Here is a 57,533-nt window from a genome sequence, read left to right as displayed (position 1 = left end):
TTCTGCCGGGCTTTTTTCTTGGTCGTCGGTTGCGTGATGCCTTCGCGATTATTGTGGCGGTGTGCCATTCAGCGCCAGCGCATTACCGGCGAGATAGAGCGATCCGCCGATCAGGATTCGCGGCGCGGGCTTGTTAGGGTCGAGACGCTTAGCCAACTCTTCAAGAGCTTCTTCGATGGAAGCCGTAGGAGCCGCCGTCAGTCCGGCATCAAAGACGGCGTGAGCGAGGACGACCGGGTCGATCGCTGCATCGGACCCGTGGATCGGCACGGTGAAGACGTATTCGGCAATGCCGGCGAAAGCCTTGAAATAGCCGACCTGATCCTTGGTGTTGATCATTCCGGCAATCAGAATCAGCGGACGCGCGCTCTTTTCTTCAAACCCTGCCATGGCTTCGGCGATGACTTCGCCCGCGCCAGGGTTGTGACCGCCGTCAATCCAGATTTCGCTCCCCTTTGGCGCAAGGTCGAAGATGCGGCCACGGGTGATGCGTTGCAGGCGGCCCGGCCATTCGACCGAGGTCATGGCCTTTTCGATCATGCGGTCGGTCACGCTGAAGCCGGCAGCCTTGACGGCGCGAATGGCAGCCGCGGCATTGCCGAGCTGATGGCGACCGGGAAGGCGCGGCAGTGGCGCATCGACAAGGCTGAACTCGTCCTGGTAGACCATGCGTCCATGTTCTTCATGGGCGGAGAAATCCTGACCATAGACGGCTGTCGGACATTTCAGCCGCTCGGCGGTAGCGATCAGCACATCGAGTGCGGCGTCGTATTCCTGATAACCGATGACGACCGGCGAGCCGGTCTTCATGATGCCAGCCTTTTCCGCGGCGATGAGTTCGACGCGATCGCCGAGATAGGCCTGATGGTCGAGCGAGATCGGCATGATCACCGAGACCGCCGGATTGGAAATGACGTTGGTCGCATCGAAACGGCCGCCGAGACCGACTTCCAGAACGACCACATCCGCTGGCTGTTCGGCAAAGAGCACGAAGGTGACTGCGGTCAGGATTTCAAAAACGGTAATATGCTGGCCATCATTCGCGGCTTCCACTCTTGCCAGGGCATCGGCAAGCATGGCGTCTTCCACCAGTCGCCCGGGTGCGCCGGAGACACCGATGCGATATCGTTCGTTCCAGTTGACCAGATGCGGTGAGGTGTGAACGTGGACGGCAAGGCCTGCCGCTTCCAGCAGAGCACGGCTGAAGGCAGAGACCGAGCCTTTGCCATTGGTGCCCGCCACATGAATGACGGGCGGCAGGCGCTTGTGGGGATTGCCGAGCTTCTCAAGGAGACGGGTGATCCTGTCTAATGATAGATCGAAGCCCTTGGGATGAAGCTGCATCAATCTGTCGATGATGCGTTCTGCCTCGCTCATGTCAGGCTTCGTCATATCTGTCATCCACCCCTCCGGAGCGATTTGTTCGAGGTGTCAGGCCGTGGCGGCCAGAGGCACGACATCCTTCGAGGTGTTGGCAGGCGTCTTCGTCATGATCTTTAAAAGATTGGCGAGCGTATCGGGGATCGAGTGGCGATCGACGACCATGTCCACCATGCCGTGGTCGAGAAGATATTCCGAAGTCTGGAAACCCTCGGGAAGCTTTTCGCGGATGGTCTGCTCGATGACGCGCTTGCCGGCGAAGCAGATTTCAGCCCCAGGCTCGGCAATGTGGACATCACCCAGCATGGCGTAAGAGGCTGTCACACCGCCCGTCGTCGGGTTGGTCAGAACCACGATGTACGGCATGCCCGCTTCTTTGAGCATGTTGACTGCAACCGTCGTGCGCGGAAGCTGCATCAGCGAGAGTATGCCTTCCTGCATGCGCGCACCGCCGGAAGCCGGGAACATGACGAGTGGGCAGCGCTCCGAAATCGCACGCTCGAATGCCTTGACGATCGCCTCGCCTGCGGCAATGCCGAGCGAGCCACCCATGAACTGGAACTCGTGCACGACAGCGACGATCTTCAGGCCTTGAAGCTTGCCGACGCCCGCCAGGATCGTGTCTTCCTGCTCGGTCTTTACGCGGCTATCGCGCAAGCGGTCGGAGTATTTCTTCGAATCACGGAATTTCAGCGGGTCCTGTGCCACTTTCGGCTGAGGCAGCGCCTCATAGGCACCGTCATCGAAAAGATCGGCAAGGCGCGCCTTTGCTGGCATTTTCATGTGGAAGCCTGACGCGGGAATGACCCACTTGTTATCTTCCAGATCCTTGTGGAAGACCATCTCGCCGGTTTCCGGGCACTTGATCCAGAGATTTTCCGGGGTGTCCCGGCGGCCCAGCATGGAATTGATCCGCGGGCGTACGTAATTGGTAATCCAGTTCACGTTTTTTACTCCTGACTGTCCGCGCTGAACCGACGATCCTTCGGCAGCAGTTGAGCGGAATGGTGACGCATCGCTGCGATTTCAACCTTATTCCGCTCGTCTTCTCTTAATTCAAAATCAGCATGGCGATTTCAAGTCGGTGCCGACCTGATACCGCCTTGGTCTTATGCGCGCGAGGCGCGCACGCCCGTCGAAAGGCCCTTTACCAGTGTTGTTACCGCCGGCACAGTGTCATTCGTCGCCTTGCCATCCTTGGTGAGGCTCAGCGCAATCTGGTTGACGATGGCCGAACCGACCACGACACCATCGGCCACCGCACCGATCGCCTTTGCGTGATCGGCCGTCTTGACGCCGAAGCCGACGCAGACGGGCAGATCGGTATGCGACTTGATCCGCTCCACGGCACCGGAAATCGTCGACGGATCGGGCAAGGCCGAACCGGTGATCCCGTTCATCGAGACATAATAGACGAAGCCGGAGGTGTTCTTCAGGACAGTCGGAAGACGCTTCTCATCGGTTGTCGGCGTTGCCAGACGGATGAAATTGACGTCCTTCTCGACAGCAGGGATGCACAATTCGTCATCCATTTCTGGCGGCAGATCGACCACGATCAGTCCGTCAATGCCGGCTGAGAGCGCGTCGTCCAGAAACTTGTCGACGCCGTAGATGTAGATCGGATTGTAGTAACCCATCAGCACGATCGGCGTCTCGTCATCTTCCTTGCGGAATTCACGCGCCAGATCGAGCGTGGTTGCCAGCGTCTGGCCACCCTTCAGCGCCCGCTGTCCGGCCATCTGGATCGCCGGGCCATCGGCCATCGGGTCGGAAAACGGCATGCCGAGTTCGATCACATCGGCACCGGCTTCCGGCAAAGCCTTCATGATACCGAGCGAAGTTTGGAAATCAGGATCGCCGCCCATGAAGTAGGTCACGAGGGCCGGACGATTTTGCGCACGCAGATCGGCAAAGCGCTTGTCCATACGTGCAGTCATATCAGAGTCCCATTCCCAGAATTTTACCGACCGTGAAAATATCCTTGTCGCCGCGGCCACAGAGATTCATCACAATGATCTCATCCTTGCCCATCTTCGGCGCGCGCTTGATGACTTCGGCCAGCGCATGGCTCGGCTCAAGCGCTGGAATGATGCCTTCGGTGCGCGTCAGCATCTGGAAGGCCTCAAGCGCCTCATTGTCCATGATCGGCACATACTCCACGCGACCGGCATCCTTCAGCCAGGAATGCTCAGGCCCGATGCCCGGATAATCGAGACCGGCCGAGATGGAATGACCTTCCTTGATCTGGCCGTCACCGTCCTGGAGAAGATAGGTGCGGTTGCCATGCAGGACTCCCGGCGAACCGGCGGTCAGCGAGGCGCAATGCTCTTCACCGTCCAGACCCTTGCCGCCCGCTTCGACGCCGACAATCTTGACGCTCGTATCATCGAGGAATGGATGGAACAGGCCGATGGCGTTGGAACCACCGCCTACGGCTGCGACCAGCATATCCGGCAAACGACCCTCGAGTGCCAACAGCTGCTCACGCGCTTCCTTACCGATAACCGACTGGAACTCACGCACCATTTCCGGATAGGGATGCGGGCCAGCTGCTGTCCCGATCATGTAATAGGTGTCGTCGACATTGGTGACCCAGTCGCGCAGCGCCTCGTTCATGGCATCCTTCAGCGTGCCGTGGCCAGCCGTCACCGGCTTCACTTCGGCACCGAGGAGCTTCATGCGGAACACGTTGGGCGCCTGACGCTCCACATCCGTCGCGCCCATGTAGACCACGCACGGAATACCAAAGCGTGCGGCGACCGTCGCGGAGGCCACGCCGTGCTGACCGGCACCGGTTTCGGCGATGATGCGGGTCTTGCCCATGCGCTTGGCAAGAAGGATCTGGCCAAGGCAGTTGTTGATCTTGTGCGAACCGGTGTGGTTCAACTCATCGCGCTTGAAGTAGATCTTCGCGCCACCAAGCTCAGCCGTGAGGCGTTCGGCAAAATAGATCGGGCTCGGGCGACCGGTATAATGGGTATTAAGGTGTTCAAGCTCTGCCTTGAACTCCGGATCGTTCTTGGCCTTTTCCCACTCGGCTTGCAGGTCGAGGATCAAAGGCATCAGCGTTTCGGCAACGAAGCGGCCTCCGTAGATACCGAAGCGTCCGTCCTCATCGGGACCGGCGCGAAACGAGTTGGGTTTCAGCGTTTCGTTCACTTTCAAACTCCCTGCAGCCTAGCCGATCGAACCGCATCGAAAAATGCGTCGATCCTGGCCAAATCCTTTACACCCGGCGCGCTTTCCACGCCTGAGGACACATCCAGTCCACCTGCCCCGGTTTTCGCCAGAGCCTCAGCGACGTTATCGGCGTTCAGTCCCCCGGAAAGCATGTAATTCACGCCTTCGTCAAGAGAATGCAGAACGCTCCAATCAAAGGAGACGCCATTGCCTCCCGGCAGTTCAGATCCCGCCGGCGCCTTGGCATCGAAAAGAAAACTGTCCGCGATCCCGATATAGGGATCGATCTTGGCGAGATCATCGGCGTCACGGATAGAAAAAGCCTTCATTACCGGCAGGCCGTAGAGCGCCTTGATGCTCAATACGCGCTCCGGGCTCTCGCTGCCATGCAATTGAAGGATATCAGGTTTCAGAAGATCGATGATCTCATCCAGCTCGTCGTTGTCAGCATTGACGGTGACGGCAACGATCTTGACGCTGCCACGGACGGCATCCGCCAATTTACCGGCAATATCCGGCTCGATGTTGCGCGGGCTCTTTTCGAAGAAGATGAAACCGATATGCGTCGCCCCACGCCGGACCGCGCGTTCGACGGCTTCCGGCGTTTTCAGCCCGCAAATCTTGATGTCCGGTGTTCTGGCACTTTTCATGACTGGGACGTGACATGAAAAGGCGTGCGAGTCGAGCCAAAATGCGGGGGAAGACGATCAGCCCAGACATGTTTCACGTGAATCCAAACCTTTGATTGAGCTCAATCGAAGTCTATGGCGTGAAGTTGAGACCCGTTCTGCTTTAGCCAGGCTTTTGCCTTCTCCATCTCCGGGCAGAGCTTCTTGCACAGTGCCCAGAATTTCGGTCCGTGGTTCATCTCTTTCAGATGGGCGACTTCGTGAGCGGCAAGATAATCGATAACGCTTTCCGGCGCCATGACGATGCGCCAAGAGAAGCTCAGGTTGCCCTCATGCGAACAGGAACCCCAGCGGCTGCGGGTATCCTTCATCGAAATGGAGCGCACCGGCCTTCCAACAGCCTTGGCGTGGATTGCGACAAGCCGCTCAAGATCGGCGCGTGCTTCCTTCTTGAGGAAGGTCGCCACGCGGCGTCCGGTATGTTCGGGCAAACCGCTGACCTTGAGCAGAGGCTGACCGTTTTCATCCTGGGCGATATGGGTGATACCGCGCATCGATCCCGTGTGCCGGATGGCGTGCGGCGTGCCGCGGATGGAAATGGTCGCACCATCGCTCATCCCCGTTGGCGCGGAAAACTTGGAAAACTTGGCTTCCAGCCAGCCCTGATGACGATCGAGAAACATGTCGACCTGCGCGTGATGCAGACCGTAGGGGATGGTCAGCGTCAGTGCTTTGCCGCCCGGCTCGATGCGAAGCGTGATGCGTGTTGCCCGCTGATTCTCCTTGATGGTGATCGGCACATTCCGCCCGCCAACGTCCACCGTGCGTTGGGTGAACACCGGTTTGCGGGAAGACGTCGATTTTGAGGACTTTCGAAGCAGCGAAAACATGACGCCGTCATAGCGCCTTCCGCCTCTAAAAGCCATCCGCCCGGTTCACCTCTAGGGTTGATGGTCGTTGAAAAAGGCCACCATCTGCGGAACAATCTCGTTGCGGAAGCGCGAACCGTTGAAGACGCCATAATGGCCGACATCCGGCTGCATATAATGGCGCCGTTTCTCTGCTGGCAGATTCAGGCAAAGATCATGCGCCGCCTTCGTCTGGCCGACACCGGAGATATCGTCATTCTCGCCCTCGACGGTGAAGAGCGCGACGTTGCGTATCGCAGCCGGATCAACCACCCTGCCCCTGTGCATCATCGTGCCTTTTGAAAGAGCATGCTCGATAAAGACGGTCTCGACGGTCTGGAGGTAGAACTCGGCAGTCAGATCCATGACGGCGAGATATTCGTCGTAGAACTCCCGATGCTTTTCAGCCGAATCGCCGTCGTTCTTGACGAGATTCAGATAGAAATCCTTATGCGCCGTCATGTGCCGGTCGAGGTTCATCGACATGAAGCCGGAGAGCTGGAGGAAACCCGGATAGACGGAACGCCCGAAACCCGGTTGCGGCCACGGAACAGCCATGACGACACTGTCGCGAAACCAGTCGATCGGCTTTGCTTTTGCCAGCTCGTTGACGCCTGTGGGATTGATGCGCGTATCGATCGGTCCACCCATCAGCGTCATCGACGCCGGTGCGAGAGGATCTTGATCCGCCTCCATCAACGCCACGGCAGCAAGAACCGGCACCGAGGGCTGGCAGACGGCAACCACATGGGCGCCACCACCCAAATGATGCAGCATCTCGATCACGTAGGAGATGTAATCATCCAGATCGAAGCGGCCTTCCGTCAGTGGAACCGTGCGCGCATCGATCCAGTCGGTGATGTAGATATCCGCATGGGGAAGCAGCGCTTCCACCGTGCCGCGCAAAAGCGTGGCGTAGTGACCGGACATCGGTGCCACCAACAGGATTTTAGGATCGGCTGGCCGATTTTCGGGAGGCGCACGATTGAAGTGGATCAGTCGGCAGAAGGCTTTCGACCAAACCACCTCTTCAGAGACCGCGGTGATTTTGCCATCGATCACGGTCTTGGAAATCCCGAATTCGGGCTTGCCGTAGCGACGCGTCAACCGCTCAAAGACTTCGAAGCCAGCGTCAAGGCTGCGGCCAAAGGCGGTATTGGACAGGGGATTAAGAGGATTGTTGCAGGCTTGGCGCATCAGGTCGGCACCGGCCCGCAAGGGTGCCATGGCCGCATGGTTCATTTCGTAAAGATGGTAGAACACGAATAAACGCCTCCCGTCGTCATCGTCGTCTTTTGTGACAGTCTAGCATCTTTTCGCAGTTGCACAAAACTGCTTGGTTCAGCCCTGCCCCTCCTCCGCCGGATACGGAGCGCGAGGAGGAGGCTGGACCGGTTCATTCTTTAGATATCGGCGACGAACGTCTGCTTCTGAGAGCCAAGACCTTCAATACCGAGTTCAACGACATCGCCGGCTTTGAGGAAGCGCTGTGGCTTCATGCCGAGACCGACACCAGGAGGTGTGCCGGTGGAGATGACGTCGCCTGGATGCAGCGACATGAACTGGCTGAGATAGGACACGACATTGGCAACACCATAGACCATGGTCTTGCTGGAGCCGTCCTGCATGGTCTCACCATTGACCTTCAGCCACATGCCGAGGTTCTGCGGATCGGCAATCTCGTCCTTGGTAACGAGCCATGGGCCGATCGGGCCGAAGGTGTCGCAGGACTTGCCCTTGGTCCACTGGCCCTGGCGCTCCGTCTGGAAGGCACGTTCGGAGACATCGTGCGAGACGCAGTAGCCAGCGACGTAATCGAGCGCGTCGGCTTCCGACACATATTTCGCTGTCTTGCCGATGACGACGCCGAGTTCGACTTCCCAGTCGGTCTTTTCAGAGCCACGTGGAATGACGACATTGTCGTTCGGGCCGACAATGGCCGAGGTGGCCTTCATGAAGATGACTGGCTCGGGTGGAACGGCGGCACCGGTTTCCGCAGCATGGTCCGAGAAGTTGAGACCGATGCAAATGAACTTGCCGGTTCCGGCAACGCAAGCGCCAATGCGATCTTCGGTGAGAACCGGAAGCGTGGACAGATCGAGTGCCGCAATCTTCTTCAAGCCTTCCGGCGAAATCGCTTCGCCGCCAATGTCCTTCACGTGGGCAGAGAGATCGCGGACTTTTCCTTCCGCATCGAGAATGGCGGGCTTTTCGTGGCCGGGCTGGCCGACACGCATCAGTTTCATGGATCTCTCCCAGTTGTCAGACAAGATGATGCATATATGAACGAACTATTTATCCTTGTCACCCCTTGACCATGAAGAGGCCTAAAAAATACGATCGCCCTTCCTTTCCTCCTCTGTTGATAAGGACAGATCATGACGACCAGCAATTCTCGTGAGACAGATTATCCTATTCACCCTCTTTTTCTCGATCGCTGGTCGCCGCGCGCCTATGACGGCGAGCCGATACCAAAGGACGATGTGCTGACGATCCTCGATGCAGCGCGATGGACGCCCTCTGCTTCCAACCTGCAACCTTGGCGCTTCGTCTATGCGCTTAAGGGCTCGCCAGAATGGGACGGGTTCGTGAGCTTTCTGATGGAAGGAAACCAGCGCTGGGCCAAGAACGCTGCGGCCCTGATCGTCATCCTGTCGCGCACCTACAATCTCCGCGATGGCGAGAAGAAGCCTGCGACCACCCACTCCTTCGACGCCGGTGCTGCCTGGTTTGCTCTTGCCATGCAGGCGCATAAGCTCGGTTATCATGCCCATGGGATGGCCGGCATTTTCAAGGATAAGATCGCCGAGCAGTTGGACGTGCCGGAAGGCTACGCCGTGGAAGCCGTGGTCGCGATTGGCAAGATCGCGCATAAGAGCACGCTTCCTGATGATCTTGCAGAACGGGAGGTACCGAGCAAAAGGCTTCCGCTGTCGGCGATCGCGTTCGAAGGTAAGTTCACCGGAAAGGCGGACTGACGTTCGGGAGATCCGAATATTAGCCGGATTCTAAAGAATCAGGCGATGCCCGAGAAGACGCTCGGAATCTGACTCGCCATGCGATTGTAGTCGGGCTCCTTCACTCTCACGCCATCCTCTGACTTGATCCGAGGAGTACCAGCGCCGCTCTGAATGCAATGTAGCAAATATCATGTCAGCTCCAGCTTGATGGAGGCGCAGCCACCCCTTCTCATCAGCAAAAAACCCGGCATCGCTGCCGGGTTTCTTAACAAACTGTTTCACGTGAATCGTGATGCAACACGATCCACAGCCAAATCAGATATCGAGGTTCGCGACGCTGAGCGCGTTTTCCTGAATAAAGTCGCGACGTGGTTCGACTTCGTCGCCCATCAAGCGGGCAAACAGCCCGTCGGCGTCGGTCGCGTCATTGACCTTGACCTGGAGGAGCGAACGCACATTGGCGTCAAGTGTCGTTTCCCACAGCTGCTCGGCGTTCATTTCACCGAGACCCTTATAGCGCTGCATGGAGAGACCCTTGCGCCCTGCGGCAAAGATCGCTTCCAGAAGCGCGCGGGGACCGGAGATCTGCAGGCTTCCATCCTTGCGTTGCAAGACCGGGACGGTTGCATAGACCTCGCGGCTGCGCGCCGCCAGCTGATCGATATGGCGGGCATCGGCGGAACCGAGCAGGCCCATGTCGATGGTGGAAAGTTCCTTGACGCCGCGCACCATGCGCTGGAAGCGCAAGCCGCCATCGGCCAAAACCTCACCAGACCAGCCACGCTCGGTCTCTTCAGCGATCATGTCCAAACGGCGAGAGACTTCAGCCACCGTCGCGTCTGCCTGGCTGGCGTCAGCCGAGATTTCAGGATTGAGCGCACCGGCGATCGCCGCCTGCTCCACGACGGAACGGTTGTAGCGGGAGTGCAGGCCATCGATCAGCGAACGCATGCGAACGGCATCCGCAATCACTTCGCGCAAATCTTCTCCAACTCGAACTTCGCCCGAGCCAAGCGTCAGCGATGCTTCCTCTATCCCCATGGAGATCAGGTAATCTTCAAGCGCCTTTTCATCCTTCAGATACTGAACGGACTTGCCGCGCGTCACCTTATAGAGAGGTGGCTGGGCGATATAGAGATGGCCGCGCTCGATCAATTCCGGCATCTGGCGGAAGAAGAAGGTCAGAAGCAGCGTGCGAATATGGGCGCCGTCCACATCAGCATCAGTCATGATAATGATCTTGTGGTAGCGCAGCTTATCGGCATTGAACTCGTCCTTGCCAATCGACGTGCCAAGCGCCGTAATCAGCGTGCCGATTTCCTGGCTGGACAGCATCTTGTCGAAGCGGGCACGTTCGACATTGAGGATCTTGCCGCGCAGTGGCAGGATCGCCTGGGTTTCACGTGAGCGTCCCTGTTTGGCCGAACCGCCAGCGGAATCACCCTCGACGAGGAAGAGTTCGGACTTCGCCGGATCGCGCTCGGAACAATCCGCAAGCTTGCCCGGCAGTGAGGCGATATCGAGAGCGCCCTTACGACGGGTCAGCTCGCGTGCCTTGCGCGCCGCTTCACGTGCGATGGCAGCTTCGACAACTTTCCCGACAAGGATTTTTGCTTCCGTCGGATGTTCTTCGAACCAGGTGCTGAGCGCTTCGTTGACGAGATTTTCGACAACCGGCCGCACTTCGGAGGAAACGAGCTTGTCCTTGGTCTGCGACGAGAATTTAGGGTCAGGAACCTTCACCGACAGAACGGCAGTTAGACCTTCACGGCAGTCTTCGCCCTGAAGCGAGACTTTTTCCTTCTTGGTGATGCCGGAGCTATCCGCATAGGAGGTGACCTGACGCGTCAGCGCACCGCGGAAGCCTGCCATATGCGTGCCGCCGTCGCGCTGGGGAATGTTGTTGGTAAAGCAGAGCACATTCTCGTGGTAGCTGTCGTTCCACCACATCGCCACTTCCACCGTGATGCCGTCCTTTTCGCCGCGAATGGAAACGGGCTTATCCACCAGCGGCTTCTTCGCGCGGTCGAGATAGCGCACGAAGGCTTCGAGACCGCCATCGTAAACCATCTCCTCCTGCTTGATATCGGAGTGGCGCTTGTCGGTCAGAAGAATGCGAACGCCGGAATTGAGGAAGGCGAGTTCGCGCAGGCGATGTTCGAGAGTGGCGTAATTATATTCCGTCATGGTGAAGGTCTCGGTGCTCGCCAGGAAGGTGACTTCCGTGCCGGAGCGGCCTTCATATTCGCCGATGACTTCCAGCGGCTTGTCCGCGACGCCGTGGGTGAAGGAGATTTCATGGACCTTGCCATTGCGGCGGATACGAAGCTTCAGCCAGACGGACAGGGCGTTGACGACCGAAACGCCCACGCCATGGAGACCACCAGATACCTTATAGGAATTCTGGTCGAACTTGCCGCCGGCGTGGAGCTGCGTCATGATGACTTCAGCAGCGGACACGCCTTCGCCGGTGTGTATGTCTGTCGGGATGCCGCGGCCGTTATCCGTGACGGTGACGGAGCCATCGGCATTCAACGTCACGGTGACGAGATCGGCATGACCGGCCAGCGCCTCGTCGATGGCGTTGTCCACCACCTCATAGACCATGTGGTGAAGGCCGGACCCATCGTCAGTATCCCCGATATACATGCCGGGACGTTTGCGCACAGCATCGAGGCCCTTGAGAACCTTGATCGAATCGGCTCCATATTCCGTATTCACGCTGTTTTCGCTCGACGGTGTTTCAGTCATAAGCATTCTTTCCAATGGGCGCTGCCAGAGCGCACCGCTTTTTCGGGCGCGCAATCGCAGCGAATCACTTTCAATCCAGTTGGCCGACTATAGGAATTCCGCCCCGATATCCAAAGTCTGCGCCCCTCAAACCCTCGATAAAACAGGGGATAGCGCGACTTTCAGTCACAAGAACGGCCTTTTTGCAGCACGGCTGATAACTCGTCTATCACAGTCGGAGGCAGCTTGCGAATATCACGCGCAAGAGCGTTGGCAAAAGCGGTATATTCCGGCGCAAGACCCGCCGTATCGATGGTGACACGGGGATGCGATGTACCCGCCAAGCGGAACAATTCCTCAGCGTCATCCCAGATGATGTTGAAGTATCCAGCAATGCGCTGCAACAGATCAAAGCTTGGGGTACCACGTTTCCCGTGTTCCAGAGCAGAGAGATAGGCAGGCGAAACGCCGATTGCGAGTGCCATCTCTTTTTGCGTCACGCCCTTTTGCTCTCGCAACCGCCGGACCGCTTCGGCAAAAGGTGTCACGTCTTGTCTCCGCGCCTGCGGGCCAGCCGCACGTAAAGTGCGCCGTCCCCTCCATGGTTCATGGAGGCGTCCTCGTAAGACGAAATCAGGTGGCGGTATTCGGGTTTGGAAAACCACATGGGCACCGCGCGCTTCAACGCGCCGTCGCTGCCCATGGACCGGCCCTTGCCGGTGATCACCAATACATGGCGCAAGCCCCGCTCATGCGCACGCACGAGGAAATCGAGCAACACCGCATGCGCCTCGCTCTGGAACATGCCGTGAAGATCGATGCGCGCCTCAAGCGCCAGGCGACCGCGGGTCAGCTTACGCTTGACCGGCTTTTCCAACGGATGATGGACCCGGTCCTTCTTCACATTCGGCGTGGAAGGCTCGGGAACCGGCTCTATGATCATGCGCGGAAACGGTGGATTGGACTTGGCGGGCGCGACGGGCGGCGCGGTCGCAGGCTCCGCCTCGACATCCTCGAAGGTCAGCAACTCTTCCATGCGCCCGGACATGGGTCGTGCCGTCCGGGCGACCTTCCCCCAGAGAACACGCTCCTCCTTGCCGAGTTTGCGCCCACCCTTCATCAGGAATACCTTTTCGCAGCCTCTTTCGGGATGAGTATAGTGAAATCCGCTTGATTGCGCACGGTGCCTGCAAGCTCCCCTGCTCCGTCCCCCGAGCCGGTGAAGATATCGCCCCGCGCCGGTCCGACGATGGCAGATCCGGTATCGAGCGCCAGCATCAAGCGGGCAAAAGGCTTCCCACCATCGAGATGGGTCAGGCTCTGCGACTGGATGAAAAAGGGGAAACCAAAGGTGTGGATCAAGCGGTCGACGGCGAGAGATCGCTCCGCAACCAGCGGCACCTTGGCCGCGGCAATTGGTCCGAGATCGAGCCCGTCTACTGCTGCCTCACGGAAGAAGATGTAGGATCGATTGTGCCAGAGCACTTCATCCACCTGGTCGGGATGATCGGCAAGCCACCGACGAATGGTCTGCATCGAGATGGTCGCTGAATCCAATTCTCCACGATCCAGCAGGAGGCGACCGATCGGCGAAAAGCGGTGCCCAGCCTTTGCAGAATAGGTAATGCGTTTCAGTGACCCATCCGTCAATCTGAGCCTTGCAGCGCCCTGAACATGGACGAAGAAGAGATCGACCTTGGATTTCGCAAAGGCGATTTCGAGACCCCTGCCCTCAAGATAGCCCTGATCGATCTGCCGACGATCCGGATATTCGGAAATTTGACCGTCCTTCTCCAAGGCAAAAGCGTAGTAGGGATCGATATGGGAGGGGCGGTTTCCATCATCGAGATCGATCAGATCGGCGGGCCGATTGTAGATCGGATATTTCCAAACGTTGTCTCGTATGGCCGAGACCTCAAGTTCCGGCTCATAGAAAGCGGTAACGAAGCCGCGCTTGTCATTCGGCAAAGTGATCCGGAAGGGAACGCAGTGTTCCTCGAAGAAGGCGCGTGCCTGATCGGGACCGACAATATTTGCAGCCTTTGCCTTTTCCAGCAGCGCGGTTAGGTCCTCGGCTGTGAGGCCTAAGCTTGCAGTGCGATAGGGTTTGCCCTTGGTAAGATAGTTCAGAATATCGCCCATGGCGGCAAAAAGGGCTGAGGGATCATCCTGCCCCCAGCCCTCCAGCTCATCAAATGACACCCGTGTCAGGTGAAAATCAGCGTCCGTGCTCATGCTTCGGATTCGGTTGCGATTAGCTTCCAGTTCGGATCACGCGAACGGATATCACGGGAGAAGGTCCAGATATCGTCTACCTCGGATACGTTTTCAGGGTCTCCATCCACCAGCTTGCCGTCCTTGTCGTAGGTGGCGGATATCAACTGGCTGATGATGCGCAATGTGATCTGCTCTTCTGAACCACGCACCGCAGCCTGGGTGATATCGATCTTCTCGATGCCGACGAAGGTGGACTTCACCACTTCGCCGCGCTTTTCGCGGTCGGAGATTGCCGCATCGAAACCCTCATAAACTTCCTTGGACAGGAGATTCTTCAAGCTGTTGCGGTCGCCATCGGCAAACGCCATGACGATCATCTCATAGGCCATGCGGGCACCGTTGAGAAATTCCTTGGGCTGGAAGGACGGATCGCTCTCGACCAGCTGGCGCAAGGAGTCGTTCAGAGCAGAACCGGGAGCCGCCACCGCGTCCACAGCGGCAAAACGATTTTCCTCGGTCTCGCCACGCTTCGGCAAGGTAACGACCTTGTTATCGTCGACCGGCGCTTTTGCAGCTTCACGAGCGCTGAAAGGATCAAATGGCGGCTTCTCGTTGCCGGTGCGGCGGCCAAGCACACTGCGCAGCTGGAAAAAGATCAGCACCGCCGCCACAAGGAAAAACAATGTTATGAAGTCGCTTGAGCCCATCTTTTACCGAAACCACCATTTAAATCCAATGTTGAACCATCATATAGTCTGCATCCGTGCAATCTTCAAATATGCAGATTCAATCGGCGGTTCATGCAGATCGGTTTTCTGCTCACATTACAACACGCAAGGCTAGAAATATGCGTTTCTCACTGCTGCCGGTCATCGTCCTGCTGATGCCCATTCTGGAAATCGCCGGCTTCATCGTCGTCGGAAAGGCAATCGGTCTGTGGCCAACCCTCGCGTTGATCGTGCTCACCTCGATGCTGGGCCTGATCATCCTGCGCAATGGCGGGCTTGGCATGGTGCGTAATCTGCAAAATGCAGGCCGCACCGGCGACCAGCCGGCAGAGGCGCTTGTCAGCGGCGGTATGCGCGTGATCGCGGGTATTCTGCTCTTCGTTCCCGGCTTCATCACCGATGTCATAGGGCTTCTTCTGCTTGTCCCGGCAGTGCGGAGGTTTTTCTGGAAGGCGTTTCGGCCGAACATCATTGTCACGGATTTTGCCCGCGGAGGCTTTCGCAGCAATTCACGAGGTCCGGCATCATCGAAAGTGGTCGATCTGGATGATGAGGATTTTCATAGAGAAGGTCCGAACAATTCACCCTGGTCACCGGATCGCAACGACCGCGATCTGCCGAGACACTAACTCTCCGGCGGGGGCGGAAGGGTTGTAAGCCCCCGGCCCAGATGATAGACGGCTTTCACGGCATTCACTTTGCGAGGCATATCATGACCACTGAAAATGGTGCACAGAACGGCGCGGCGCCGTCTCTCAATATTCTGACCCAGTACACGAAGGATCTTTCATTCGAAAATCCGGGTGCACCGCGTTCGCTTCAGGCTCGTGATGGCGCGCCTTCGATCAACATTAATGTCAACGTCAATGCAAACCCGATTTCCGGTTCGGATTTCGATGTTGTCTTGACGCTGAACGCCGAAGCCAAGGATGGCGACAAGGTTCTGTTCGTGGCCGAACTGACCTATGGCGGTGTCTTCCGCATCACCGGCTTCCCGCAGGAGCACATGCTGCCGGTTCTCTTTATCGAGTGCCCGCGCCTGCTCTTCCCCTTCGCCCGTCAGATCATTGCAGACGTGACACGCAATGGCGGCTTCCCGCCACTGATGATCGACCCTATCGATTTCGCGCAGATGTTTGCTCAGCGCGTCGCTGAAGAACAGGCCCGCTCTCAGGTCCAAGCCGTTCCGAACTGATCGGATCGAAACACACCCCTTCAGAACCCGGGTTCAAACGCCCGGGTTTTTTGTTGGCCGGATGGCAGGTCGGAAACCTCAGGATGACTGGCGGTACTTGTTCCAGATCGCCTTGTCGCCCATGGACTGAACAAGCTTCTCATGGGCCGCCAGTGCCTGCATATCAAGTCGCGGTGGGAGTGGCCGCTCACGCTGTAGCGGTGCCACAGGCTGTTCGTCCTCATGCATAGCGACTTGCGTTTTCGCCGCCGAACCAAAACCAAGCGCCGTCTGACGGCCACCGATCATCTCGATGTAAACTTCCGCCAAAAGTTCGGAGTCGAGCAATGCGCCGTGCTTGTCACGACGTGAATTGTCGACGCCATATCGACGGCAAAGCGCATCGAGGGAATTCGGACCCATAGGATGCTTCCGTCGCGCCAGCGCCAGCGTATCCGTCACCCATTCCAGCGACACGGGCTCAATACCCAAGCGGGCAAATTCCGCGTTGATGAAACCCATATCGAAGGTGGCATTGTGCGCCACCCAACGGGCACCATCGAAAAATTCGCGAATCTGGCCGACAACATCGGCAAATTTCGGCTTGTCCTGGAGAAACTCATCGGTGATCCCATGCACCGCGAGCGCATCCGGATGCACCTTACGATCTTCCGGATTGATGTAGATGTGGATCGATCTGCCAGTTGGAAAATGATTGACGAGCTCAATCCCGCCAATTTCAATGATGCGGTCGAACTTGGACTCCAAGCCTGTGGTTTCCGTATCGAAAATAATTTCGCGCATCGAATTCGTATCCTTGTACATGCTGGCACTCATCCTCAAGCTCTCTGCGGTTATAGAACTACCGCTGCGAAAGGGCCTGAAGCACGGAGCGGACCTGGGCTTTTGCGTCCTCAATACCACGTCCCGTATCGATGACGAAATCGGCTTTCCTGCGCTTGTCCGCATCCGGCATTTGCCGGGCCAGGATCATAGCAAACTTCGCTTCCGTCATGCCTGGGCGCGATAAGACACGCTCCCTCTGAATATCGGGCGCACAGCTGACAACCACGACAACATCCACGCGCGTCTCGGCCTTCGTCTCGAATAGCAGCGGGATGTCGAGAAGTGCGACTGCCATACCCTTGGCTCTTTGCTCCAAGATGAAAGCATCCTGTCTGGCGCGGACGAGCGGGTGAACTATGTTTTCCAGAACGGAAAACTGAGCCGGATTCTCACGCAGCATCTGGCTTAAGATCGCCCGGTCTACCTTCCCTTCCCTCACAGTCTTCGGGAAGACGACAGCAATCGGCGCGACGGCGTCCGTCTCGTAAAGCTCATGTACCAGTGCATCGGAGTCACAAACCGGCACACCTTCTTCGGCAAAAAGTCTGGCGGTTGTGGTCTTTCCCATACCAATGGAGCCGGTCAGGCCGATGACGATCATGCGTGCCGATCCATATCTGCAACGATCATCGCGCGAAGTGCCGGGGTGACATCCGGTTTTTGCCCAAACCACTTTTCAAAACCAGGTCGGGCCTGATGAAGCAGCATTCCAAGACCATCGACTGTCACAAAACCCTGCTGTTCCGCCATCGCCATGATCGGCGTTTGCAATGGCACATAGACGATATCCGTCACCACTGCGTTCTTCGACAGAGGTGAAAAGTCGATGAAGGGCGCCTCTGCACCATCCATGCCAAGCGAGGTGGTGTTGACGAAAAGCCCGCAGCCTTTCAAGACCTCGCCAAGGGCGTCCAATGAATGCGCGTAGACATTTGAACCGAACCGGTCGGCAAGTTCCTGCGCCCGTTCCACGGTACGATTGACGACGTGGATTTCCGAGATGCCACGATTGCGAAGGGCCTGGATGACGGCACGGCTGGCGCCCCCTGCCCCAAGCACCAGCGCTTTATCGGTCTTCTCCCAACCAGGCTGCTTATCATCGAGATTGGCGACAAAGCCAAAACCGTCCGTATTGGTCGCATGGAGCACGCCGTCTTCAATCCAGATCGTATTGGCCGCACCAAGCTCTTCAGCCAGTTCATCGGGCTTGTCCGCCAATCGGTAGGCGGATTCCTTGTGGGGAATAGTGACGTTTCCGCCGACATAGGGTGCATCCTTTTGCTTCAAAGAGCCAAGGAATGACGTAAAATCTTCGGGTGATTTTTCCACCGCCTCATAAAGACCATCGATCTGAAAATGGTTCAGCCAAAAATTATGGATCAAAGGGGAGCGGGAATGCTTGATCGGATAGCCGGTTACGAAAGCTTTCTTGGTTAATGTTTCACGTGAATCAGCCATCGATCACTCCAAGTTCCCGCAATTGCGTCAAAAGAGGAAGAAGCGGTAGCCCGAGAATGGTGAAGTAATCGCCTTCAATATCATTGAATAGCTGGATTCCCTCTCCTTCCAACTGATAGGCGCCGACGCTGGAAAGAACCTTTGAGCCGGATCGTTCGAGATAACGAGAGACGTATTCGGATGAGAGTTCCCGGACCGTCATTCTTGCAATACTGACGGCTCCCCATTGCACCTCCCCATTCCTTGCCAGTGCGACGCCGCAATTCAACAGGTGCGTCTTGCCGGATAGGGATAGGAGATTTGCATGGGCCTCCTTCAGATCCTTCGCCTTGTGATAAATCCTGCTGCCAAGCGACATGGTCTGGTCCGAACCGATGACGACGGCATCCGGGTGCAAAAGGCTCACGGCAACTGCCTTGGCCCGGGCGAGCTCCAGCGCAATAGTCTCGGGCGCTGCCCCATCCGCTTCAAGCCTGGCATCAATCGCGCGCTCATCGATATCCGCTGGAATGCTTGAAAACGTAAGACCAGCGTTGCGCATCAGCATCTGGCGCGAGGCGCTGGCAGATGCAAGGATCAGTTCGGACGTCATGGCTGTCTCCGATAAATATCGAGAATCGGATTAGCGTGTCCGTTGACGCAGGGCAAGGATAGCAGCAGCCGTCTCTTCGATCGAACGCCGGGTCACGTCGATCAGGGGCCAGTTGTTACGGGCGCAGAGCGCGCGCGCATATTTCAGCTCCTCCATGATTGTCGCCCGGTCGATATATTGTCCCCTGTCGAAACCACCCGTGGCGCCGAGTTCGCGGTTCTCGCGGATTTGAGATATCCGATCGGACGTCGCGACCAGCCCGACAATCAGAGGCTTGGTGGCCCTGTAGATACTTTCGGGCAAGGGCACATTCGGAACGACTGGAATATTCGCGGTTTTGATGCCGCGATTTGCCAGATAGATGCTCGTCGGCGTTTTCGAGGTGCGGCTGATCCCGATTATGACGACGTCCGCCTCATCGTAATGTTCCGGCATCTGCCCATCATCATGATCCATGGCGAAATTCAGCGCTTCAATCCGGGCGAAATAATCCGCGTTCAAGGCATGTTGTGCCCCCACCCGCCGTCGCGAGGTCGCGCCAAGATAGGTCTGAAAGATGCCGATGATCGGCTCCAGCACGTTCACGCAGGGCACGCCAAGCGCGTGGCACTGGATCTCGAGGAAAGAGGACAGCTGCTGATCGACGATGGTGTAAAGCACGATACCGGGCTGGCGATCGATCTCCTCCACCACTGTCTGCAACTGCTTTTGATTGCGGATCATCGGATAGACATGTTCGATCGGCATGGATGCGTGAAACTGCGCCGTGACTGCTCGGCCGGCAGACATCAGAGTCTCTCCGGTTGAGTCCGATATCAGGTGTAGATGGAAGAAGTTTTTTTTGTTCTCCACGCTGTTTTTGGACCCCTGTTGATAAGGATGGACAAATCCGGGACGGCACTCGCGACCCGTCCAGCCAGGCGGAAAACTGCCTATTTATCCACACTTCGCTATCCGGTGTAGCAAGCTAAGAGGCCGCTGTGAATTGCTGGGAGAAAGGAAAATCGATCTCGGCCTGTTATCTTCTTATCCACAGCTACGGAGTCATCTTTCACTCTCATAAGTCTATGAAAAATATGATCTAAACAGCGTTATCCAAAACGATCCAGAAAAAGCGGTTTTAGGAAATCCACATCGTGCGGCGCCATCGGTCAAGTGCGGCATATTAGCTTGAAAGTTTTTAATCCTTGCTACTCACCGACTCTAAGAAATAGAAAATCTTTTAAATCTCTTTGTTTTTTTATTTAGAAAAGTTGAGTGCGATGACCGAACGGACTGTTATGAGGGTCTTGGGTGGGGAAACGGTAAGCCCTCCTCCGATCTGGCTTATGAGACAAGCCGGTCGATACCTTCCGGAGTATAGGGAAACGCGGAAGATCGCGGGAAGTTTCCTGGATCTCTGTTACAATCCGGATTTGGCAACAGAGGTAACGCTTCAGCCCATCCGTCGTTTCGGTCTGGATGCCGCAATTCTGTTCTCCGATATCCTGGTGATCCCGGATGCGCTGAAACGGAATGTCAGTTTTTCCGAGGGTAAAGGTCCACAGATGGACCCGATCAGCGCGCCCGAAATCGATGCTCTCGACCCGTCCGGTGTCATTGCCCATCTCGATCCGGTGTTCCGCGCCGTTCAAAAACTGCGGGCCGAACTGCCCCAGCAAACGACGCTGCTCGGTTTCTGTGGCGCCCCCTGGACGGTTGCGACCTACATGATTGCCGGCCACGGCACGCCCGATCAGGCGCCTGCCCGCCTCTTTGGCTATCAGCATCCACAGGCGATGGAAAAGCTCTTGGCGCTCCTGGCGGAGATGTCGGCGGATTATCTGGTGGCGCAGCTCGATGCGGGTGCGGATGCCGTGCAGATTTTCGATTCCTGGGCGGGTGTGCTGGGTGAGAAGGAGTTTGACGAGTATGCGGTGAAACCGGTCGCCCGGATCATCCGATCGGTGCGGGCGCGCAGGCCGAATGCCAGGATCATCGCCTTTGCCAAGGGTGCCGGCATTCTGCTGAAGGACTATCGCCAGAAGACCGGTGCCGATGCGATCGGTCTCGATTGGAGCGTTCCGTTGTCCTTTGCGCGTGATCTCCAGAAAGACGGCCCGGTCCAGGGTAATCTCGATCCTATGCTGATGATTGCCGGTGGCAAGCCTCTGGGCGATGGCATCGACGCAATCCTGCAATCTCTTGGACAGGGACCTTTGATCTTCAACCTAGGCCACGGCATCACGCCCCAAGCCGATCCTGAGAACGTCACGCGACTGGTGGCGCATGTCCGTTCTCAAGGAGCCTCCAGATGAGTGAGGAAACGCAGACGTCTGCCAAGGCTGGGCGGAAGACGCATCTTCGTGCCGCCGCGGCGCTTGCCGTTTTCATCGGGTTTATTGCGCTGATCCTGCATATCGATCCGGCTGACGCCTATCTCTGGATCAAGGCACTGCACATCATCGCGGTGATATCCTGGATGGCGGGGCTGCTGTACTTGCCAAGGCTGTTCATCTACCACACGGATGCCCCTGTCGGCTCGGTGCAGTCGGAAACCTTCAAGGTGATGGAACAGCGTTTGATACGGCTCATTATGAACCCGGCGATGATGGTGAGCTGGATGCTTGGCCTCTATCTCGCATGGTCGGTTTATGGCTTTCAGGGTGGCTGGCTGCATGCCAAAATCGCACTGGTCATCGCGCTAACAGCCACCCATGTGTATTTTAGCCGCAGCGCAAAAGCTTTCGGTCGGGATGATAACAGACGCCCTGCCCGTCACTGGCGGTTGATGAATGAGGTGCCTACGGCCCTCATGATCGTGATAGTCATACTTGTGGTTGTGAAACCGTTCGGATAACTGACGATCACGATAATTTTCCCGGAATTGTTGCTTTGCTCTTGCGGCGACGGGTTCGAAACGCTATTTTCAGCCCACTCATCTCCTGGCATGTGAATTATTCAGACGGCTGCGGTTGCACCTCAGAAGCTGATTCGCGAACACGCCGCTCCCCCACATATTTTTTAAAGACGGTCTTTCTCTTCATGGCTGAAATGAAGCTACAGGAACTCAAAAGCAAATCTCCGACCGATTTGCTGACGTTTGCCGAATCCTTGGAAGTTGAAAATGCGAGCACCATGCGCAAGCAGGAGCTCATGTTCGCAATCCTCAAGATGCTGGCGAGCCAGGATGTCGAGATCATCGGGGAAGGCGTCGTCGAAGTTCTTCAGGACGGTTTCGGCTTCCTGCGCTCCGCCAACGCAAACTATCTGCCCGGTCCGGATGATATCTACATCTCGCCCTCCCAGATCCGCCGCTTCTCGCTGAAGACCGGCGATACGGTTGAGGGACCGATCAGAGGACCGAAGGAAGGCGAACGCTATTTCGCCCTCCTGAAGGTCAACACCATCAATTTCGACGATCCGGAGAAAATCCGTCACAAGGTTCACTTCGACAACCTGACGCCGCTCTACCCGAACGAGCGCTTCAAGATGGAACTGGACATTCCGACATCGAAGGATTTGTCAGCGCGCGTCATCGATCTCGTCGCGCCGCTCGGTAAGGGCCAGCGTGGCCTGATCGTCGCTCCTCCGAGAACCGGTAAGACGGTCCTGTTGCAGAACATCGCCCATTCGATCACTGCCAACCATCCGGAATGCTATCTCATCGTCCTGTTGATCGATGAACGTCCGGAAGAAGTGACCGACATGCAGCGTTCGGTAAAGGGTGAGGTAGTCTCCTCAACCTTCGATGAACCTGCCGTTCGTCACGTTCAGGTTGCTGAGATGGTCATTGAGAAGGCCAAGCGTCTTGTTGAGCATGGCCGCGATGTAGTCATTCTTCTCGACTCGATTACTCGTCTCGGCCGCGCTTACAACACCGTTGTACCGTCTTCCGGTAAGGTTCTGACCGGTGGTGTCGACGCCAATGCGCTACAGCGCCCCAAGCGCTTCTTCGGCGCGGCGCGTAACATTGAAGAAGGTGGTTCGCTCACCATTATAGCCACCGCGCTGATCGATACGGGCAGCCGTATGGATGAAGTCATTTTCGAAGAGTTCAAGGGTACGGGTAACTCTGAAATTGTGCTTGATCGCAAGGTTGCCGACAAGCGCATCTTCCCGGCCATGGACATTCTCAAATCCGGTACGCGTAAGGAAGACCTGCTTGTGCCCCGTCAGGATCTGCAAAAGATCTTTGTCCTTCGCCGCATCCTGGCCCCGATGGGAACGACCGATGCGATCGAGTTCCTCATCGACAAGCTCAAGCAGACGAAGAACAATGGCGACTTCTTCGATTCGATGAACACCTGATCTCATTAGCCGGATTCTCTGGCAGACTATCGGCTGCGCTTCTAAACTGGGGGCGCGGCCATTTTGTTGAGAAGAGCTTTGGCATGTCACAATCGACCGATACGATTTATGCGCTCTCTAGCGGATCGCTTCCCGCGGGCGTTGCCATCATCAGGATCAGCGGTTCTAAGGCTGTCGAGGCTCTGCGGTCTTTGGTGGGCGATAACCTCCCTTCCCCGCGTCAAGCGAGCCTCAAAACGATTCGTCACCGAAATGGCGATGTCGTCGATCAGGCCCTGGTTTTGCAATTTCTGTCACCCCATTCCTTTACTGGTGAGGACTGCGTCGAGTTGCATGTGCACGGAAGCCGCGCCGTTGTATCCGCAATCTTCCAACTGCTGGAAAGCATGCCTGGCCTACGCCATGCAGAGGCTGGAGAGTTCTCCCGCCGGGCGTTCGATAATGGCAAGATGGATCTTGTCGAGGTGGAAGGCCTAGCAGACCTGCTACAGGCGGAAACAGAGATGCAGCGCCGCCTGGCGGTCGAACAGAGCAGCGGCCATCTGTCCAGCCTCTATGATGGTTGGGCGAGCCAACTGACCCGCTGCCGAGCTCTGATCGAAGCAGAACTGGACTTCGCTGACGAAGACGATGTGCCCGACTCCGTTGCCACTCAAGTTTGGAAGACAGTTGGGGATCTGGAAAGCGAACTCGCTCGTCATCTGGCAGACGGACAAGGTTCGGAGATCATCCGGGACGGATTCAATGTGGCTCTGGTTGGTGCGCCGAATGTGGGCAAATCCAGCTTGATGAATGCGCTCAGTGGCCGTGACGTGGCGATCGTCACCGATATAGCGGGTACGACCAGGGACGTGTTGAGCGTCGATCTTGATATCGAGGGCTACCTTGTGACGCTCTTCGATACTGCGGGATTGCGCAACGCGACCGATGTTGTCGAGCAGGAAGGCATCAAGCGGGCTGAACGAACCGCGGAAGCAGCCGATCTCGTGCTCCTTCTTCAAGATACCGATTCGGAACCGGAACAAGTCAGAACTTATGCACACACGATATTAGTGAGGACCAAGGCCGATCTATTGCCGGATCGAGACTCACATCCGGATATTATTTTCATATCTGCGAAAACGGGTACGGGGCTTGCGACTCTTAAATCTGTTATCAAGTATGCTATCGACCAAAAGATTGGGTCTGGCACCAGCCTGATGCCAGCGAGGTCGCGTCATAAAAAACGGCTTGAAGAGACGCTAGACTATGTTAGAGAAGCGTTGAAATCCGAAGGTGCGGAACTTGCAATCCGTTCGGAGTACCTTCGTCTAGCAGCAACGTCACTTGGGCGGATCACTGGTAGGGTCGACGTCGAAGATTTACTTGGCGTCATATTTTCCGAATTTTGTATCGGTAAATGATTCACGTGAAACACAGGGTGTGAGTCACCCACTTCTTTGTTGGAAATTCCATGGTTTATGATGTTGTCGTCATTGGGGGCGGTCACGCAGGCAGTGAAGCAGCCGCGGCGTCAGCGCGTTATGGCGCTCGTACCGCGCTGCTTACGCATAAGCGTGATACCATAGGCGTCATGTCCTGCAACCCTGCGATTGGCGGTCTGGGCAAAGGTCATCTCGTGCGGGAAATCGATGCTCTCGATGGCCTGATGGGTCGCGTTGCGGACGCGGGCGGGATTCAATTTCGCATGCTCAACCGCAAGAAGGGCCCTGCCGTCCGTGGACCACGTACCCAGGCAGATCGACGGCTTTATCGAGAGGCGATGCAGCGTGAGATCGATAACATTGAGAACCTCGAGATCATTGAGGGGGATGCCTTTGACATCGAAACCGAGAATGATGAAATAAAATCGGTTATTCTCGCTGACGGGCGCCGCGTTGCCTGCCGCGCCGTTGTGCTCACAACCGGGACATTTTTGCGCGGTCTTATTCATATCGGATCCGAAAAGATCCCGGCGGGCCGTGTCGGTGAGAGTCCGTCGCTCGGTCTTTCGGGGACCTTATTGCGGGCCGGGCTGGCTCTTGGACGTCTCAAGACCGGTACCCCTGCGCGGCTGGACGGCCGCACAATCGATTGGGCCGGGTTGGATAAGCAGGGTCCCGATGAGGATCCAATCCCCTTTTCCTTCATGACGGACAGGATCACCAATCCCCAGATTGATTGCGGTGTTACGCGCACGACGCCCGAGGGCCACAATATCATTCAGGACAATATTCATTTGTCCGCGATGTATTCCGGTCAGATCGAGGGCGTCGGACCGCGCTATTGCCCTTCTATCGAGGATAAGATCGTCCGCTTCGGAGAGCGTGATGGCCATCAAATCTTCCTTGAGCCGGAAGGTCTCGATGATCACACCATCTATCCAAATGGCATCTCAACATCGCTTCCGGCACGCGTGCAGGAAGCGTTCATCCACTCTATTCCCGGGCTGGAACAGGTCACTATTCTTCAACCGGGCTATGCGATTGAGTATGACTATGTTGATCCCCGCGAGTTGAGGCCTTCTCTCGAGTGCCGAAAAATTCCAGGTCTTTTCCTAGCGGGACAGATCAATGGGACCACGGGCTATGAGGAAGCCGGAGCGCAGGGGCTTGTTGCCGGGCTGAACGCGGCGCGACTGACCAGTGGTGCAGACGCGCATATATTCAGCAGAACCGACTCCTATATCGGTGTGATGATCGACGATCTCACCTCCAAAGGCGTAACCGAGCCCTACCGCATGTTCACGTCACGGGCAGAATATCGTCTGTCCTTAAGAGTTGACAATGCCGACCTGCGATTGACACCCATCGGGTTGAACGTAGGTATTGTGGCTCCTGAGCGGGCATCCAAGTTCCAAGCGTACACTGAGGCCCTGGACAACGGTCGCCAATTGCTGAAAGAGCTTGCAATCACGCCGACACAAGCCGCGAAGCAGGGGCTGAAACTCAATCAGGATGGGCAGCGTCGCAGCGCTTATGAATTGCTTGCGTACCCGGAGATGACTCTGGACGCTCTGAAACCTATTTGGCCGGAATTGAATGCGCTCGCCCCACGCGTTGCGGAGGTCCTAGAGATCGAGGCCAGCTATGCTGTATATATGCAGCGTCAGAATGCGGACATTATCGACATCAAGCGTGACGAGGATCGTTCCATTCCTGAAGACTTCGATTTTAGTGGCCTGTCCGGTCTCTCTAATGAGCTAAAGCAAAAGTTGATCGCTGCGAAGCCAATCAACATCGCGCAGGCCGCTCGCGTCGATGGGATGACCCCAGCTGCGATCTCTCTCATCCTTGCGCTTGTGAAAAAAGGGACTTATACGCGATCGGAGAAAATCCGCATACAGCCCTAACGAGTCCCAATATGACGATTAACGGCCAAAGTGTTTCACGTGAAACACAGGATCGCCTAGAGCACTTTGTCGAGCTCTTTAAGAAATGGAACGCGACAACCAATCTCGTCGCTCCATCCACGCTTAAAGATCTTTGGTCTCGGCATGTGGCGGACAGCGCTCAGATTTTTCAGCTGACGCAGCGACCTATGGTGTGGGCTGATCTGGGTAGTGGGGGCGGGTTCCCAGGCATCATCACCGCTATCTTTCTTGCGGAACTGAAGGATGGTTGGGTTCATCTGGTAGAGAGCAACCACAAAAAGGCAGCGTTTCTAAGAGTGGCTTTGGCAGAGACTGGCGCGCGCGGGACAGTTCATCCCATTCGAATTGAGGCCGCCCCTGAAGTGATCGGCGCATGCGACTCGGTGTCTGCTCGGGCCCTTGCGGACCTCGATCTCTTACTCTCTTACATCTATCCATGGGCGCTGAAGAACGAAAATCTAAAGGCATATCTCAATAAAGGCCGGGATTATGAGGCAGAGGTTGCGAATGCCCGTGGTCGTTGGTCGTTCGATCTGTTAAAACATCGCAGTGCAGTCGATGAAGACTCGGTCGTTCTCGAGATTCACAACCTGTCGACGAAGCGCTGATTCATCAAGCCAGGTGCGACCAGATGTCTGATAAGAACCGGATTATTACGATAGCAAACCAGAAGGGTGGCGTCGGCAAAACGACGACCGCAATCAATCTGGCGACGGCTCTCGCCGCTATTGGAGAGCGTGTGCTGTTGGTGGATCTTGATCCGCAGGGCAATGCCAGCACCGGACTCGGCATTGATCGTCGAGAGCGAAAGCTCTCCTCCTACGATCTACTTGTTGGTGCGAATAGTGTGGCCGAGGTCGCTGTACCGACGGCAGTTCCTAATCTTGACATCATCCCGTCGACGATGGATTTGCTTGGCTTCGAAATGGAAGTCGCCAATGCCTCGAACCGCGTTTTCCTGCTGCGCAATGCCTTGCGTAGCCCCGAGGCCATGGCTTATTCTTATATTCTGCTGGATTGCCCCCCCTCCTTCAATCTGCTGACGATGAACGCAATGGCAACCGCCCATTCGGTGCTCGTGCCGCTGCAATGCGAGTTCTTCGCATTGGAAGGTTTGAGCCAGCTGCTTGATACGGTCAATCAGATCCGAGGAACGGTCAATCCTGGTCTAGACATTCAGGGTATTGTCCTGACCATGTTCGATGCGCGCAACAATTTGGCGCAGCAGGTCGTCAATGACGTTCGGACCCATCTTGGTGATAAGGTTTACCATACGCTCATTCCTCGCAACGTCCGCGTGTCAGAAGCGCCGTCCTACGGTAAGCCTGCCATCCTTTATGATCTGAAATGTGCTGGCAGTCAGGCCTATCTGCAATTGGCGTCCGAGGTCATTCAGAGAGAGCGATTGCGTAAGGCTGCCTGATCGCCGTTCGTCTGCAAGATTTGGTACGGAGTATATTATGAGTGACGATCTCTCCAAGCGCCGCTTGGGCCGCGGTCTTGCCGCACTGATCGGTGAAATGGATCAGCCCCTTCCTGTTGGTGAGCCGCAGCGGGCGATCAGCCCCGATCGCATGATTCCAATCGAGTTCATCGCACGCAGCCCTCGCAACCCCCGCCGCCATTTCGATGAAAGCGAACTGCAAGATCTGGCCGCCTCGATCCGCCAACATGGCATTGTCCAGCCTGTCGTCGTTCGAACCGTCGATCAGAACCGCTTTGAAATTATTGCGGGTGAGCGCCGATGGCGCGCAGCCCAACTGGCTGGCTTCACCGAAGTGCCGGTTATTGTTCGTGATGTCGATGATCGGACCGCACTTGAGCTTGCAATCGTTGAAAACGTTCAACGCTCGGATCTTAATCCGCTCGAAGAAGCGCTTGGCTACGAGCAGCTGATCGCTGAACATGGTTATACTCAGAATGATCTTGGCGAGATTATCGGCAAGAGCCGCAGCCATGTGGCTAACAGCCTGCGTTTGCTGAAGCTTCCCGATCCTGTCCGCGACATGTTGTCGGAGGGGTCACTTTCCGCCGGCCATGCAAGAGCCTTGGTTTCTACCTCCGATCCTACCACCCTGGCAAAGGCCATCGTGTCGAAGGGTCTCTCGGTACGCGACGCGGAGCGCATGGCACAGAACGATATCCGTTCTCAGCTTGATCCTATGCAGACTCGCAAGCCGGAAAAAGATTCTGACACGGTCGCGCTGGAGCGGACACTATCGGATGCGCTTGGCCTCGATGTGTCGATCAGCCATAAAGGAAATGGCGGTCAGGTTCGCATCAGTTACAAAACGTTAGAGCAACTCGAGGCGGTTTGCCGTCTACTAGAGCAGCGCTAGTTTATAGCGGTACGTTGCACTCACACGATTTTGTAAAAAACGTGTTCGGGGATTGAGGCGCTAGCCGAGCATTGCCTCTTAGCTCTAAATTCCTGTCTGTGAGGTAATAAAATACCATGACACATCTGGGAATTTGAACTTCTCCCGCAGGGGCACGCTCCGCTGCGGGTGATGGCGTGTGGAGGATTGATCGCGCCTCATAAGCGCTTAGAAAATGACTACCTGCCCCAAGGACGGGAGTGGCGATTAGGACGTTTCGCCCTCTATCACAGGATTATCGCAACCGATGTTCTCATACCCTCAGCGAGCGTCAAGAGCTTAGGAAATCATATGCGTTGTCTCTTACGCTGACGCGCTTCAGATAGAGATAAACATTTGATATATAAGAAAAATACCTGAAATTTGAGTTAGTGATCAAAAGTCGATGGCCCGACCATTGATTTCATAGTCGCCAAAGCGAACCGGTTCTGCGCCACCGCGGCCCCCGGTTTCGGGAGGGAGCTTCAATGCCTCGGCTTTGAGGCGTCGTTCTTCAGCTTCCTGCAATGCGCGTTGTGCTGCAGGCGACAGGACTTTCATATCTCTGTTCGCATTATCATTATCGGCGTTCTGCATGGGTTTCACCCTCGTCACGGCATATTGAAAAGCAATTCCACATAACCAGATTATAGAAAACTGCCTGCTTTGATAAGCCTTTGTGGGCCTTTTCATCGCTTTTGACGGAGATGCTGGATGAATCTGATGCGTACGGCCATGCTATTGGCCTTCATGACGGCCCTGTTCATGGGCGTCGGATTTCTGATCGGTGGCAAGGGCGGCATGATGATCGCGCTTGTGATTGCCGCAGGCATGAACCTGTTCTCCTACTGGAATTCCGACAAGATGGTGCTGGCCGCCTACCGCGCCCAGGAGGTGGATGAGCGCAATGCACCGGAGTTCTTTCACATGATCCGGGATTTATCGCAGAACGCCGGATTGCCGATGCCGAAAGTCTATGTCTATGACAGCCCGCAGCCGAATGCATTTGCGACCGGCCGCAACCCTGAGAATGCAGCCGTTGCTGCATCGACCGGGCTGATGGAAATGCTGACGCCGCAGGAGGTTGCGGGCGTGATGGCCCATGAGCTGGCACATATCCAGAACCGCGACACATTGACGATGACAGTCACGGCAACGCTTGCCGGTGCAATTTCAATGCTGGGTAACTTCGCCTTCTTCTTCGGCGGCAATCGCGAAAACAACAATCCACTCGGTTTTATCGGCGTTCTCGTCGCGATGATCGTCGCGCCCCTCGCTGCCATGCTGGTTCAGATGGCGATCAGCCGCACGCGAGAATATTCAGCCGATCGCCGGGGTGCGGAAATCTGTGGCAATCCCTTGTGGCTTGCTTCCGCCCTGCAGAAGATCGCCGGCGCTGCCCAGCACATCCACAATAATGATGCCGAGCGCAATCCGGCGACAGCCCACATGTTCATCATCAATCCCTTGTCTGGGGAGAGAATGGACAACCTCTTCTCGACGCATCCGAATACCGAAAACCGTGTTGCAGCTCTCAACGCCATGGCGCAGGAATTCAGCCGGGCATCGACGTATCAACCGACAAGTGGTAATGCCGTGCGCAAATCACGTTCCGTACCATCCACCGGTCCTGGTCGTGGCACTGACAATTCCCGCAAAGGTCCCTGGTCTTGACATCATCCAACGCCCCTGCCCGGCCGAAATTCAAAAACAGAAAGCCAGCGCCGTCGGATGCTGGCGGGTCAGCTGGGGAATGGAAACCTGGTCTGTCCGCGCGCATGGCGGCGGCTAAGATTATCTCTGCCGTCATCAACAAGAAGACGTCGCTCGATGGTATGATGGATGCCGAGCACGGCAATCCGGCCTACCGTTCTCTCAATCTCGCTGATCGGGCATTGGTGCGCGCCATCGTTAACAGTGCGCTCCGCCACCTGCCAAGGATTGAGGCCGCCATCTCGATGATGCTGGATGGACCGCTGCCACAGGGTGCGCGGTCCTTGCATCATGTGCTGGTCGTTGCGGTTGCACAGATGCTTTATCTCGATGTGCCCGATCACTCTGCCGTGGATCTGGCGGTGGAACAGGCCCACCGTGATCCGCGCAATAAGCGCTTCGTCAAGCTGGTGAACGCGGTGTTGCGTCGTCTCGGTCGCGAGAAGGATGCGGTTATGGGAGCGATTGATGCCGTGCCCGTTCTTCCCGACTGGTTCTATAACAGGCTCGTCAAATCCTATGGTGCGGATACCGCGTCGCGCATAGCCGCATCGCAGCTTCTCCCCTCGTCCATCGACATCACGGTGAAGTCCAATCCAGACCACTGGGCTAAGGTACTGAACGGAACGGTTTTGCCCAATGGCAGTGTCCGCCTGGGCTCATTCGATGGACAGGTCTCCTCGCTCCCGGGTTTTGCGGAGGGCGAATGGTGGGTTCAAGATTTCTCTGCCAGCATGCCCGTGCGGCTGATGGGGGATCTCAAAGGCAAACGGGTCGCGGATCTTTGTGCCGCACCGGGCGGAAAGACAGCCCAGCTTATTCTGGCCGGTGCCGAAGTGACGGCGCTCGATCAGTCGGGCAACCGTCTGAAGCGTCTTCGCTCAAATCTGGAGAGACTTGGATTCGAAGCCGAAACGGTCGAAGCCAACATGCTGAAGTTTCAGCCAGACGAGCTCTTTGACGCCGTCCTTCTCGACGCGCCGTGCTCATCGACGGGCACCATGCGCAAGCACCCTGATGTCAGCTGGACCAAGGACGAGAAGGATATTTCCAAGCTGGCAACTCTCCAGGAGCAAATGCTGCGTCAGGCAGTAACGCTGGTCAAAAACGGCGGCATGATTGTCTTCTCCAACTGCTCCCTCGACCCGTTGGAGGGTGAGGAGATGGTGGCGCGGGTGCTGGCATCCAACAGCAATCTTGAGCGGCTTCCCGTTGCAGCGAAAGATGTGCCGGATATGGAAATTGCCATCAATGCCGACGGCGATCTGCGCACGACGCCAGATATGTTCGGCGGTGTCGACGGATTTTACGCGACCGTTCTGCGGAAGCATTCCCCAGCGTGACGCGTTTGAAGCGTCGCGACCAGCGCTCGATATGGTGTTTTTTACAGCCTCCTGATGAAGGAACAGGCTTGGGATCTGCGCTTGCCGGCTTCATTCGTTTACAAAATATGAAGTTTTTCATGAAACTTTATCGCTCTTCTTCAATAGCGCTTTATATGCGTCTTCTCTAAAGCGAACTCCGCGAGGCAGGATACAGACGTTTGGCGAGCTCCCTGAACAATCGCGTCGGCGTTGCGGGCTACTTTTTTCGCACGGTCAAGCGCCGCGTCATGATCGCGGTCGCACCGTTGCGCCTGCAATTGTGGCGGCTCTCCAGCAGAGCTCCAAGCGCGCTTGTGGCAGCACCCACGGATTTGCGCGCCGTCGATCCTTATGTCGCGCAGGAGCTGGTCCAGGGGCGGCTGTTCCTCGCGGGAAAGATTCTAGAAACAGGTGGCGTCTCTCCGTTTCTGCTGGAGCCGCCCTCTCCTGCATTTGAAGAGCGGCTGCATGCTTTCGGCTGGCTACGCCATGTGCGTGCCAGTAGATCGGAAGAGGCTGGAAACCGTGCGCGTCTCCACGTTGCTGAATGGATGAGCCTGCATGGCCGCACGATCCGTGGTCCAGCGTGGGCACCTGAACTTGCAGCACAGAGATTGACCTCCTGGCTCTCCCATTCACCGGTGATCCTACAAAAAGCAGACGCCAATTTCTACCGGCGCTTTTTAAGATGCATCGGTCTGCATGTCGGCTATCTGGGTCTCATTGCCAAATATGTCCCGGATGGAGAGATACGTCTGAAGATCCGCATCGCGCTTGCCATGGCATCCATCTCAATGCCGAACAGCGCATCGAAGATTGCCCGGCTGGGGAGAAAGCTCGACCGGGAAATGGAGCGGCAAATCCTTCCCGATGGCGGCCATGTCTCGCGCAATCCGCGAGTCATGCTGGAGCTATTGCTCGATCTTCTGCCGCTTCGTCAAAGCTACATCAATCTCGGTCATGATGTTCCGGCAGGGCTTGTGCCCGCCATCGACCGCATGTTTCCCGCGATCCGTTTCTTCCGCCACCAGGACGGCGATCTGGCCCTGTTCAATGGCGCGACGGCAACTCTTGCCAATGAGCTTGCATCCGTTTTGCGCTATGATGAAACGGCCGGACGACCGTCGCGTTCTCTTCCCGATATTTCCTATCATCGGCTTTCGGTCGGTGACACGGTGGTTATTGTCGATACGGGCAGGCCTGCCTCCATCGAATTGTCGCGCAGCGCCCATTGTGGCTGCCTGTCCTTCGAACTCTCTTCGGGCCGCTACCGCTTCATCGTCAATTCCGGTTTTCCGCAATATGCCTCGACCGCCTTCAAGCGGGTCAGCCGGACCACCGCCGCCCATTCCACCGTCACCATTGCCGATCGTTCCTCGGCGCGGATCTCCCACTCCCGTTTCTTAGGCCCCGTTATTGTCTCTGGCATCGCCGAGACGGAGGTGGATCGGCGCACGGATGAAAAGCGGGCAGATATCCTGACCGCCTCCCACGCCGGTTATGAGAACCTGGGTTACGTGCACCAGCGCGAGTTGGAGTTGAACGAGGCCGGTACAAAGATCAGAGGGCGCGACTGGATCAGGATCGATGAGAAGCGACAACCGGAGCCAGCCGAAGCCGTCTGCCGCTTTCACGTCCATCCATTGATAGAGCTTTCGCAGGAAGATGAGGAAACGGTGCTGATGCGGGCGCCGGATGGCACTGCCTGGGCCTTTTCAGCGCCTGGGCGTGAAGTCACAATTGCCGAAGACGTGTTCATGGCGGATGCATCGGGCATCCGGCCTTCGCTGCAGATCGAGGTCGCGTTTCAGCTTCCAGAAACCACCGAGCTTCGCTGGCTTCTCGAACGGCGAAGCTGATCGCTTATCAGCGAAGCGCCGCCGATAAAGCGGGACGATCTGTTTATTAATCTGCCAAGCTGTGCTAACGCGGCGGCAACCGCCGGGGCGCGCTTTCTCCGGCTCATCCTCCACCGTTTACGGAGTTGCCCTGATGGCCGTCGTTTCCAAAAAAATCCCCGCACCCGACAAAGTTCGCATCCGCACCGCGCTTCTGTCCGTCTCCGACAAGACCGACATTATCGAGCTTGCCGGCGCGCTGGTGAAGCTCGGCGTTAAGCTGCTGTCAACGGGCGGCACATCGAAGGCGATTGCCGACGCAGGTCTTCCGGTGACCGACGTCTCCGACATCACCAAGTTCCCGGAGATCATGGACGGCCGGGTGAAGACCCTGCATCCGAATGTGCATGGCGGGCTTCTTGCCATTCGTGACGATGCCGAACACCAAGAGGCGATGCGCGCTCACGGCATCGAAGTCATCGATCTTTCGGTCATCAATCTGTACCCGTTTGAAGAGGTTCGCGCCAAGGGTGGCGATTATCCGACCACGGTTGAGAATATCGACATTGGCGGCCCTGCCATGATCCGCGCTTCGGCCAAGAACCATGCCTATGTGACCGTGGTCACCGATCCCTCCGATTATCCGGAACTGCTGGAAGCCTTGCAGGCCGATGACGGCCAGACGTCTTATGCGCTGCGCCAGCGCTTTGCCGCCAAGGCCTATGCCCGTACCGCCGCTTACGACGCCGTCATCTCCAATTGGTTCGCAGAAGCTCTCGCAATCGAAACGCCGCATTACCGCGCTATCGGCGGGACGCTGAAGGAAAAGATGCGCTACGGTGAAAACCCGCATCAAAGTGCCGGTTTCTATCTAACGGGCGAGAAGCGCCCGGGTGTTGCGACGGCGACCCTGCTGCAAGGCAAGCAGCTTTCCTATAACAACATCAACGATACGGATGCGGCCTACGAGCTGGTGGCCGAGTTCCTGCCCGAGAATGCGCCAGCCGTCGCTATCATCAAGCATGCGAACCCCTGCGGTGTGGCAACGGGTCCGACACTGCTCGAAGCCTACAAGCGCGCGCTTGCCTGCGACCCCGTCTCGGCCTTTGGCGGCGTCATCGCCTTGAACCAGACACTGGACGCGGAAACGGCGGAAGAGATCATCCAACTCTTCACCGAGGTCATCATCGCGCCGGATGTCACGGAAGAGGCAAAGGCGATTGTCGCGCGCAAGCCGAACCTGCGTCTCCTCTCCGCCGGTGGTCTTCCTGATCCCCGAGCGGCTGGTATCACCGCCAAGACGGTATCGGGTGGCCTCCTCGTGCAGAGCCGCGACAATGGTATGGTCGAGGATCTGGATCTGAAGGTCGTCACCAAGCGTGCGCCGACTGAGCAGGAACTTGAGGACATGAAGTTCGCCTTCAAGATCGCCAAGCACGTCAAGTCGAATGCCGTGATCTATGCCAAGGACGGACAGACCGCCGGTATTGGTGCTGGCCAGATGAGCCGCGTGGACTCGGCACGCATCGCAGCGCAAAAGGCGGAAGATGCCGCCAAGGCCATGGGTCTTTCAGAGCCTCTAACAAAGGGTTCCGCCGTTGCGTCCGAAGCTTTCTATCCCTTTGCGGATGGTCTTCTCGCTGCAATTGCTGCTGGCGCCACGGCGGTGATCCAGCCGGGCGGCTCCATGCGCGACCAGGAAGTGATCGACGCAGCCGACGCTCATAATGTGGCGATGGTCTTCACCGGTATGCGCCACTTCCGCCACTGATTGGATCCTTATAAAGCAGAAGGCCCGGAGAGCGATCGCCGGGCCCTTTCCTATATCTGGTGTTTCACGTGAAGCATCAGGTCACAGCGCCGACCTGCCATGGCACAAACTCGTTGTCGCCGTAGTCATAGATTTCACTGACGGTCTGCTCGCCGGATGCGACGGCAATGATATGGTCGAAGATGCGCTGACCTGCCTCCTCGATCGTTTCCTTGCCGGTGACGATATCGCCGCAATTGATATCCATGTCCTCCTTCATGTGCTCATACATTTCGGAGTTCGTGGCGATCTTGATGCATGGCGCCGGTTTAAAGCCGGAGACGGAGCCGCGGCCCGTGGTGAAACAGATGACATTGCAGCCGCCCGCCACCTGGCCGGTGACCGCCACAGGATCGTAGCCTGGGGTATCCATAAAGACGAAGCCGGGTTCGGTGACCGTTTCGGCAAATTCGTAGACAGCCTTCAGCGGCATGGAGCCGCCCTTGGCGACGGCACCGAGCGATTTTTCCAGAATGGTGGTCAGGCCACCGAGCTTGTTGCCGTGAGAGGGGTTGTTGTTCAGCTCGTCGCCATTGCGGGCGGTGTAATCGCGCCACCAGTCGATGCGCTGCAACAGCTTCTCGGCAACAGCGGGTGTCACGGCACGGCGAGTCAAGAGGTGTTCTGCGCCGTAAATTTCCGGCGTTTCGGCCAGAACCGTGGTGCCGCCGTTGCGGACGATGAGGTCCGAAGCGTAGCCGAGAGCAGGGTTGGCGGAAATCCCCGAATATCCATCCGAACCACCGCATTCGAGCGCCAGCTTCAGTTTCGACAGCGGCTGTTCGGTGCGCTTTGCCGCATTGACGACCGGCAACATCTCCTTGATGTTGGCAATGGCCGCTTCAATGGTCTTTCGCGTCCCGCCATGCTGCTGGATCGTCATCGTCCGCAGCCGATCGCCCTCCTCCATCTTGTAGTGTTCGAGGATCGGCGCGATCTGGTTGGTCTCGCAGCCGAGGCCGATCAGCAGGATGCCACCAAAATTCGGATGGCGGGCATAGCCCTGGATGGTGCGGATCAGCAGTCGATAGCCTTCGGACTTGGTGTTCAGCGCACAGCCCGTTCCGTGGGTCAAAGCCACGACGCCATCAACATTGTCGAAACCGTCGAGACCACCTTCCTTGTTGAAGTAGTCGGCTATGTAACGCGATACGGTGGCCGAACAGTTCACCGAGGCGATGACGCCGATATAGTTGCGCGTGCCGGCACCGCCCGTTCCACGATCGTAGCCCATGAAGGTTCGACGTTCGGCTTCCGGCAGCATGCCTTTTTCTTCGATATCGACGCTGAACTGGTGGGAATGTTCAGATGGCACCATGGCAAGGTTGTGCAGGTGGACATGGCGTCCGGCCTCGATGTCCTGCGTGGCAACGCCAATCACCTGACCGTACTTGATCACTTCTTCGCCGGACCTGATCGGCTTCAGGGCCACTTTGTGACCGCGCCCGATCAGGTCGAGCGCCTTCAGATCGCCGCGCCCGATGTCCGCTTCTTTCGGAATGGGCCGTCGGGCAACCGCGACATTGTCTTTTGTGTTCAGTAGAATGGTAGCTTCGGTATTCTCAGTCACTCTTTTCCTCCTCCCGACAGATTGTCTGCCGAGGCATGTCTTGAATTACATATCGATCCAGCGTCGTCTTGAGCTTTCCAGGTGAATGCGCATGGCTGCCTGAGCCAATAGCGGGTCGCGACTTTCTAGCGCAGCCAGAATGGCCTCGTGTTCCTCCAGCGCAAAAGTCCACGTCCTACGGTCTTCGAACTTTACCCGCAATTGTGTCGAGATCGGGCTGTGCCTATCATCGAAGAGATCGCCAACCAAACGCGCCAGAATCGTGTTTCCTGATTGCTCGGCGATCGTGGCGTGAAACTTTCTGTCCTGATCCAGAGGCTTGCGACCTGCGTCGATCTCCTTCCTCATCTCATCGAGCGTTCCTCGCAGCGTCACGAGAGCAGCCTCATCGATGCGGCTGGCGGCGAGGACGATGGTCGCACCTTCCAGTGTTGAACGGGCTTGCATGAGTTCCGAAGGGCTGTCGCCAAGCGACCGTGTGCTCGCTTGGCGCGCGGCAGTCTCAGTCGATACATAGACGCCGGAGCCCATGCGAATTTCAACGCTGCCATCGATTTCAAGCGCGATCAGCGCTTCACGTAGAGACGGACGGGAAACGCCGAGTTTCTGGGCGAGGTCCCTCTCGGACGGTAGCCGTGTTCCAGCCTGAAACTCTCCACCATCGATCAGTTCGCGGATCTGATCCGCAACTTGTTGGTAAAGTCGCCTCGGTTCCAGGATTTTGGCCTGACCATTCATCTGCGGTCCACGGTTGTTCTGATAAATATTGAGATTTGGCCTTACCGTATCCCTTACAGAAGACATTGGCAAAGATATATTTTATCTTATTGAAAAGATTGTTCTTTATGAAAAATCGCGAGATTTTATTTCGCAGAGATTGCTATGCTGGGCAACAAAAAATCATAAATTGGCTTGACCATGAAAAAAATGCGGCCTAACCATTGCGCCCATTGAAGCGCTCTGCGGGAGAACGGAGCGGCTATTGGGAGGTAGCGGATGTCGCAGGGCGCATCGTCCATTTCGAGCCATGATGACACACGGCATGACGCGTTTCAGGCGTCCGGTATGCTTCTGCGTCTCGAGGACATCTGTAAGGAGTTCCCCGGCGTCAAGGCGTTGAGCGATGTGCGTTTCGACTTGCGCTCCGGTGAAGTTCACGCCGTCTGTGGCGAAAATGGCGCTGGCAAGTCCACGCTGATGAAGATCATCAGTGGCGTCTATCAACCGACCAGCGGCACGATCCTGCATAAGGGCCAGAAGGTCCAGTATGCCTCTCCGCTGGAATCGGAAGCCGCCGGCATTGCCATCATCCACCAGGAACTCAATCTCGTTCCGCATTTGAGCGTTGCCGAAAACATCTATCTTGCGCGCGAACCGAGAAAAGGCTTCCTGGTCGACCGCAAGAAACTGCGTGCTGACGCGAAACGCTGTCTCGATCGCCTCGGCGTGGATATCCATCCGGATACGCTGGTGCGCGGACTTTCCGTGGCGCAGTGCCAGATGGTGGAAATCGCCAAGGCGCTTTCGCTCGATGCCGAAGTGCTCATCATGGATGAGCCGACGTCGTCGCTGACCGAGCAGGAAACACGCCTGCTGTTCAAGGTCATCCGCGACCTGAAGGCCTCCGGTGTCGGTATCGTCTACATTTCCCACCGCCTGGACGAGATGGCCGAGATCGTCGATCGCGTCACCGTGCTTCGTGATGGACGCTATATCTCGACCGACGATTTCAAGTCGATCACCGTCGATGACATCGTTACCCGCATGGTTGGCCGCTCGCTGGAGGAAAAATTCCCCGAGCGCACGTCCAAGCCAACGGAAGAGATCATCTTCTCCGTCAAGGGTCTGACGCGTGCAGGCGTGTTCCAGGATGTCAACTTCGAATTGCGCCGTGGCGAAATCCTGGGATTCGCCGGTCTTATGGGCGCCGGTCGCACCGAAGTTGCCCGTGCCATTTTCGGCGCGGATGCTTTCGATGCGGGCACGATCACTTTCGAGGGCCGTGAGCTGACGATCAAGTCGCCGCAGGACGCTATCGAGCAGGGAATTGCCTACCTCTCCGAAGACCGCAAGAGCGATGGCCTGGCGATCAAGATGTCGGTGGCTGCCAATACCTCGCTTGCCAATATGGACGAGGTCTCCAACCGCTTCGGCCTCATCGATTTCAAGAAGCACGACGAGGTCGCAAAGCATTATGTCGATCTCTTGAATGTTCGCACACCCTCGATCAAGCAGACGGTTCGCCTTCTGTCGGGCGGCAACCAGCAGAAGATCATCATCGGCAAGTGGCTGTTCCGCCAGTCGCGCATCCTGTTTTTCGATGAGCCCACCCGCGGTATCGATGTCGGTGCAAAGTTCGCGATCTACAAGATCATGGATGAGCTTGCTGCCCGCGGCATCGGCGTCATCCTCATCAGCTCGGAACTGCCCGAAGTGTTGGGCCTGACGGATCGTATCGCGGTGTTCCACGAAGGAACCATTACCGGTGTGCTGGAAACGGCCAAGACCAATCAAGAAGAAATCATGCGCTATGCCTCCGGCTATAGCCGCAAGGCGCAATGAGGTAAGACATGTCGAAATCCCCAGAACCCGTTAAGACCCCTTCGCTCAGCGACAGACAGAAGGACATCATCCAGAAGTTTGCCGCCCTCGGCAGCCTCGTGGTGCTGGCCATCGTGTTTTCGGCCACCAGCAGTGCCTTCTTCAGCGTCAATAATGCCATGACGATTGCGCTGCAGGTCACGTCGATTGCGCTTTTGGGTATTGGCGCGACCTGCGTCATCATCACCGGCGGCATCGACCTGTCCGTTGGTTCGGTTCTGGCGCTAGCCGGTGTGGTCGCAGCACTTGCGGTGAAGGAAATTGGCATGCCGGTTCCGGTTGGTATGTTCCTTGGTATCCTGACGGGCTCGCTCTGCGGTCTGATCAACGGTTTTCTCGTCACGCGTTTCAAGTTGCCACCTTTCATAGCAACACTCGGGATGATGTTGATTGCGCGTGGCGTTGCGCTGCAGATCACCGGTGCTCGGGCGGTCTCGGGTCTTGGCGAATCCTTTGGCGAACTTGGCAACGGCGCCCTCTTCCGCATCGTCAATATCGGTGATGACGGGTTCCCGAACGTGGTTTTCCCGGGCATTCCCTACCCCGTCATCCTGATGGTCGTCATTGCCCTTGCCGTGGCTTTCATGCTGAACCGTTCGGTTCTCGGACGCCACATCTACGCGGTCGGCTCCAATGCCGAGGCGGCTCGCCTCTCTGGCGTCAATGTCGCCCGCGTCACCAACTTCACCTACGTTCTTTCCGGCACACTTGCCGGTCTGACGGGCTGCGTATTGATGTCGCGCCTCGTCACCGCACAGCCGAACGAAGGTGTCATGTACGAGCTTGATGCCATCGCCAGCGCCGTTATCGGCGGAACCTCGCTGATTGGCGGCGTCGGAACGATTTCAGGGACAGCCATCGGTGCATTCGTCATCGGCATCCTGCGCAACGGTCTCAACATGAACGGGGTCTCTGCCTTTACGCAGCAGATCATCATCGGCCTCGTCATCTTGATGACAGTCTGGATCGACCAGTTGCGCAATCGCCGCTGATTGCACTGCAAGGCTTCTGAAAAGGGTGCGGACCCTATCCGCGGGACAGCCGGTGTTGAGAAGAGGAGCTCTCCCTTCACCGGTACAAATGGAGGAAGACATGAAGAAACTGACCACTGTTCTTTTGACATCCGTGATCGCGCTCTGGAGCGTTTCCGCGGTTCAGGCCGGCGAAATCGCCGTCATCGTCAAGACCGTCAACTCGACATTCTGGCAGAACGTCCAGAAAGGCGCTGACGCTGCGATGAAGAACATCAAGGGCGAAACGATGACCTTCCAGGGTCCGGCGTCCGAATCCGCCATCGCTGACCAAGTGAACATGGTTGAAAACGCGGTCAACCGTAAGGTCGACGGCATCGTGCTTGCACCGTCCGATCCGGACGCTCTTCTGCCTGCCGTCAAGAAGGCCTGGGAAGCGCGTATCCCCGTCGTTCTGATCGACTCGCAGCTGGCCAAGGGTGGCGAGCAGTATTACCAGTCCTTCCTGGCGACCGACAACAAGAAGGCCGGTGAACTGGCCGCCGAAGAAATGATCAAGAAAGTCGGCACGGAAGGCAAGATCGCTGTCATGTCTTATGTTGCCGGTGCCGGTTCTGAAATCGGTCGCGTCGGTGGCTTCATCGACTACATCAAGGCTCATTCGAAGCTTCAGATCGTTGGACCTTACTACTCGCAGTCCCAGATGGCGACCGCTTTGAACCAGACGACCGACGTTCTGGCCGCCAACCCTGATCTGAAGGGCATCTTCGGCGCCAACGAGCCGACCGCAATCGGTGTTGGCCGCGCACTCGCTCAGTCCGGCAAGGCTGGCAAGGTTGTCGCCATCGGCTTCGACGGCAACGAAGATCTTCAGAATTTCGTCAAGGACGGCACGCTGTCTGCGATCGTGGTACAGGGTTCCTACCAGATGGGCGAAAAGGGCGTTGAAACCGTCGAAAAGCTCATCAAGAAGGAAAAGGTCGAGAAGTTCGTCGATACCGGTGTCGTCGTCGTCACCAAGGAAAACATCGACAAGCCGGAAGCCAAGAACGTTCTGTACTAAAATCCTCCTGCGTCACGCCTGAGTCGGCCTTGGGCGTGACGAAATTCCATACGAGACGTGCAAAGCAGATGGTCGCATGTCGTGCGGCCATCGCCACCAGATGAAAAATGTGAAAGTGCCCGCCATGAAGGTCTCCGATACACGCAAATTGCCGCATAGAGATGTCGAAGTGACCCTCATGGGCCTCGGCTGTGCGCAGATGGGCAACCTCTATCGCATCACGCCTTATGAAGAATCCAAGGGCGCTTTCGATAAGGCCTGGGACAGCGGCATGCGTTACTTCGATACCGCGCCCTTCTATGGCTACACCCGCTCCGAGCGTCGTCTCGGCACGATGGTGACCGAGCATGACCGCAGCGAATATACGCTGAGCACTAAGGTCGGCCGGGTCATGGTGCCGGATGAAACCGTCGGACCGGAAGAAGATACCTATGTCGCGCCGCTGCCGTTCCGGCCGGTCTACGACTATTCCTACGACGCTATCATGCGCTCCTTCGAGGCAAGCCAGCAGCGGCTCGGCGTTCTCAAGCCCGACATTCTCTATATCCACGACATCGGCCCTTACACCCATGGCGCACAAGCACCAGCACTATTGGGATCAGCTGACGACGGGTGGTGGCTTCAAGGCGCTCGGCAAGCTGCGCGACGAAGGCTCCACGAAGGCAGTCGGTCTCGGCGTCAACGAGTGGGAGGTGGTGCGTGACGCCATGGAGGTATTCGATATCGACGCCGCCATGCTCGCCGGGCGTTATACGCTTCTGGAACAGCAGAGCCTGAACTTCATGAATGCCTGCGCTGAAAAGGGCGTTGGCATCGTGATTGCCGGTGCCTTCAACTCCGGCATTCTGGCGGGCAATCGCAAGTTCAACTACAAGGATGCGCCCGCAGAGCTTCTGGCACGAGTGGATGCTCTGCATGATGTCTGCGAGGAGATGGGTGTCTCGCTTCAGGCGGCTGCGCTGCAATTCCCGCTGGCACATCCCGCCTCGGTTACGGTCGTTTCCGGCGCACGCAATGCGGAGCAGCTGACTTCCAACATCGCGTGGTTCGAGCAGGAGATTCCCGACGCGTTCTGGGCCGAGTTGCACCGTCGCGGTCTGATCGCCGAAGGTTCACCCGTTCCAGGGGCAAAGGGCTGACGCCATGCTTATCGATGCCCATCAGCATTTCTGGCTGCTGAAAGACCGGCAGGGTCAATGGCCGCCGGCTTCGCTTGAGGCGATCTATCGGGATTTTCTGCCCAAAGATCTCCAGCCCTTGCTGGAAAAGGCTGGTGTTTCCGGGACCGTGCTGGTGCAGACGATGGAACAAGCTGCCGACACGGATTTCATGCTGGCGCTTGCCGATGACAACAGCTTCATCAAGGGCGTCGTCGGTTGGGTGGACATGAAGGGAGCGGATGCGCCGCAGGACATCGCCCGGCTTGCCTCCCATCGCGCCCTGAAAGGCGTGCGCCCGATGTTGCAGGATATTACCGACGTGCAATGGATCGACGATCCGGCACTCGATCCTGCAGTCGAAGCGCTGGTGGAAAATGGCCTCGTTTTCGATGCGCTGGTTCTGCCGCCGCATCTGCCCTATCTGCTGCGTTTTGCCAGCCGTCACCCGGCATTGAAGATCGTCATCGATCATGGCGCAAAGCCTAAGATTGCGACAGGTCATTATGTGGATTGGCGGAGCGACATGGCCGCTCTCGCCGCCCTGCCCAACGTTCACTGCAAGCTCTCCGGTCTTCTGGTGGAGCGCGGAGATCAGAAGCCGGAAGCGGTCCGGCCCTATGCTGAAACGATCCTGGAGCTCTTCGGCCCGGAAAAGGTGATTTTCGGTAGCGACTGGCCGGTGATCCGCCTTGCTGGCGACTATCAAGGCTGGTTGGACTTTTGCCGGGATGTGGTTCCGCAAGAGCACCACTCCAAGGTTTTCGGCGGAAACGCCATAGATTTTTATTCTCTTTCGGACAGGTGATTCATGCTGGCGATCTTTTGCGACAAACCCGGTCTCCTCGTTTCCAAGGAACTGCCAAAGCCGTCTCGAGCGGAGAATGAAGTTCTGGTCCGTATTCGCCGCATCGGTGTCTGCGGCACGGATTTGCACATCTTCACCGGCAACCAGCCCTACCTCTCCTATCCGCGGATCATGGGCCATGAATTGTCCGGTACGGTCGAGGAAGCGCCGCAGGGCAGCAGTCTTTCAGCCGGCGATATCGTCACGATCATTCCCTACATATCCTGCGGCCATTGCAGTGCCTGCCTGAAGGGCAAGAGCAATTGCTGCCGCAATATCGGCGTGCTCGGCGTTCATCGCGATGGTGGCATGGTGGAGTATCTGAGCGTGCCGCAGCAGTTTGTGTTGAAGGCAGAAGGTCTCTCCCTCGATCAGGCCGCGATGACGGAGTTCCTTGCGATCGGTGCGCATGCGGTGCGTCGCGGTGCGGTCGAGAAGGACCAGCATGTGCTGATCGTCGGTGCCGGTCCGATCGGTATGGCCGTTGCTGTCTTTGCCGTGATGAATGGTGCGACGGTGACGATGATCGACAGCCGCGAAGACCGGCTGTCCTTCTGCCGTGATCATCTCGGCGTCGCCAATATCGTGCAGCTTGGCGAAGGCGACAAGGATCGTTTGAACGATATCACCGAAGGCAACTTCTTTGATGTCGTCTTTGACGCCACCGGCAATCCGAAGGCCATGGAGCGAGGCTTCTCCTTCGTTGGCCATGGCGGTGCTTATGTTCTCGTTTCCATCGTCGCCAGCGATATCAGCTTCAACGATCCTGAATTCCACAAGCGCGAGACGACATTGCTCGGCAGCCGCAACGCAACGCCGGAAGATTTCGAGCGGGTGCTGCAAGCCCTGCGTGCCGGTCGTGTGCCGGAAGCGCTGATCACTCACCGCATGACGCTTGCAGAGGTACCCGCCAACTTTGCCAGTCTGACCGACCCGCGCGCCGGCGTCATCAAAGGCATGGTGGAAGTGGCCTGAAATGCCGACGAGCCTCCCTCATTCAATGACCCCTGACCGCGAGTAAACGGCCATGACCAAGATTACCGACCTGCGCGTTTTCGATCTGCGCTTCCCCACCTCACAGAGCCTCGATGGCTCGGATGCGATGAATCCAGATCCGGATTACTCTGCGGCCTACGTCATTCTCGATACCGATGAGCCTTCGCTGAAGGGTCATGGACTGACCTTCACCATCGGCCGCGGCAACGATATCTGCTGCATGGCGATCAAGGCGATGCGGCATCTGGTGGTTGGAACCGATCTCGCCACCGTCATCGAGAATCCCGGCAAATATTGGCGCCACCTGACGAGCGACAGCCAGCTGCGCTGGATCGGTCCCGACAAGGGCGCCATGCACCTTGCCACCGGTGCCGTCGTCAACGCCGTATGGGATCTGCTCGCCAAGCAGGCTGGCAAGCCTGTCTGGCAGTTCGTGGCCGATATGAGCGCTGAAGAGATCGCCGATATCGTCGACTATCGCTACCTGACCGACGTTCTGACGCGCGAGGATGCGCTCGCCATCCTGAGGAAGGCGGAAGCCGGCAAGAAGGAGCGCGTCGATATCCTCAAGTCAGAGGGCTACGCCTGCTACACCACTTCGGCCGGTTGGCTCGGTTATAGCGACGAAAAGCTTCGTCGCCTTTGCCACGAAGCAATCGATGCCGGCTTCAACCACGTGAAGATGAAGGTCGGCCGCGATCTGGAGGACGATATTCGTCGCCTGACCATTGCGCGTGAGGTCATCGGTCCAGATCGCTATCTGATGATCGATGCCAATCAGGTCTGGGAAGTTGATCAAGCCATCGAGTGGGTCAACAAGCTCGCCTTCTGCAAGCCCTTCTTCATCGAAGAGCCGACGAGCCCGGACGATGTTGCCGGTCACCGCAAGATCCGCCAAGCCATTGGTTCGGTCAAGGTCGCGACCGGTGAAATGTGCCAGAACCGCATCATGTTCAAGCAGTTCATCGCCGAAGGCGCGATCGACGTCGTGCAGATCGACAGCTGCCGCATGGGCGGTCTGAACGAGGTTCTCGCTGTGCTGCTGATCGCCGCAAAATACAATCTGCCCGTTTGGCCGCACGCGGGTGGCGTGGGTCTGTGCGAATATGTTCAGCATCTGTCGATGATCGATTATCTGGTCGTGTCCGGTACCAAGGAAGGCCGCGTGATCGAGTATGTCGATCATTTGCATGAGCACTTCTTCGAACCATGCGACATCCAGAACGCCGCTTACATGCCGCCGAAGATGGCGGGCTTCTCCATCGAAATGAAGCCGGAGTCCATTGAGGCTTATACCTTCAAGGGCTGAGGTTTCGAGTTCTCCTCCCGGACCTTTTTATGCTCGGGCTTGTCCCGAGCATTTTTTTGTCAGCGGAGATAGGAGCGATCTAAAGCTCTGAAAGAGCAGCTTCAAGCCTCACCCATTCTGTTTCTGTGCCGGGAAGACCGAAGCGCATATCGTTCGGACGCTCATCGAAGACGCGAACAAGAATGCCGCGATTGGCAAGCTGGGCGAATAGTGCGGCTGCCCGTGCATCACGCACGAGACGAAAAAGGCTGGTGCCGCCCACGATGGTGAGACCTGCGCTCGTCAACATTGCATCGAGACGCGCAACGTCTGTCCTTAGCCGGAGTCGCATGGCGTCACGCCAGCCATTGTCCGCCAGCGCTTCCGCCGCTACATGCAGCGCCGGGCCTGAGACGGCCCACGGCCCCAGACGCTGCTCCAGCCGTATGGCAATCTCCGGATGCGCAACGGCAAAGCCGAGACGGAGCCCCGCCATTCCGTAGAATTTTCCAAAGGATCGCAGGACGATCAGCCCATCGATCTCAGTGGCGTCGGCCAAGCTTGCACCATAGCCGGTTTCGATAAAGGCCTCGTCAATCACCAGCAGGCCGCCTTTGCGGCTCATCTCGGAGGCAAGAGCTGAGAGTTCGCTCCGCCCCATGACCCGACCATCCGGGTTGTTCGGATTGATGACGACGGCGTAGTCGAAATCGGAGAGGTTCGAGAAATTGGACACCTCTGCAACGTCGAGGCCTGCCATTCGCGCCGTTCTGGCATGTTCCGCGTAAGCGGGTGTGAGAACCGCGGCTCGTTTTGCACCTCGTTGCAGGGCGAGTTCTGCCAGCAATGGCATCAACATCTGCGTTCCAGGTGCAGCGACAATATGCGCCGCAGAGGGCGCGCCGAAGGCTGCGGCGGCGACTTCCTTCAAGTGGTTCAAGGCAGAAGGCTCGGGCAGGCGGGCAAAGGCGCTGGCAGGAACGGGAGAATGCGGATAGGAATGCGGATTGATCCCCGTGGAAAGATCGATCCAGGGTTCTGGTGCCAGCGGAAAAGACGCCCGCGCCCGCCCCAGATCGCCACCATGACGGATCGCAGCCTGCATAGTCACCGGTCCCGTATCGCCCATGTTCTTTGCTCTCGCTTTCCTGTCGCTTCTGATCGAACGCCTTGTCGGCTATCCCGACTGGCTGTTTCGCCGCATCGGTCATCCGGTCACATGGATCGGTTCGCTTATCGCGCTGCTCGACAGAAAATGGAACCGGGAACAGGGATCATTTTCCAATCGTGAAGCCAAAGGCGTGTTGGCGCTTGTAGTGCTTCTCGGCGTCACCGTCTCCATCTCGCTCGCCTTGCAGAATGTCCTTCTGGTTCTTCCGCTGGGCTTGTTGCTGGTCGCCGTCGTCGGTGCTTCGCTTCCGGCACAAAAAAGCCTGGAGCAACATGTCGAGGCGGTGGCCACCGCGCTGGAAAGCGAAGGCCTCGAAGGCGGCAGAAGAGCCGTGTCGATGATCGTTGGCCGCGATCCCGATCAACTGGATGAGGCGGCGGTGTGCCGGGCGGCCATCGAAAGCCTGGCGGAGAATTTTTCCGATGGCATTGTGGCGCCATCATTATGGCTCGGTCTGCTCGGGCTACCGGGCGGCGCTGGCTATAAAGCCATCAATACGGCTGACAGCATGATCGGTCACCGCACGCCGCGCCACGAGGCTTTTGGTTGGGCATCGGCTCGAGTAGACGATCTGGTGAATCTTCCCGCCTCGCGCCTGACGGCTGTTTTGTTCATCGTCGCTGCCGTCTTCGTCAAAGGCGCATCACCGCAAGGCGCCCTGCGTGCAGTCGCGCGCGATGCGAAGCATCACCGGTCTCCCAATGCCGGCTGGCCGGAATCGGCGCTGGCTGGTGCGCTTGGTTTTGCACTTGCGGGACCACGATCCTACGGCGGACAGATGATCCAGGCGCGCTTCATGGGCGAAGGCGGACGGCGGGATCTGACGGCAACCGATATTCGCCAGGCGCTGAAACTCGCGTGGATCGCCGACAGTCTGTTGATCGGGCTCTTCGGCCTTCTGGCGTTGGTTACCGTGCTATAGACAACAGTGCGTCGAGATCGAGGTGGCGCTCCATATGGTCCGCCAACCGATCCAGAACGGCATCCACCTGCGCTTCGTAATTCAGGGCAGACGATTGCCCGCCAAGCCTCTGCAGCCAGGCGCTGCGCTGTCCGTCATCAGCAAACAGCCCATGGACATAGGTGCCGAAAACGCGGCCGTCCGCTGAGATTGCACCATCGACGTGATTGCCGATCGTGGCAAAGGGACGATTGCAGTCGTCGCCTTTCGTGACGCCCACATGCATTTCGTAGCCGGAGAAGGCTTTACCATCGAAGCTGCGCCCCTCTACCGAGACCAGCCTTTTGTCTCCCGTCAGCACCGTCTCGACATTGAGCAGCCCAAGACCTTCGACGGTGGAAGGCGGACCTTCCATGCCGTCCGGATCCGATAAGACACGTCCCAGCATCTGATAGCCGCCACAGAGACCAAGCACAAAGCCGCCACGGCGAAGATGCGCCTTGATGTCGATATCGAAACCAGCCTGTTTCAAGACGTCCAGATCGGCAATCGTGGATTTCGATCCGCAGAGCAGGATGAGGGCGCAATCGCCGGGAATGGCGGCTCCAGGGCGCACGCGCACCAGTTCGACATCCGGCTCCATATCGAGCGGATCGAGATCGTCGAAGTTCGAGATATGCGGCAGGATTGGCACGGCAATGCGGATTTTCGCACCGGGCTTTGATTGGCTTGCGCCGGTTAAGCCGAGCGCGTCCTCGGCGGGCAAGCGCGATGCCTCGGCGAAATGCGGGAGGAGGCCGATGGAGCTCCAGCCAGTATGCTCGGCAATAACGCGCATGCCTTCATCGAAGAGCGAAGGGTCGCCGCGAAAACGGTTGACGATGAATCCCTCAATCATCGAGGCGTCGTCCGCATCCACCACTGTCTTCGTGCCGACGAGGCTGGCAATGACCCCTCCCCGGTCGATATCGCCGATCAGGATCACGGGGACATCGGCTGCCCGGGCAAAGCCCATATTGGCAATGTCGTTGGCGCGCAGATTGACTTCCGAAGCGCTGCCGGCACCTTCCACGAGGACCAGATCGGCGCGGGCTTTCAGATGCTCGAAGCTTTCGAGCACCCGGGGCATCAGCCCGGCCTTCATCTGTTGATAGTCGGCTGCTTTCGCATTGCCGAGAATTTTTCCCTGAACCACGACCTGCGCACCCGTTTCGCTCTGGGGTTTCAACAGAACCGGGTTCATGTGCACTGACAGCGGCACGCCAGCGGCGCGCGCCTGCAAAGCTTGCGCCCTGCCGATCTCGCCGCCATCTGCCGTCACCGCCGCGTTGTTAGACATGTTCTGCGGCTTGAAGGGCAAAACCGAAAGTCCGCGCTGGGTAAAGGCGCGCGCCAGACCTGCCACCATCAGCGACTTGCCGACATCCGAGCCGGTTCCCTGAAACATGATGGATCTGGCGGCCATGGATCAGTACTCGATGCCGGATTGGGCTTTGACGCCTGCCTTGAAGTGGTGCTTCACCAGCGTCATCTCCGTCACCATGTCAGCTGCCTCGATGAGCGGTGGCTTGGCGTTACGCCCGGTAACGATGATGTGGAGATCAGGGCGGCGGTTCTGCAAGGTGGCGACGACCTCCGTCAGATCGAGATAGTCGTAGCGAAGCGCGATGTTCAGCTCGTCCAAGACCAGAAGTCCGATCGTTTCGTCGGCCATCAGCATTTTGGCTTCGTCCCAGGCTTTCGTGGCTGCCGCGACGTCGCGCTTCAGATCCTGCGTGTCCCACGTGAAACCTTCGCCCATGGTGCGCCATTCCACCCGGTCGCCGAAAATGGTCAGCGCCTGCTGCTCGCCGGTCGACCACGCACCCTTGATGAACTGAACGATGCCGACGCGTCTTCCCGTGCCGAGCATTCGAAGCGCAAGCCCGAACGCGGCCGTCGACTTGCCCTTGCCGGGACCGGTATTGACCATCAGCAGACCCTTCTCGATGGTCTTTTCGGCGACTTCGGCATCCTGCACGCTCTTGCGGTTCACCATCTTTTCGCGGTGGCGGGCGGCCTCGCTGTCGCTGATCTCGCGTGTCATGATGTCCCACGTCCTTCCGAGCCGTTTTTAGAAGCGGCGACTATAGTCAAAACGCCCTCCTCCGCAATGGAGCCGATGAGCCGCGTGCCAACGCCTGCATTGACCAAGCCGCGGCTTGCCCGTAAAGGTAAGGCACTGACGGTCTTTTTCCGGCAACGGGAAAAGCTAAGAGGGAACACGGTTCCGCCCACTTCTCGGGTCAATCCGTGGCTGCCCCCGCAACTGTAAGCGGCGAGCCCACACCGTAAAGCCACTGGATTTCGATCCGGGAAGGCGGTGCAAGGGCGCTCGTTCAAGCCGCAAGCCAGGAGACCTGCCGTTTCAGAACAAAACGTCTGCCGGGCGGGGTGCTCCGGTCAGTCGGTCTCGCCGAGTTTCGGTTTGCGCTGTCTCGCATTCCGTCTTCGGTATCCGCACCCCTTGCATGTTTGAATGGCGGAAGCGGATACGGTTTGGATATCACCTCAACATCGTCACGGACTGAAGGATCAACCGACACGCGCGAAGCGTCCGGCCTGGTCGTTTATGTCTGTCGCAGCTGCCGCGACGAGGCGGAGCCAAATGCGGAGCCCCGTCCTGGTGCGCTTCTCGCGCAAGCGGCGATCGCGCTTGGCGCCGAGGTAAATGTCGAGGTGCACAGCGTCAATTGCCTCGCCAATTGCAAGCGTGGTGCCAGCGCCGCAATGCGCACAGCCGACGGCTGGTCCTATGTGTTTGGCGGGCTGACGCCTGAAAACGCCGAGGATCTCATCACCGGTGCGCGCCTGCTTTCCACGTCCACCGATGGCCTGATGCCCTGGCGCGGCCGTCCCGATAGTTTGAAGCGCGGCATGGTCGCGCGTATTCCCCCTTTGAATTTCGTCGAGGAGACATCATGACCACGCTAGAGCGCGTTCCCTGCACCATCGTCACCGGCTTTCTGGGCGCCGGCAAAACCACGCTGCTGCGCGGCCTTCTCGAAAAGCTCGATGGCAAGCGATTGGCGATCATCGTCAACGAGTTCGGCGATGTCGGCATCGATGGCGAAATCCTCAAAGGCTGCGGCATCGAAAGCTGCCCGGAGGAAAATATCGTCGAGCTTGCCAATGGCTGCATCTGCTGCACGGTCGCTGACGACTTTCAGCCGGCCATCGAACAGATCCTCAGCCGCCAGCCCAAGGTCGAACATATCCTGATCGAAACCTCGGGCCTCGCACTACCAAAGCCGCTTGTGCAGGCCTTCCAGTGGCCGGCAATCAAAAGCCGCGTGACCGTCGACGCCGTCGTTGCGGTGGCCGATGGTGCGGCCTTGGCGGAAGGCATGGTGTCGCATGACATGGATGCGCTCGCCGCCCAGCGCGCCAATGACGAAGCGCTCGATCATGACGATCCGGTCGAAGAAGTCTTCGAAGACCAGATCGCCTGCGCCGATCTGATCGTGCTGACCAAGGGCGATCTTCTCGATGCGAATGGTCTGGAACGCGCCAAGGCGCATATCGGCGAGCATCTGCCAAAGGCTGCGAAGATCGTCGTCGCATCCCATGGCCAGATCGATCCTGCGGTTCTCATCGGTCTCGGGCTTGCGGTCGAGAACGATATCGAAAACCGCCATACCCACCATGACGAGGAGGAAGACCACGATCATGACGAGTTCGATAGCTTCGTCGTCGAGCTTGGCGCGGTATCCGATCCTGAGTCGCTGGCGGAGCGTATCGCTCTAACCGCGGCCTCCGAGAATGTGTTGCGCATCAAAGGTTTCGTCGAAGTCTCGGCCAAGCCGATGCGTTTGCAGGTTCAGGCGGTCGGCTCGCGCGTGAACCACTATTTCGATCGCCCTTGGGCTGCGGGCGAAGTGCGGCGTTCTGCGCTGGTGGTAATTGGCGAAAAGGGCCTCAACCGCGAGAAGATCGAACAGATGCTGGCTGCCTGACGCATCATGCATATTCTCGCCACCACATCTTCGTCGCTAGACGACCTGATCGAGCCGGTTGATCTCAACCAGCCCCAGGCGGATGTGGTGGTGTTGTCTTTCTCGTCAAGCGATCTGGCCGGTTTGCAGCACGCCTGGCCTGAAGAATCTGGCGTTTCGCTCAGCGTCGCCAATCTCTCCGAACTGCGCCATCCTATGTCCGTCGACCTCTGGATCGAAAAGACAGCAGAACATGCCAAGCTGATCCTTATCCGGATTCTTGGCGGGGCGGACCGTTGGCGCTACGGCGTCGATCAGCTGGCGATGATGGCGCGCAGGCGCGGCGTCAAGCTCCTGCTCCTGCCGGGTGAGTGTAGCGAGCGCGACGAAAAGCTCGAGGCGCAATCCACAATCGACCAGACGTGGCTCGCTTCAATCCTCTCCTTCTTCCGCGAAGGCGGCCCGCAGAACATGCGCCGGCTTTCGGAAGGTCTTGCCGCTTTTGCTGAGGAGGGTGCCTGGCCTGGCTTCACGCCGGAGCCGCTGCCGAAGTCCGGCTTCTATCTGCCGGGTCTTGGCGCCGTCCATGTCGATGAGGTGCTCGCGGCTTTTGCCCCCGAAGCGATAAGACTTCCCATCCTTTTCTATCGCTCCATGCTTCTGGCTGCCGATGTTGCACCAATCGATGCGCTCTTCGAGGCGCTGAAGTCCCGCGGTTTCGCACCCCTGCCGATCTTCGTCAGCGGCCTGAAGGATGGTGAAGCGATCCGATTCCTCGAAGACGCGCTGGTACCGCTGAAACCCGCTGCCATTATCGCCGCCACTGCCTTTGCCAGCCAGACGGATCAGGACGGCACGAGCCTGTTCGACCGGGTGGGCGTGCCGGTGTTCCAAGTGATCATGGCCACGACCCGGCGCGATGGCTGGGCCGAGAACATGCGGGGCCTCAATCCATCCGATCTTGCCATGCATGTGGTCTTGCCGGAACTCGATGGGCGCATTCTGGCAGGTGCGATCTCATTCAAACAGTCCGATCCTGACGGGCGCCAAGGGCTGATCAACGCCCCAGAGTCAGACCGGGTCGAGCAGGTCGCTCGTCGTATTGCCGCCTTCCTTCGGTTGACGCGGACTGCAGCCCGGGAAAGGCGCCTTGTCATCCTGATGCCGGATTATCCCGGTGCCGCACCCGGTCGCACGGGCTATGCCGTGGGTCTCGACGTGCCCCAAAGCGTGTTGGAGATGCTGCGTGATTTGCGGGATGCGGGTTATGCACTCGGCGATATTCCGGAGACCGCACGCGAGCTTCTGGATCGGATCGAGACGGAGAACGCCGCTCTTCCTCTCACCCAATACCGAACCTATTTCGACACGCTTCCTGAGGAGGCACGGGCCGGAATGGCTTCGGCCTGGGGCGATGCCGCTGACGACGAGGCTGTGGTTGATCAGGCGTTCCACTTCCGCGCCGCCCGTTTCGGCTCCGTTGTCGTCGCTCTTGCTCCAGACCGGGGGCGCCAAGTAGACAGGCGGGTGGACTACCACGATCCGGCCTTGCCGCCGCGTCATGCGCTTGCGGCTTTCGGTGCCTGGATGCAGCAGGATTTCGGCGCGCATGCGATCATCCATGTCGGCGCTCACGGCACCTTGGAATGGCTGCCGGGAAAGACGGTCGCGCTGTCGCAAACCTGCTTCCCGGAAATCGTCACTGGACCGCTGCCGGTCATCTACCCCTTCATCGTCTCCAATCCGGGGGAGGCTGCTGTTGCCAAACGACGGATCGCTGCCGTCACCATCGGGCACATTCCGCCCATACTGGTTGCCGCCGGTCTTTCGCCGGAGCAGGCCGCGCTCGAGCAACTGGTGGACGAATATGCCCAGGCCGATGGGCTTGATCGCCGTCGCCGCGACCGTCTGGCAAAGCTGATCGTCGAGAAGGCCTTCGAGACGGGGCTCGCCGCCGATGCCGGTATCGGCGCGGCGGAGGACGCGGATTCAGCACTCACCCGGATCGATGCCTTTCTGTGCGACCTCAAGGATTTCGCCATTAAGGACGGCCAACATGTGTTCGGGCGTTGCGCCGACGATGAGCCGGATTCTCTGAGGCGCGAAAGTGCTGCCCAAGAAAAAGCTGCGCTGCTGGCGGCGCTGGATGGTCACCATATCGTGCCGGGTCCCTCAGGTGCACCCGCACGCGGACGACTGGATGTGCTGCCGACAGGGCGCAATCTCTATGCTGCCGATCCGCGTACCATGCCGACACCGACGGCCTTCGAGCTTGGAAAAGCGGCAGGCGAAGAGGTGCTGCGCCATCATCTGCAAAGCCATGGCGACTGGCCGCGGCATCTGGTTTTCGATCTCTGGGGCTCCGCATCGCTGCGCAATGGCGGCGAAGATGTCGGTCAGGCGCTGCATCTGATGGGTGCGCGTCCGATCTACGATCAGGCGACCGGCCGGGTCAACGGCATCGAAGTTCTGCCGCCAGCCGCGCTCGGACGCCCGCGGGTGGACGTGACCTTCCGCATTTCGGGCCTGTTCCGCGATATGTTCCCGCCTCTGATTGCCCTTCTCGATGCGGCGGCAAGGACGATTGCCTCACGCGAAGAGTCGTCCGGCGATAATCCTCTGGCGGAGGAAACGGCCTCTCTCGGTCGTATCCCAGCACGCATTTTCGGCTCGGCTCCCGGTACCTATGGCGCTGGCATCGAAGAGGCCTTGGCAAGCGGCGATTGGGACGAGCGGGAAGAGTTGGGCCAAGCCTATCTGGACGCGGCCAGCCACGCCTTTGGTGGGGCAGATGGCTTGTCGATCCTCTCCGATTCAGGCTTTGCTGCCCAAGTCGAACGCGCTGAACTTCTGGTTCATACCGGTGACGATCCGGGTCGCGATCTTCTGGATGGTTCGTCCGACGTCGCCTTCGTTGGCGGCTTTGCCGCCGCCAAGGCAAAGCTTGGACAGGCGGCGGATGTGGTGGCGCTGGATACGACCGATCCTGCCCGGCCGCGTGCCCGCTCCATCGCCCAGGCAATCACCCGCGTGGTCAGAGCCCGTGCCGTCAATCCGCGCTTCATCGCCGGACAGATGCGCCATGGTCCGCGCGGTGCCGCCGAATTTGCAGAGACCGTCGACCGGCTGATTGGCTTTGCTGAAACCACGCAGGCCGTTTCCTCGTCGCTGATCGAAGCGCTCTACGATGCCTATTTCGGCAACGAAGAGGTGCGCGATTTCATTTTACGGGAAAACCCCAAGGCTGCGGAACTGATGGCGCAACGCTTCCTGTCTGCACGCCGCCGCAATCTTTGGCACAGCCGCCGCAACGCCGTGGATGCGGAACTGGAAATGCTGCTCGCGCCGCGCTCGTCCGAGGCCTTGTCCAAGAGGGTCTCGGCATGAAGCCACTTCCTCAGGTCCAGCCCTTTTTTCGCAGAGGCGTCTGCCCTGCCCTCTCCGCCCCAATGCGAACGGGCGATGGACTGTTGTCGCGGGTGGCGTTTACCGCTTCGCTGTCGCCGAGTAATTTCGGTCGTCTCGGCGATCTTGCACGCCGCCACGGCAATGGACTCCTGGATGTGACCGCGCGTGGCAGCCTTCAATTTCGTGGATTGACGGCCGAAAGCGCTGTTGGACTGGAGCATGATGTGCTGGCGCTGCAACTGCCCTTGCGGCAGGGGCTTGCCGTCGAAGCCTCACCGCTTGCCGGGATAGACGACAGCGAAGTCGCCAATCCGGAACTGATCGTTGAACTCATCAGCCATAAGGCCACGGCGCTTAGTCTCGACGCGAAGCTGGCCGCGAAGATGTCGGTTATCGTCGATGGCGGTGGTCGGGCTCCGATGGGTGGGCTGCTTGCCGATATCAGGCTCAAAGCGGCCCAGCGGGGCGGCGACGTCCTCTGGCTGTTGATGCTGGGTGGCACGGAAGAAAAGGCGCTGCTTGTAGGGGCTTTGCGAACGGAAGATGCCGCGGATTGCGTCATCGACCTGCTCATTCACCTGGCGGAGCGAGGACCGGATGCGCGCGGGCGCGATCTGGATAGGGCGGCTGCGCATAATGCCTACGGGGATCGTCTCCTGCCGATCTCATCAGACGTCCGCGCTCCACCGCATGACATCGGGACATTGAGCCAAACCGACGAGCGCCGATTGTGGCCTCTCAATGACCACCTCCACGCCGCCGTCATCGCTCCGGCCTTTGGGCAGATCACCTCGGAAGCGCTGTCTGCGCTGTGCCAGATTGCAGGCGATCTCGGCGTTCGGTCCATCCGGCCCGGTCCTTCGCACGGGCTCTATGCGCTTGGTGATCGCGACGCGTGTGCGGCACTGCTGGATTACGCGCAGAAGGCTGGTCTCATCGTTAGCGACAACGATCCCCGATCCGCCATCGCGGTGTGCGCGGGCGCACCGTCCTGTGCATCGGCCTATACGCCGGTTCGAGCGCTCGCCGCGTTCGCAGCCAAAGAGTGTGGCACGATGCTCGATGGTTCCTTCACCTTGCATCTTTCCGGTTGCGGCAAGGGCTGCGCCCATCCGGCGCCCGCCCTTCTTGCCTTTTCCGGCACGTCGGAAGGTTTTTCCTTCGGCTACCAGGCCAAGGTTTCAGCCCTTCCCGATGCGCAGCTGACCATCGATCAGCAGAAGGCCGGGCTTTCCAGGCTTGCCCGCCTCTATGAAAAAGAACATAAGCCCGGAGAAAATGCCCGCACCTTCCTTGTTCGACTTGGCAAGGACAGGATTGTCGCGGCGCTCCGACAGGACGAGATATGACGACGTACGACTATATCCGCAATGGCGATGCGATCTATGAGCGCTCTTTCGCCATCATCCGTGAGGAAGCGGATCTCTCCGCCTTCACGCCCGAACAGGCGGATATTGCCATTCGCATGATCCATGCCTGCGGACAGGTGGAGGCAGCGCGGCATTTCCGTTTTTCCGCCGATTTCGTTTCCGCCGCGCGTGGCGCGCTCGCAGCAGGCAAACCCATTCTGTGTGATGCGGAAATGGTGGTGCATGGGGTCACACGGGCGCGTCTGGCGTCTGGCAATGCCGTGATCTGCACGTTGCGTGATCCGCGTACGCCGGACTTGGCGAAGTCCATCGGCAACACCCGTTCCGCAGCCGCCCTCGATCTCTGGGCCGATCATCTCGACGGCGCTCTGGTTGCCATCGGCAATGCGCCGACGGCGCTGTTCTACCTCTTGGAAATGTTGGAGAGAGGCGCGCCTCGCCCAGCTGCCATTATCGGCATGCCGGTCGGCTTCGTTGGTGCGATGGAATCCAAGGACGCGCTGGAAGAAAGCACGCTCGGCATTCCCTACGCCATCGTCAAAGGCCGCATGGGTGGCTCCGCCATGACGGCGGCGGCTGTCAACGCCGTTGCGAGGGCCGGTCTATGAGCGCTGTCCTCTACGATCCGGCACCTGAAAAGGCATTGAAGGGCAAGGTGATCGGCGTCGGCACCGGCCCGGGCGATCCCGA

52 protein-coding genes, 1 pseudogene and 1 riboswitch (1 of these 54 running past the window's edge) are annotated in these 57,533 nt (G+C 58.0%); of the genes and pseudogenes, 29 read left to right on the top strand and 24 right to left on the bottom strand.

The features are described 5' to 3' along the window. Positions 1-48: 48 nt before the first annotated feature. The 8 genes from QE435_RS13940 to QE435_RS13905 all read right to left on the bottom strand — a co-directional run bounded on the left by QE435_RS13940 (position 49) and on the right by QE435_RS13905 (position 8,343). Positions 49-1,392: a folylpolyglutamate synthase/dihydrofolate synthase family protein gene (locus QE435_RS13940; protein WP_349042863.1), complete on the bottom strand. Its 1,344-nt coding sequence runs from the start codon at positions 1,390-1,392 to the stop codon at positions 49-51. Positions 1,393-1,431: 39 nt separating this feature from the next. Further along, positions 1,432-2,325, bottom strand: coding sequence for an acetyl-CoA carboxylase, carboxyltransferase subunit beta (accD, locus tag QE435_RS13935; RefSeq protein WP_349041741.1), 894 nt, complete (start codon positions 2,323-2,325; stop codon positions 1,432-1,434). A 164-nt stretch (positions 2,326-2,489) separates the two neighbouring features. After that, positions 2,490-3,317 carry a tryptophan synthase subunit alpha gene (gene trpA / locus QE435_RS13930; protein WP_309772068.1) on the bottom strand — a complete coding sequence of 276 codons (828 nt, stop codon included), beginning with the start codon at positions 3,315-3,317 and terminating at the stop codon, positions 2,490-2,492. A gap of 1 nt (position 3,318) precedes the next feature. Then, a complete protein-coding gene (gene trpB / locus QE435_RS13925; protein ID WP_306934707.1) occupies positions 3,319-4,539 on the bottom strand; it encodes a tryptophan synthase subunit beta in 1,221 nt (406 codons plus the stop codon). Between the two features lie 2 nt (positions 4,540-4,541). After that, complete coding sequence (locus QE435_RS13920) at positions 4,542-5,210, bottom strand: phosphoribosylanthranilate isomerase (RefSeq protein ID WP_309772066.1); 669 nt, start codon at positions 5,208-5,210, stop codon at positions 4,542-4,544. 101 nt (positions 5,211-5,311) lie between these two features. Then, complete coding sequence (locus QE435_RS13915) at positions 5,312-6,079, bottom strand: M48 family metallopeptidase (RefSeq protein WP_349042862.1); 768 nt, start codon at positions 6,077-6,079, stop codon at positions 5,312-5,314. Positions 6,080-6,130: 51 nt separating this feature from the next. After that, complete coding sequence (locus tag QE435_RS13910) at positions 6,131-7,360, bottom strand: polyhydroxyalkanoate depolymerase (protein ID WP_349041740.1); 1,230 nt, start codon at positions 7,358-7,360, stop codon at positions 6,131-6,133. Between the two features lie 140 nt (positions 7,361-7,500). Next, on the bottom strand, positions 7,501-8,343 hold the full coding sequence (locus QE435_RS13905) for a fumarylacetoacetate hydrolase family protein (RefSeq protein WP_349041739.1): 843 nt from the start codon (positions 8,341-8,343) through the stop codon (positions 7,501-7,503). A 132-nt stretch (positions 8,344-8,475) separates the two neighbouring features. Here QE435_RS13905 and QE435_RS13900 point away from each other — a divergent pair, with 132 nt between their 5' ends. Beyond that, entirely contained in the window at positions 8,476-9,075 is a 600-nt protein-coding gene (locus tag QE435_RS13900; protein ID WP_349041738.1) for a nitroreductase family protein, read from the top strand. Between the two features lie 297 nt (positions 9,076-9,372). Here the strand turns inward: QE435_RS13900 and gyrB are convergent, their stop codons facing one another. The 5 genes from gyrB to QE435_RS13875 form a co-directional block, all read right to left on the bottom strand. Then, on the bottom strand, positions 9,373-11,808 hold the full coding sequence (gene gyrB / locus QE435_RS13895) for a DNA topoisomerase (ATP-hydrolyzing) subunit B (RefSeq protein ID WP_349041737.1): 2,436 nt from the start codon (positions 11,806-11,808) through the stop codon (positions 9,373-9,375). Positions 11,809-11,969: 161 nt separating this feature from the next. Further along, positions 11,970-12,335, bottom strand: a complete 366-nt coding sequence (locus QE435_RS13890) for a helix-turn-helix domain-containing protein (RefSeq protein WP_306934701.1) — start codon at positions 12,333-12,335, stop codon at positions 11,970-11,972. Then, positions 12,332-12,907, bottom strand: coding sequence for a Smr/MutS family protein (locus tag QE435_RS13885; RefSeq protein WP_349041736.1), 576 nt, complete (start codon positions 12,905-12,907; stop codon positions 12,332-12,334). Before QE435_RS13885 ends, QE435_RS13890 begins: the two co-directional genes overlap by 4 nt. Next, positions 12,907-14,022, bottom strand: coding sequence for a murein transglycosylase A (locus QE435_RS13880; protein ID WP_349041735.1), 1,116 nt, complete (start codon positions 14,020-14,022; stop codon positions 12,907-12,909). Before QE435_RS13880 ends, QE435_RS13885 begins: the two co-directional genes overlap by 1 nt. Next, positions 14,019-14,711, bottom strand: a complete 693-nt coding sequence (locus QE435_RS13875) for a Tim44/TimA family putative adaptor protein (protein ID WP_309772056.1) — start codon at positions 14,709-14,711, stop codon at positions 14,019-14,021. Before QE435_RS13875 ends, QE435_RS13880 begins: the two co-directional genes overlap by 4 nt. 140 nt (positions 14,712-14,851) lie before the next feature. On the opposite strand from QE435_RS13875, the gene QE435_RS13870 reads away from it, so the two are divergent. Both QE435_RS13870 and secB read left to right on the top strand, forming a co-directional pair. Further along, the gene (locus tag QE435_RS13870; protein ID WP_349041734.1) at positions 14,852-15,361 is read left to right on the top strand and encodes an FxsA family protein; all 510 of its coding nucleotides are present in this window, start codon (positions 14,852-14,854) and stop codon (positions 15,359-15,361) included. An 83-nt stretch (positions 15,362-15,444) separates the two neighbouring features. Further along, positions 15,445-15,927: a protein-export chaperone SecB gene (secB, locus tag QE435_RS13865; RefSeq protein ID WP_296016126.1), complete on the top strand. Its 483-nt coding sequence runs from the start codon at positions 15,445-15,447 to the stop codon at positions 15,925-15,927. 78 nt (positions 15,928-16,005) lie between these two features. Here the strand turns inward: secB and dnaQ are convergent, their stop codons facing one another. Genes dnaQ through QE435_RS13840 form a run of 5 tightly spaced genes read right to left on the bottom strand, consistent with a single transcriptional unit; the run spans position 16,006 to position 19,654 of the window. Next, positions 16,006-16,710, bottom strand: coding sequence for a DNA polymerase III subunit epsilon (gene dnaQ / locus QE435_RS13860; RefSeq protein WP_349041733.1), 705 nt, complete (start codon positions 16,708-16,710; stop codon positions 16,006-16,008). A 58-nt stretch (positions 16,711-16,768) separates the two neighbouring features. After that, entirely contained in the window at positions 16,769-17,353 is a 585-nt protein-coding gene (coaE, locus tag QE435_RS13855) for a dephospho-CoA kinase (RefSeq protein ID WP_349041732.1), read from the bottom strand. Then, a complete protein-coding gene (locus QE435_RS13850; RefSeq protein ID WP_349041731.1) occupies positions 17,350-18,210 on the bottom strand; it encodes a shikimate dehydrogenase in 861 nt (286 codons plus the stop codon). Before QE435_RS13850 ends, coaE begins: the two co-directional genes overlap by 4 nt. Continuing rightward, on the bottom strand, positions 18,203-18,802 hold the full coding sequence (locus QE435_RS13845; protein WP_349041730.1) for a Maf-like protein: 600 nt from the start codon (positions 18,800-18,802) through the stop codon (positions 18,203-18,205). Before QE435_RS13845 ends, QE435_RS13850 begins: the two co-directional genes overlap by 8 nt. Positions 18,803-18,832: 30 nt before the next feature. Further along, positions 18,833-19,654, bottom strand: a complete 822-nt coding sequence (locus QE435_RS13840) for a pyruvate, water dikinase regulatory protein (RefSeq protein ID WP_349041729.1) — start codon at positions 19,652-19,654, stop codon at positions 18,833-18,835. Between the two features lie 410 nt (positions 19,655-20,064). Here QE435_RS13840 and hemE point away from each other — a divergent pair, with 410 nt between their 5' ends. From hemE to QE435_RS13800, 8 genes are all read left to right on the top strand, one after another. Then, positions 20,065-21,099: a uroporphyrinogen decarboxylase gene (gene hemE / locus QE435_RS13835; RefSeq protein ID WP_349041728.1), complete on the top strand. Its 1,035-nt coding sequence runs from the start codon at positions 20,065-20,067 to the stop codon at positions 21,097-21,099. Further along, a complete protein-coding gene (gene hemJ, locus QE435_RS13830; protein ID WP_349041727.1) occupies positions 21,096-21,641 on the top strand; it encodes a protoporphyrinogen oxidase HemJ in 546 nt (181 codons plus the stop codon). Before hemE ends, hemJ begins: the two co-directional genes overlap by 4 nt. Before the next feature lie 185 nt (positions 21,642-21,826). After that, a complete protein-coding gene (rho, locus tag QE435_RS13825) occupies positions 21,827-23,092 on the top strand; it encodes a transcription termination factor Rho (RefSeq protein ID WP_306934689.1) in 1,266 nt (421 codons plus the stop codon). Between the two features lie 83 nt (positions 23,093-23,175). After that, positions 23,176-24,495, top strand: coding sequence for a tRNA uridine-5-carboxymethylaminomethyl(34) synthesis GTPase MnmE (gene mnmE / locus QE435_RS13820; protein ID WP_349041726.1), 1,320 nt, complete (start codon positions 23,176-23,178; stop codon positions 24,493-24,495). A gap of 50 nt (positions 24,496-24,545) precedes the next feature. Further along, positions 24,546-26,423 (top strand): tRNA uridine-5-carboxymethylaminomethyl(34) synthesis enzyme MnmG, encoded by a 1,878-nt coding sequence (gene mnmG / locus QE435_RS13815; RefSeq protein WP_349041725.1) that lies wholly within the window; start codon positions 24,546-24,548, stop codon positions 26,421-26,423. Between the two features lie 11 nt (positions 26,424-26,434). Continuing rightward, positions 26,435-27,052, top strand: coding sequence for a 16S rRNA (guanine(527)-N(7))-methyltransferase RsmG (gene rsmG / locus QE435_RS13810; RefSeq protein ID WP_349041724.1), 618 nt, complete (start codon positions 26,435-26,437; stop codon positions 27,050-27,052). Positions 27,053-27,075: 23 nt separating this feature from the next. Then, the gene (locus QE435_RS13805) at positions 27,076-27,867 is read left to right on the top strand and encodes a ParA family protein (protein ID WP_349041723.1); all 792 of its coding nucleotides are present in this window, start codon (positions 27,076-27,078) and stop codon (positions 27,865-27,867) included. A 37-nt stretch (positions 27,868-27,904) separates the two neighbouring features. Next, complete coding sequence (locus QE435_RS13800) at positions 27,905-28,783, top strand: ParB/RepB/Spo0J family partition protein (RefSeq protein WP_349041722.1); 879 nt, start codon at positions 27,905-27,907, stop codon at positions 28,781-28,783. Between the two features lie 414 nt (positions 28,784-29,197). On the opposite strand, the gene QE435_RS13795 is transcribed toward QE435_RS13800, so the two are convergent. After that, a complete protein-coding gene (locus QE435_RS13795) occupies positions 29,198-29,398 on the bottom strand; it encodes a DUF1674 domain-containing protein (RefSeq protein WP_306934683.1) in 201 nt (66 codons plus the stop codon). Between the two features lie 117 nt (positions 29,399-29,515). Between QE435_RS13795 and htpX the strand changes: the two genes are divergently transcribed. From htpX to purH, 4 genes are all read left to right on the top strand, one after another. Continuing rightward, complete coding sequence (gene htpX / locus QE435_RS13790; protein WP_309772034.1) at positions 29,516-30,475, top strand: zinc metalloprotease HtpX; 960 nt, start codon at positions 29,516-29,518, stop codon at positions 30,473-30,475. 104 nt (positions 30,476-30,579) lie between these two features. Next, positions 30,580-31,857 carry an RsmB/NOP family class I SAM-dependent RNA methyltransferase gene (locus QE435_RS13785; protein ID WP_349041721.1) on the top strand — a complete coding sequence of 426 codons (1,278 nt, stop codon included), beginning with the start codon at positions 30,580-30,582 and terminating at the stop codon, positions 31,855-31,857. Positions 31,858-32,126: 269 nt separating this feature from the next. Further along, a complete protein-coding gene (locus tag QE435_RS13780; RefSeq protein WP_349042861.1) occupies positions 32,127-33,737 on the top strand; it encodes a heparinase II/III family protein in 1,611 nt (536 codons plus the stop codon). Between the two features lie 133 nt (positions 33,738-33,870). Beyond that, a complete protein-coding gene (gene purH / locus QE435_RS13775) occupies positions 33,871-35,487 on the top strand; it encodes a bifunctional phosphoribosylaminoimidazolecarboxamide formyltransferase/IMP cyclohydrolase (RefSeq protein WP_349041720.1) in 1,617 nt (538 codons plus the stop codon). Between the two features lie 76 nt (positions 35,488-35,563). Here purH and QE435_RS13770 read toward each other — a convergent pair whose 3' ends face one another. Together QE435_RS13770 and QE435_RS13765 are read right to left on the bottom strand one after the other, a co-directional pair. Further along, entirely contained in the window at positions 35,564-37,096 is a 1,533-nt protein-coding gene (locus QE435_RS13770; protein WP_349041719.1) for an altronate dehydratase family protein, read from the bottom strand. 45 nt (positions 37,097-37,141) lie between these two features. Then, positions 37,142-37,834: a FadR/GntR family transcriptional regulator gene (locus tag QE435_RS13765; protein WP_306934679.1), complete on the bottom strand. Its 693-nt coding sequence runs from the start codon at positions 37,832-37,834 to the stop codon at positions 37,142-37,144. Positions 37,835-38,161: 327 nt separating this feature from the next. Here QE435_RS13765 and QE435_RS13760 point away from each other — a divergent pair, with 327 nt between their 5' ends. From QE435_RS13760 to QE435_RS13730, 7 genes and pseudogenes are all read left to right on the top strand, one after another. After that, positions 38,162-39,658 (top strand): sugar ABC transporter ATP-binding protein, encoded by a 1,497-nt coding sequence (locus tag QE435_RS13760; protein ID WP_349042860.1) that lies wholly within the window; start codon positions 38,162-38,164, stop codon positions 39,656-39,658. An 8-nt stretch (positions 39,659-39,666) separates the two neighbouring features. Beyond that, positions 39,667-40,689: an ABC transporter permease gene (locus QE435_RS13755; protein WP_349041718.1), complete on the top strand. Its 1,023-nt coding sequence runs from the start codon at positions 39,667-39,669 to the stop codon at positions 40,687-40,689. A gap of 100 nt (positions 40,690-40,789) precedes the next feature. Next, positions 40,790-41,731 (top strand): ABC transporter substrate-binding protein, encoded by a 942-nt coding sequence (locus QE435_RS13750; RefSeq protein WP_306934677.1) that lies wholly within the window; start codon positions 40,790-40,792, stop codon positions 41,729-41,731. Between the two features lie 124 nt (positions 41,732-41,855). Next, a pseudogene (locus tag QE435_RS13745) lies at positions 41,856-42,870 on the top strand (aldo/keto reductase). Positions 42,871-42,874: 4 nt separating this feature from the next. Beyond that, positions 42,875-43,696 carry an amidohydrolase gene (locus tag QE435_RS13740; RefSeq protein WP_349041717.1) on the top strand — a complete coding sequence of 274 codons (822 nt, stop codon included), beginning with the start codon at positions 42,875-42,877 and terminating at the stop codon, positions 43,694-43,696. Positions 43,697-43,699: 3 nt separating this feature from the next. Then, positions 43,700-44,710 carry a zinc-binding alcohol dehydrogenase family protein gene (locus tag QE435_RS13735; RefSeq protein ID WP_349041716.1) on the top strand — a complete coding sequence of 337 codons (1,011 nt, stop codon included), beginning with the start codon at positions 43,700-43,702 and terminating at the stop codon, positions 44,708-44,710. 52 nt (positions 44,711-44,762) lie between these two features. Then, positions 44,763-46,040: an L-fuconate dehydratase gene (locus QE435_RS13730; RefSeq protein WP_349041715.1), complete on the top strand. Its 1,278-nt coding sequence runs from the start codon at positions 44,763-44,765 to the stop codon at positions 46,038-46,040. A 79-nt stretch (positions 46,041-46,119) separates the two neighbouring features. On the opposite strand, the gene cobD is transcribed toward QE435_RS13730, so the two are convergent. Then, entirely contained in the window at positions 46,120-47,148 is a 1,029-nt protein-coding gene (gene cobD / locus QE435_RS13725) for a threonine-phosphate decarboxylase CobD (protein ID WP_349041714.1), read from the bottom strand. On the opposite strand from cobD, the gene cbiB reads away from it, so the two are divergent. Next, entirely contained in the window at positions 47,147-48,112 is a 966-nt protein-coding gene (gene cbiB, locus QE435_RS13720; RefSeq protein WP_349041713.1) for an adenosylcobinamide-phosphate synthase CbiB, read from the top strand. The two genes, cobD and cbiB, sit on opposite strands and share 2 nt — an antisense overlap. Here the strand turns inward: cbiB and QE435_RS13715 are convergent. Together QE435_RS13715 and cobO are read right to left on the bottom strand one after the other, a co-directional pair. Further along, positions 48,099-49,556 (bottom strand): cobyric acid synthase, encoded by a 1,458-nt coding sequence (locus tag QE435_RS13715; protein WP_349041712.1) that lies wholly within the window; start codon positions 49,554-49,556, stop codon positions 48,099-48,101. The genes cbiB and QE435_RS13715 overlap by 14 nt on opposite strands. A gap of 3 nt (positions 49,557-49,559) precedes the next feature. Beyond that, a complete protein-coding gene (cobO, locus tag QE435_RS13710; protein WP_349041711.1) occupies positions 49,560-50,177 on the bottom strand; it encodes a cob(I)yrinic acid a,c-diamide adenosyltransferase in 618 nt (205 codons plus the stop codon). Positions 50,178-50,299: 122 nt separating this feature from the next. After that, a riboswitch (cobalamin riboswitch) is annotated at positions 50,300-50,513 on the top strand. A 116-nt stretch (positions 50,514-50,629) separates the two neighbouring features. On the opposite strand from cobO, the gene QE435_RS13705 reads away from it, so the two are divergent. The 6 genes in view from QE435_RS13705 to QE435_RS13680 are tightly spaced (at most 6 nt apart) and all read left to right on the top strand, a layout consistent with a single transcriptional unit that may run on beyond the window. Next, positions 50,630-51,055, top strand: a complete 426-nt coding sequence (locus QE435_RS13705) for a DUF1636 family protein (RefSeq protein WP_349041710.1) — start codon at positions 50,630-50,632, stop codon at positions 51,053-51,055. Beyond that, positions 51,049-52,086: a cobalamin biosynthesis protein CobW gene (gene cobW / locus QE435_RS13700; RefSeq protein ID WP_349042859.1), complete on the top strand. Its 1,038-nt coding sequence runs from the start codon at positions 51,049-51,051 to the stop codon at positions 52,084-52,086. Before QE435_RS13705 ends, cobW begins: the two co-directional genes overlap by 7 nt. Before the next feature lie 6 nt (positions 52,087-52,092). After that, positions 52,093-55,452: a cobaltochelatase subunit CobN gene (cobN, locus tag QE435_RS13695; RefSeq protein WP_349041709.1), complete on the top strand. Its 3,360-nt coding sequence runs from the start codon at positions 52,093-52,095 to the stop codon at positions 55,450-55,452. Further along, complete coding sequence (cobG, locus tag QE435_RS13690) at positions 55,449-56,822, top strand: precorrin-3B synthase (protein ID WP_349041708.1); 1,374 nt, start codon at positions 55,449-55,451, stop codon at positions 56,820-56,822. Before cobN ends, cobG begins: the two co-directional genes overlap by 4 nt. Beyond that, entirely contained in the window at positions 56,819-57,451 is a 633-nt protein-coding gene (locus QE435_RS13685; protein ID WP_349041707.1) for a precorrin-8X methylmutase, read from the top strand. Before cobG ends, QE435_RS13685 begins: the two co-directional genes overlap by 4 nt. Further along, positions 57,448-57,533, top strand: partial view of a precorrin-2 C(20)-methyltransferase gene (locus QE435_RS13680; protein WP_349041706.1) — the beginning only. Its footprint extends 694 nt past the window's final position; 86 of the gene's 780 nt are visible here — the first part of the coding sequence; the start codon lies at positions 57,448-57,450; its stop codon lies beyond the right edge, outside the window. The genes QE435_RS13685 and QE435_RS13680 overlap by 4 nt, the downstream gene beginning before the upstream one ends.

The organism is Agrobacterium sp. SORGH_AS 787, assembly GCF_030819035.1.
GTDB lineage: Bacteria > Pseudomonadota > Alphaproteobacteria > Rhizobiales > Rhizobiaceae > Agrobacterium > Agrobacterium larrymoorei_B.
This window is presented reverse-complemented; position numbering and strand designations above follow the sequence as displayed.

Excerpts from the sequence above, each read along its gene's own strand:
- mnmG (WP_349041725.1), top strand. The coding sequence starts at position 24,546 with ATGGTTTATGATGTTGTCGTCATTGGGGGCGGTCACGCAGGCAGTGAA.
- QE435_RS13850 (WP_349041731.1), bottom strand. The coding sequence starts at position 18,210 with ATGGCTGATTCACGTGAAACATTAACCAAGAAAGCTTTCGTAACCGGC.
- QE435_RS13715 (WP_349041712.1), bottom strand. The coding sequence starts at position 49,556 with ATGGCCGCCAGATCCATCATGTTTCAGGGAACCGGCTCGGATGTCGGC.
- QE435_RS13785 (WP_349041721.1), top strand. The coding sequence starts at position 30,580 with ATGGCGGCGGCTAAGATTATCTCTGCCGTCATCAACAAGAAGACGTCG.
- QE435_RS13750 (WP_306934677.1), top strand. The coding sequence starts at position 40,790 with ATGAAGAAACTGACCACTGTTCTTTTGACATCCGTGATCGCGCTCTGG.
- QE435_RS13920 (WP_309772066.1), bottom strand. The coding sequence starts at position 5,210 with ATGAAAAGTGCCAGAACACCGGACATCAAGATTTGCGGGCTGAAAACG.
- QE435_RS13845 (WP_349041730.1), bottom strand. The coding sequence starts at position 18,802 with ATGACGTCCGAACTGATCCTTGCATCTGCCAGCGCCTCGCGCCAGATG.
- QE435_RS13915 (WP_349042862.1), bottom strand. The coding sequence starts at position 6,079 with ATGTTTTCGCTGCTTCGAAAGTCCTCAAAATCGACGTCTTCCCGCAAA.
- dnaQ (WP_349041733.1), bottom strand. The coding sequence starts at position 16,710 with ATGCGCGAAATTATTTTCGATACGGAAACCACAGGCTTGGAGTCCAAG.
- purH (WP_349041720.1), top strand. The coding sequence starts at position 33,871 with ATGGCCGTCGTTTCCAAAAAAATCCCCGCACCCGACAAAGTTCGCATC.
- QE435_RS13880 (WP_349041735.1), bottom strand. The coding sequence starts at position 14,022 with ATGAGCACGGACGCTGATTTTCACCTGACACGGGTGTCATTTGATGAG.
- cobO (WP_349041711.1), bottom strand. The coding sequence starts at position 50,177 with ATGACACGCGAGATCAGCGACAGCGAGGCCGCCCGCCACCGCGAAAAG.
- QE435_RS13800 (WP_349041722.1), top strand. The coding sequence starts at position 27,905 with ATGAGTGACGATCTCTCCAAGCGCCGCTTGGGCCGCGGTCTTGCCGCA.
- rho (WP_306934689.1), top strand. The coding sequence starts at position 21,827 with ATGGCTGAAATGAAGCTACAGGAACTCAAAAGCAAATCTCCGACCGAT.
- gyrB (WP_349041737.1), bottom strand. The coding sequence starts at position 11,808 with ATGACTGAAACACCGTCGAGCGAAAACAGCGTGAATACGGAATATGGA.
- cobD (WP_349041714.1), bottom strand. The coding sequence starts at position 47,148 with ATGGGCGATACGGGACCGGTGACTATGCAGGCTGCGATCCGTCATGGT.
- QE435_RS13730 (WP_349041715.1), top strand. The coding sequence starts at position 44,763 with ATGACCAAGATTACCGACCTGCGCGTTTTCGATCTGCGCTTCCCCACC.
- rsmG (WP_349041724.1), top strand. The coding sequence starts at position 26,435 with ATGACGATTAACGGCCAAAGTGTTTCACGTGAAACACAGGATCGCCTA.
- QE435_RS13795 (WP_306934683.1), bottom strand. The coding sequence starts at position 29,398 with ATGCAGAACGCCGATAATGATAATGCGAACAGAGATATGAAAGTCCTG.
- mnmE (WP_349041726.1), top strand. The coding sequence starts at position 23,176 with ATGTCACAATCGACCGATACGATTTATGCGCTCTCTAGCGGATCGCTT.
- QE435_RS13765 (WP_306934679.1), bottom strand. The coding sequence starts at position 37,834 with ATGAATGGTCAGGCCAAAATCCTGGAACCGAGGCGACTTTACCAACAA.
- hemJ (WP_349041727.1), top strand. The coding sequence starts at position 21,096 with ATGAGTGAGGAAACGCAGACGTCTGCCAAGGCTGGGCGGAAGACGCAT.
- QE435_RS13805 (WP_349041723.1), top strand. The coding sequence starts at position 27,076 with ATGTCTGATAAGAACCGGATTATTACGATAGCAAACCAGAAGGGTGGC.
- QE435_RS13685 (WP_349041707.1), top strand. The coding sequence starts at position 56,819 with ATGACGACGTACGACTATATCCGCAATGGCGATGCGATCTATGAGCGC.
- QE435_RS13875 (WP_309772056.1), bottom strand. The coding sequence starts at position 14,711 with ATGGGCTCAAGCGACTTCATAACATTGTTTTTCCTTGTGGCGGCGGTG.
- cobN (WP_349041709.1), top strand. The coding sequence starts at position 52,093 with ATGCATATTCTCGCCACCACATCTTCGTCGCTAGACGACCTGATCGAG.
- cobG (WP_349041708.1), top strand. The coding sequence starts at position 55,449 with ATGAAGCCACTTCCTCAGGTCCAGCCCTTTTTTCGCAGAGGCGTCTGC.
- htpX (WP_309772034.1), top strand. The coding sequence starts at position 29,516 with ATGAATCTGATGCGTACGGCCATGCTATTGGCCTTCATGACGGCCCTG.
- QE435_RS13735 (WP_349041716.1), top strand. The coding sequence starts at position 43,700 with ATGCTGGCGATCTTTTGCGACAAACCCGGTCTCCTCGTTTCCAAGGAA.
- QE435_RS13740 (WP_349041717.1), top strand. The coding sequence starts at position 42,875 with ATGCTTATCGATGCCCATCAGCATTTCTGGCTGCTGAAAGACCGGCAG.
- QE435_RS13885 (WP_349041736.1), bottom strand. The coding sequence starts at position 12,907 with ATGAAGGGTGGGCGCAAACTCGGCAAGGAGGAGCGTGTTCTCTGGGGG.
- cbiB (WP_349041713.1), top strand. The coding sequence starts at position 47,147 with ATGTTCTTTGCTCTCGCTTTCCTGTCGCTTCTGATCGAACGCCTTGTC.
- QE435_RS13780 (WP_349042861.1), top strand. The coding sequence starts at position 32,127 with ATGATCGCGGTCGCACCGTTGCGCCTGCAATTGTGGCGGCTCTCCAGC.
- secB (WP_296016126.1), top strand. The coding sequence starts at position 15,445 with ATGACCACTGAAAATGGTGCACAGAACGGCGCGGCGCCGTCTCTCAAT.
- QE435_RS13900 (WP_349041738.1), top strand. The coding sequence starts at position 8,476 with ATGACGACCAGCAATTCTCGTGAGACAGATTATCCTATTCACCCTCTT.
- hemE (WP_349041728.1), top strand. The coding sequence starts at position 20,065 with ATGACCGAACGGACTGTTATGAGGGTCTTGGGTGGGGAAACGGTAAGC.
- QE435_RS13755 (WP_349041718.1), top strand. The coding sequence starts at position 39,667 with ATGTCGAAATCCCCAGAACCCGTTAAGACCCCTTCGCTCAGCGACAGA.
- QE435_RS13940 (WP_349042863.1), bottom strand. The coding sequence starts at position 1,392 with ATGACGAAGCCTGACATGAGCGAGGCAGAACGCATCATCGACAGATTG.
- QE435_RS13905 (WP_349041739.1), bottom strand. The coding sequence starts at position 8,343 with ATGAAACTGATGCGTGTCGGCCAGCCCGGCCACGAAAAGCCCGCCATT.
- QE435_RS13870 (WP_349041734.1), top strand. The coding sequence starts at position 14,852 with ATGCGTTTCTCACTGCTGCCGGTCATCGTCCTGCTGATGCCCATTCTG.
- coaE (WP_349041732.1), bottom strand. The coding sequence starts at position 17,353 with ATGATCGTCATCGGCCTGACCGGCTCCATTGGTATGGGAAAGACCACA.
- trpA (WP_309772068.1), bottom strand. The coding sequence starts at position 3,317 with ATGACTGCACGTATGGACAAGCGCTTTGCCGATCTGCGTGCGCAAAAT.
- QE435_RS13760 (WP_349042860.1), top strand. The coding sequence starts at position 38,162 with ATGCTTCTGCGTCTCGAGGACATCTGTAAGGAGTTCCCCGGCGTCAAG.